This is a genomic window from Pseudomonadota bacterium (assembly GCA_036141575.1).
Classification (GTDB): domain Bacteria; phylum Pseudomonadota; class Alphaproteobacteria; order UBA2136; family JAPKEQ01; genus JAPKEQ01.
Genome location: JAYZXF010000001.1, coordinates 57672 through 115342, shown reverse-complemented (window position 1 = coordinate 115342; position 57671 = coordinate 57672). Strand labels below are relative to the sequence as shown.

The window sequence follows — 57671 nt, the reverse complement described above, 5'->3', positions numbered from 1 at the left end:
AAAGCAGCACGCATCGCCACTTCTGTTTTACCAAAACCAACATCACCCACAACCACACGGTCCATGGCACGTGGGCCTGTCATATCGCTTTCAACATCTGTAATTGCTGTTTGCTGTTCATCTGTTGGTGTGTATGGGAAGCCCATAGAAAATTCATCATATAAGCCATCGTGACGTGTGTATTGGTGGCCTAGACGCACTTCACGCTGTGCGGCAATCTTAAGAAGTTCACCAGCCATAGCGAGAAGGTCTTCTTTCACTTTCGCCTTACGGGCCTGCCATGCTGCACCACCCAGTTTATCAAGCCTTGTGCCATCTGCCTCAGAATGGGCAAAACGGCTCAGTTGGTTCAGTGCAAATACTGGTACATACAGTTTATCATTGCCATCATATTCAAGCAGAAGGAAGTCCTGTTCAGCACCATCAACCTTCAGGGTTTGCATGCCCGTAAATTTACCAATACCGTGTTCTTGGTGGACGACGTAATCTCCAACATTTAGCTCACTAAAGTGGGTAAAGGCGTCTTCGCCGCCTTTCTTTTTACGGGTGACTGCACGGTTTACTTTTTCACCAAACACATCTTGTTCCGTGAGAATCAGAAGCTTTTTCTTCTTATCAACCACACCCCACGCGAGTGGACTGACCAGTGCAGAGGATTTTTTCTTACTCTTTTGCCACTCATCAAATGACTCAATACTTGTCGCTCCAGCAAAACCGTGCTGCTCTAGCGCCCTAGTTAACTGGACAAGTGACGACGGTAAAAATGCTGTGAGCAGAACTTGCCATCCTTCTGAGATGGCATTGGTCAACATATCAACAGCTAAATCTGCTGAAGATTTATTGAGAGACTTTGCATCTTTAACAAGTGAGACCGACTTAAATGGAAGCGCCTTCGCATCTCCATCATCAAGCTGCACAAGAAGCTGTGTACCAGCTGCTTGAAGCGCACCAAAAAAGCTCTCAGGATCTACATACAAATCTTCAGGGGCAACTGGCCTATACGGGTCCTCAGAAAATGACTTTTTATATACGGCCATAAACTCGGCGCGCGCTTTAAAAGCATCTTCAACAGTGTTCCATTTCCCATCAACATGCCCTTCTACACCAGAAGAACACAGAACAGAAAAACCAGAACCCAAAACATTAATAAAACTACTTAAATCATTATTATAAAACAAACTCAAATAATGACTTGCCATACCATGACGTCGACCATTTGAGAGAGATTCATATACTTCATCCTGCGCCCCATCTGGAAACAGGCCTCGGTATCCTTCTCTAAAATTCTTGATGGCCTCTTCAGAAAGCGGTACCTCACTGGCAGGTGAAACACGCACAGATTCCATGCTCTCTTCACTACGCTGTGAAGACGGCTCAAACACCTTAATGCCATCCAGTTCATCATCAAAAAAGTCGAGCCTAAATGGACGCTCTTCTGTCGGTGGAAAGACATCAATCAATGCACCTCGCACAGAAAACTCTCCCGGCTCCATAACAGTGCCTACACGCAGGTAACCAAACTCCGCAAGAGAGGTTAAAAACTTTTCACGATCAACTGTATCACCAACACTTAACTTAACGGACTGCGCCACCTTCTTTAATGGAGGCACTTTCACCATTAAAGCTGCTGGTGTTGTAATAATAAGATGGCGACCATCTTCCTTAATCGTAGAAAGCACAGCCATACGCTGAGCCTGAATGGTCGCATCAGGGTTTAAACGGTCGTAAGGCTGCACATCCCAAGCAGGGAAAGGCATAACAGGCACACGCGGCAGCAAAAACTTAAGCTCATCGACACACTTTTGCATGGCTCCGTGGTCAGGTGCAATAACAAGGAGAGAGCCCTTACCCTTAAGCCATTCACGGTATGCCCAATAAGGCAAATTACCGTTTTCTATGCCGTAAACTTTTGGAATGTTACTGAGAAGCTCACTCATGAGCGACGTGATTCATACAGCTTTGTGAATGCAGACGTATTGAAAGGTGCGTCCGCTTCACCACGCTCAAGCCAGCCCCATAGAATTTGCTCAGGAACCAGAAGAAGGTCACGCAAAGGCTCGAGCTCATCATCAGCCAAAGCTTCCACATGGCCAGTAATATAATCACCGATCCACAGATCAAGTTCCTTCATACCACGACGGCCACGGAATTTAATTTCTTTGATGAGAAGTTGTCTTTTTGCGCTATCCATGCACATAAACCTACCTTATAATTCGCTATACGACAACGAAAATGGCTGAGAAAATAAACCGTAGCGCAATGTATTTAATATACATGAGCAACGGAAGTTATTGACTTCAGAAATTTGCAGTTTCGTATAGTAGAGTTATAGGGTAGGTTTTAGGTAATCAATTTTTTAAAGGAAGCTTGCAAGGTAAAATGAATCAAAATGTATCAAAGCAGAAAGCTGGGCATGATGCTCTTGATCCATTTGCGCCTTATGAAAAGATTCCTGAATTCAAAGATGCCCAAATCAAAAAGCTGCACAAACTCTGTGGCCCTCGCCTGATTGACCTTTGCTTACATATGCCAACAGGTACAATTGATAGACGCAATTTGCAGCCCTTATTTATGGCGAGCGCAGAGATGGAACTGACAGCGACTGCAACAGTTACGAAGCATATTGCCCCATTCCAAAAAGGCAGACAGCCTTACCGCATCCAAGTGAGTGACGGTACAGCAAGCGCTGACCTTGTGTTCTTTAACTTTGGTGGATGGTTTGCCAAACAATACCCTGAAGGCAGTGAAATTGTTCTTAGTGGTGAAGCCTCATTTGACCAAAAAGGCAACTTGCAGTTTTTACACCCAACACTTTCTAAAGCTGAAAACAGAGATGAGGTTGCTCGCCTCCATCCAACATACCCGCTTACAGCTGGTATTAATCAGTTTCAAATTGCTAAGGCAATCAGTTGGGCTATGAGCGAGATCAGCCATGCGCCTCTGCCAGAATGGCTGCCTAAAAACTTAATCCAAACACATGAACTCCCAAGCTTCATGGAAGCACTGAACAGTATTCATAGCCCTGAAGACGGGCACGACATTGCAAAAGATGGCAAAGCCCGCACAAGGCTGGCCTTTGATGAGTTTTACTGCTGGCAAGTCGCCCTAACGGAAGCCCGTAAACACACCCAGCAACTTGGCGGCATAGAGCACAAAGCCCCAGCAGGTCTCACCCAAAGTTATAACCACGGCCTACCCTTCTCTATGACAGGGGATCAGAAAAAAGCCGTCGCAGACATCCACCACGACATGGAACAAAAAACGCCAATGCTTCGCCTTGTGCAAGGGGATGTAGGAAGCGGAAAAACTGTAGTTGGTTTTGCAGCTATGGTCAAAGCCGTAGAAAATGGCCATCAAGCCGCCCTACTGGCACCAACTGAAATTCTTGCCACTCAGCACTATGAGAATGCTAAAAAGATGCTTGAGCCACTCGGCATTACTGTTGAGCTTCTAGTAGGCAAACAAAAGGCTGCTGAAAAGCGTTCTGTGAAATCCCGCCTCAAGGGTGGCTTTATTGATATTGTGATTGGTACCCATGCCATTCTACAAAAAGATGTTGAGTTTCATAATCTCTCACTTGCTGTTATTGATGAACAGCACCGCTTTGGTGTCCGTCAGCGTATGAATTTACAGCAAGGTGAATATCAGCCAGATCTATTGGTGATGACAGCAACCCCTATTCCACGCACACTCGCCATGACAGCTTATGGGGATATGGACATTTCTATCATTGCGGAAAAACCTCCGGGACGTACGCCTATCACAACCCGCGCCCTTCCTTTAGATAAGCTCGGCGACGTGGCTGAGTCTCTTGCACGTGTCCTTGAAAAAGGTGAACAAGCCTACTGGGTTTGCCCACTGGTTGAAGATAGCGAAAAGAGCGACCTTGCTGCCGCAGAAGAGCGCGCAGAGCTCCTCCAACAGTTTTATGGCAATGACGTTGGCCTGCTTCACGGTAAAATGAAAGCCGAGCAAAAAGACCTTGCCATGCAGACATTTAAGGATGCCCATACCAAGGTGCTTGTGTCTACGACTGTGATTGAAGTTGGGGTTGATGTACCCAATGCCACCGTTATGGTAATTGAACATGCAGAGCGCTTTGGTCTTGCTCAGCTGCACCAACTCCGTGGCCGTATTGGCCGAGGCAGCTTGCAAAGTAGCTGTATCCTGCTCTACAAAAACCCACCAAGCCAATACGCTAAAGAACGCCTCGACACACTTCGCAACAGTGAAGACGGCTTTGTGCTTGCTGAAAAAGATTTAGAACTGCGCGGCCCGGGTGAAATTTTAGGAACCAGACAAAGTGGGTTTGGCGTAACGCGCCTTGCTGATTTTAGTGTCCATAAAGAGCTTGTCAGCGAAGCAAGAGACGCTGCCAGAGAAACACTCTCTAAAGGGCTATCCCATGAAGAATCTCAAGCCCTCTTCTGGCTCATGCATATCTTTGAAAAACAGGATGCGATGAAGCTACTGGCTTCTGGCTAAAACGCGTCTACGCCATAGCACCATGGCAATAAAGCTTGAATTGGTAACCACCAAAGATGCTGGGTAAAGGTACGTGACAAGGCTATAAGACTCTAACGCAAACAGCGACACAATAAACTTCAAAGTACTCACGCTAAACGCAAACACCTTCTCTTGTACTGGATGGTGATAGCTTTTTCTAATCGTTGGCAAAAACGCTACAAAATCGATAATAGAAATCCAAATCACTGCAAGAATAGGGCTTTCAATCATAAACCAAAGCGGCACAGCCAGCAGGCCTGCCCCAAAGAGAATCCAATCCCCCTGTGTAATACGCACAAGGTTTTGCCTGTAAGCTAGAACAGCAATAATCACACAAAACGCAAATGATCCACCCGTAGCAACACTACCCAGACCGCCTCCAGCACTTAGCTGCGCTGCACAGCCAATCCCATTCAGGAGTCCCCAAAGAGACCATGTCAGAATATGCGGGCGCGTTATGCCTCTAAGAGTTGAAACCACATAAGGAATATATCCGATAAGGACAAAAGCAAAGGCAAGAAAAGCAAAGGCGTACTTAGACGTTAGAAGCTCAATCACTTCCCGCCTCTACAGTCTTCCCTTCTTTGGGTTGCGTCTTTTCAACCTTAAGAGCTGCACGGCCTTCAGCCATACTTGGTGTTACAATACCACCACTAATCACCATCTTCACACCTTGGTCTACCGTCATGTGAAGCTTAATCATATCCTTTTTAGGAACAAATAGCAGAAAGCCTGATGTGGGATTTGGTGTTGTTGGCAGGAACACATTAACCATTGTATCATCTGTGACCTTCTGCACCTCACCTCTTGTTTCACCCGTTACGAAAGCAATGGCGTAAAGCCCTTTGCGCGGGTACTCAACCAGCACCACATCACGGAAAGATGATGAGTTAGACACAGAAACCGTTTCAATAATTTGCTTTGTTGCGCCGTAAATTGCACGTACACCTGGAATAGAGAGCATCAGTGCATCCCACCAACCAAGCAGCTTTTTACCTACATACAGGCGCGCAATAATTCCAATAAAGATAAGCGCTGAGAGTGCAATAAACAGCTCAACAATGTTCCCCATATCATAAGGGACATATTTATTAATACGCTCTTCAAATGGAATAATCTCTGTAACAGTGCTTTCAACAAGCCCAATCACAAAAGTCAAAATATAAAATGTAATAAGAACAGGTAGAACAAGAAGAATACCTGCAATGAAGTTATCTCTCAGAAAAGCGAAAAGGCCACGCTTCTTTTTAGATTTCTTTTCCGGCTCAGGAAGATCTAACTCTGCTTGCGCTTTTACATCAGATTCTTTTTTAGGAGCCATTATTTTTACCTTTTTATTTTAGAGAGAACGATGATGGGTGTCTGTAGATGTCTCATGCGTTTTGGAGAGAATCTCCATAACCCAGTTTACAAATGCAAACACCCTTTTCATCTTTAAGACCTATTCTAGCTTAATAAGGCTTAGAATGGAATTTCATCGTCAAACGCAGGCTCAGAAGAAACTGGAACAGTTCCTGCGCCACCTGCTGGAGCACCACCACCCGCAGGAGATGTTTGGTCAAAGTTATCTACTGGAGCGCTCTGACCGTAACCACCAGCGTCACCCATAGATGCACCACCACGGCTACCAAGCATCACCATGTTACCGCCACGATCAATCACAACTTCAGTTGAGTAGTTGTCTTTACCGTCTTGGCCAGTCCACTTACGAGTTTGCAGTTTGCCTTCAAAGTAAACGCTGTCACCTTTTTTAAGGTATTTCTCAATCACACCTGCAAGGTTACCGAATACCACAACACGGTGCCATTCTGTCTTCTCTTGCTTCTGACCGTCTTGGCCTTTCCAGCTTTCAGTTGTAGCGACGCTTACGTTAGCAATAGGACGGTTATCCTGTGTGTAACGAATTTCAGGGTCACGACCCAGGTTTCCAATAATCTGTACTTTGTTCAAGCTCGCCATAATGTGTATCTTTCTTAATATCTCAAAATTTGTGAGGCTGAGTATGCCGTTTTTATCCCCTTTTGACAAGAGCTACATAGTAAAAGAAACATAAAAAATAGTACTAAACATGTCTTGATTTTTTACGCCTAAACTCTATGATAACACTCATGAAAACAAGTACTCCAATTACAAATACAACGCACATCTCTATTAGAGGTGCTCGTCAACATAACCTGAAGAATGTTTCTCTAGATATTCCTAAGCATACCCTTACAGTTATTACTGGCCTATCAGGCTCAGGTAAATCGTCTCTTGCATTTGATACCATCTATGCAGAAGGCCAGCGCCGTTATGTTGAAAGTTTGAGTGCTTATGCCCGTCAGTTCCTTGATATGGCAAGCAAGCCAGATGTGGATAGTATTGAAGGCCTATCCCCTGCCATTGCCATTGACCAGAAAACGACAAGCAAAAACCCACGCTCTACTGTGGGTACCATTACTGAGATTTATGACTACCTTCGTCTCCTCTTTGCACAATGTGGTACGCCGCACTGTCCAACACATGATGTGCCAATTGCAGGACAAACGGTTAGCCAAATGGTCGATACCATCCTTGCATGGCCAGAAGGCACACGCCTACATATCTTCGCGCCAGTCGTTCGTGGCCGTAAAGGTGAGTACAAAAAAGATATTCTAGGCTGGCAAAAAGCTGGTTACACACGCATCCGTATGAATGGTGAGCTCTACGACATGGATGACACGCCAGAGCTTGACAAGAACAAGAAGCACACATTAGAGGTTCTTGTTGACCGTATGGTCGCTAAGGAAGACAACAAGACCCGCCTTGCGGACTCTATTGAAACCTCTCTTAAGCTGACCGGCGGTATTGTACTTGTAGAGCCTGTTCCTAAAAAAGAGGAAGACAAGAAGTCCCTTCCTGAACCTGTACAATTTAGTGAAAAGCACGCTTGTAACATCTGTGGCCATACGATTGCCGATATTGAGCCACGCATGTTCTCATTCAACAGCCCTTATGGTGCCTGTAACACCTGTGACGGCCTTGGTGAAGTGGTGCACTTCTCACCAGATCTTATTGTGCGTGATCCAAGCAAGTCGATCCGTGAAGGTGCCATTCACCCATGGAAAGATGGTTGGGGTGTCGCTTACTATGGTGAAGCTCTATCTAAACACTTTGGTTTCTCACTCGATACAGCATTTGAAAAACTACCTAAAGATATTCAGGACATGCTCCTGTATGGCTCAGATGATGATACGATCCAATTCACATTTAATGCCAGCAAAGGAAACTTCCAAACCCGTAAAACATTTGAAGGTGTAATTCCAAACATTGAGCGCCGTTGGAGAGAGTCTCAAGGTCGTAACCGTGACCTACTTGACCAGTACCGCACAACGTCCCCTTGCCCAAGCTGTGAAGGCCAACGCCTCAATCCTGATGCTCTTGCCGTTAAAATTGCAGGCAAGAACATTTCAGATACAACAGACGTAAGCATTCTTGAAGCGAGTGAATGGTTTGCAAGCCTTGGCGACAAACTTTCAGGCAATAAGCTCACCATTGCAGAACCAATCCTGCGTGAGATTACAGCTCGCCTTGGCTTCCTTGTACATGTTGGCTTGGGTTACTTAACCCTTAATCGTAAGTCAGGCTCCCTGTCAGGGGGTGAAAGCCAACGTATTCGCCTTGCTTCACAAGTCGGTAGTGGTCTAACAGGCGTGCTTTACGTACTCGATGAGCCATCTATTGGTCTGCACCAGCGCGATAATGAGAAACTTCTCACAACGCTGAAGGCCCTAAGAGATATGGACAACACCATCCTCGTTGTTGAGCATGATGAGGATGCCATGCGTGAGGCAGACCATGTGATTGATATTGGTCCTGGTGCAGGTCGTAATGGGGGCCAAGTCATCTCAGAAGGGACAGCAGCAGAACTTGCCGCTGACAAAAACTCTGTGACCGGCGCATACTTGTCAGGTAAACGTGAAATCATGGTGCCTGAAACACGCCGTGAGGGTAACGGCAAGGAACTTATCATTAAAGGTGCAACAGGTAACAACCTGAAAAATGTCACGGTCAATTTCCCACTTGGTAAAATGACATGTGTGACAGGTGTTTCTGGTTCAGGTAAATCGACACTTGTAATGGATACGCTCCATAGCGCCCTTTCACGTGACCTCAATAGAGCCAAAACCATTCCTGCCGCTCATGAAAAAATTCATGGTGTGAAGTTTATTGATAAGATCGTGAACATTGACCAGTCTCCAATTGGTCGTACACCACGCTCTAACCCAGCCACATACACAGGGATTATGACCCCTATTCGTGATTGGTATGCAGGTCTACCAGAAGCAGGGAGCCGTGGCTACACATCAGGCCGCTTCTCCTTCAACGTGAAAGGTGGACGCTGCTCCGCTTGTGAAGGTGACGGCATGATTAAGGTGGAAATGCACTTCCTTGCTGATGTGTACGTACCTTGTGAGGTGTGTAACGGTAAGCGCTACAACCGAGAAACTTTGGAAATTAAGTACAAAGATAAATCCATTGCTGACGTACTTGATATGACTGTGGAAGAAGCCCTAGAGCTCTTTGAAGCCGTGCCAAGCATTCGTACCAAGCTGCAAACGCTGATGGACGTTGGTCTCAGCTATATCCAGCTTGGCCAAAGCGCCACAACCCTTTCAGGTGGTGAAGCACAACGCATCAAGCTTTCTAAGGAGCTATCAAAGCGTTCAACAGGCCAAACGCTTTACATTCTAGATGAACCAACAACAGGTCTTCACTTTGCAGATATTGAGCTTCTACTCAAAGTCCTGCACCGCCTTGTTGATGAAGGAAACAGTATGGTGATTATTGAGCACAACCTTGATGTCATCAAAACGGCTGACCACGTAATTGACGTGGGCCCTGAAGGTGGTGATGCTGGCGGAACAATTCTGGCGGAAGGCACACCTGAAAAGGTTGCTAAGCATAAAACTAGTCACACCGCTCGTTTCCTTGCGCCAATGCTGAAACCTAAAAAATCAGGAAAAAACAACAAGGTTGCTTGACCTGCATACAATTCCTTCTTATAAATGAGCTAACTCGAAACCCTTTTTTCCGTTCCTCATTCTGAAGGAGGCTATTATGGCCGATCAAGAACCCGAAACAAAAACTTTCTGGCAAAAACTTGGGTGCCTTAATTTCCACGAGCGTGTGCTGCGCTGGTGCAATGTCATTGTTGGCTACGGTAAAGCAATTGCCTTCCTTGTCATAGGTGGCATTTTGCTATCTATCACCCTCTTCATTGGCAGTTATGCTTGGGGTGCCTACAAGGCTGTTGGTAATGCCAAGGATGCTGTCATTAGCGCTCCAGGCAAGGCATGGTCTGCAACCAAAGGCACCAGCTGCAAATGGACAGGCGTAGGCTGCACAGAAGAGCAAGCCGCCATCCGTGAAGCTGAAAAGGCTGCTAAAGCTGCTGAAAAAGCCCGTATCCAAGCTGAAGAAGAAGCTGCGGAGGCTGCTACTGCACAAGCTGAGGCGGAAGCCGAAGCTGAAGAAGCCCGTCAACGGGCAGAGGCGGAAGCCAATGGCGAAACAGAGCCTGGCCTGTTTTCTCGCGGCTGGGACCGAGCCACGGACTGGATCCCTGGCGTTGGCGGCGATGATGCCCCTGCTGAAGAAAACACCGAATAAACCGATACCAACCCCTGCACAGAAATGTGTGGGGGTTGCTTTTTTGTCAGACCCCATAAATATTTATAGAGATGAACGGGTGTGCACGTTTACATTATTCAATGAACTGTTTAAACTGGCACAAATACTTGGGGGAATAATAAAAATGTATGAAGACGTTTTAACAGTCTATGAGTCGAATGACGACACACCATTGGTAATCGACAGCCCACACAGCGGCCGAAACTTTCCAGCAGATTTTAGTACAAAAATGGATGATCTCACGCTACGCCGTTGGGAAGACTGCTACGTAGATGAACTTGTTGGCGAGGCACCAAGCTTTGGCGCAGACCTTATTTCTATGCTCATTCCACGTACATACATTGATATGAACCGTCACGTTCTAGATGTAGACCCAGCTCTTGTTAAAGGTGAGATGTCTATGCAGATTCACCCAGAAAAGCAAACTGTAGAGCTTGGCCGTGGTCTTATTAAGCGTATTGGCCCGAACGGTGAAGAGATTCACAACAAGAATTTAGATGAAGATGACATTCTCCAAATGATTGAGAGCTACTACATTCCGTACCACCTGACTCTTGAAGAGCACCTTTTCAAGAAAAAGAAAAACGGCAATGTTTACCATCTCAACATGCACGCAATGTATAGTAAAAATGCTGAAACAGGTGAACCCCGTGCTGACTTTGTCATTTCAGATAACAAGCAAAAAACATGTGACCCTGAATTTACTGCCTTTGTGAAAAAGGAACTAGAGAATCTTGGTTATACAGTTGCTGTAAACGATCCTTTCCTTGGTGGTGAAATTGTACGTATGTACGGTAACCCTAAGCGCGGCGTACATAGCCTTCAGATTGAAATTAAAAAAGCGCTTTACATGAGTGAAGACACTTTTGAAAAACATGAAGGTTTCAATAAACTTCAAAAAGATCTGAACACATTTATTGGCAACGTGGCGAAACACGTACGATAAACTAATGATATTAAAAAGCGCCCTAAGGGGCGCTTTTTCCTTGGATAGAAACTATCTAATATTCTCTTTGTGCATCCAAACTTTAATTTTACTAATCTTTTCCATGCCCGGCGTATTCTGGAAACCAAAATCTTTTGGTGTCCCTTCTACCTGTACCGCAAGGCCCCACTCATTCACCTTCTTCAACTTCCAACGCGGTAACGTTGCAAAGCAACCATTCTTCATAAAGTGACCAACCTGACTTCCCTGCCCTAGGCGCTGCGCCTTTTTGACTTTAGCGAGGTCCACAATCTTCATGCAGGCGTAACCTACTCCTTTCGTCTTCACAATTTCAGCTGATGCTGTCCCCACAAAGCATGCGCTAAAGAGCGCCGTATAGACGAGAATATGTTTCATGAAATAAAACTACTTACGGGATTTATAGGAACGTGATTCTTGCAAACACAATTGTTTATGAAGTAGCAATACAAATGCTGAACTTAAACCCACGGCAGATAGAGTAAGAATCATCAGCTTTTCCCTTTATTTTAAGAATTTCCCTTACACCTTCTTATGAAGGGTGCCGATAGTTTAAAAACTAGCTATCAAAAAAATTCGTATTTTTGAGAACCTTTTCAAAGGTTTCATAAAGGGTGTCATAATCTGACGGGGTGTTGTGCCAACCACTTGCCATACGCACAGTGCTCAGTGCCAGCTCAGGGAAGCCCATCGCCTCAATCACATGAGACGGGTCTACGCGACCACTTGCACAGGCTGATCCTTGAGAGATACATACACCTTGCATATCCATCAGCATCACCATCATTTCTGCTGACATACCCTTAAGCGCAATACTGCTTGTGACTGGAAGCCTCTCAGCCCCCTCGCCCATAATTTTAACCTTGTCACTCAGTGACTTCATCTTCTCTTCAAACTTAAGCTTAGCTTCACCAAGCTCTTGGTAATGCCCAAAGTGCTCTTTCGCTTTTTCGCAAGCAACACCTGCCGCCACAATACCAATGGTATTTTCTGTTCCACTACGGTAACCACGCTCTTGGCGACCACCATGCAAAAGCGGCTCAAGCTCTACACCTGCTTTAAAGACAAGTGCGCCCACACCTTTTGGTGCACCAAGCTTATGGAATGATAACGTGACAATATCTGCCACATCTAAGCTCAGTGGAATTTTACCGCCTGTTTGAATGGCATCACTATGCAGAAGCGCACCATGTTTCTGACAAAGCTCGTAAGCTCCTTTAAGAGGTTGCATTACACCTGTTTCATTATTGGCATGCATTAAACTCACCAATGCATTTGGATGCATTTTAAGTGCACTCTCCAAACCCTCAAGGCTAATTAGACCTTTAGAATCTACATCTAAAAACACTACAGGATGGTTACCTTCAACAATGCTTTTTGCAGAATTCATTACACAAGAATGTTCTGTCTTCTGAGTAATGATCGGACGTCCGTCTCTTGCCGCACTTTTAAGGACCATATTGTTGGCCTCAGTACCACCACCAGTAAACACCACTTGCTCACTACGCACGCCGACAAGCTCCGCCACTTGACGGCGGGCAATATCCATACGGCTACGCGCCGCTTGGCCAACTTGGTGAACAGAAGATGCATTGCCAAAATTATCAAGCATCTCGGTGATCGCAGCCTTTACCTCTGGCAAAAGCGGCGTTGTCGCATTGTTATCAAAATAAAGCATGCATCTACTTTACTTATTTCTGCTTTTTATTCAAGGCGCAGATTTCACTTTCATTACAAATCAAATACTTACAACAAAAATTTGCATTTTGCTTTATTTTTCGGTATGTTCACCCCACAAGTTTTTACAAGTTAAAGGAGAACCCCATGCCTGATATTACATTCAATGGCCCAGCAGGTCGCATTGAAGGCAAATACTTCCAAGCCAAAGATCCACGTGCACCAATCGCGGTTGTGATGCACCCTCACCCACTACACGGCGGCACAATGAACACAAAAGTGACGTACCGTATTTACGAAGCTTTTGCAAAGTGCGGCTTCTCTGTTCTACGCTTTAACTTTAGAGGCGTGGGTAACTCTCAAGGTGAGTACGATAACGGCGTTGGCGAACTGAGCGATGCAGCTGCAGCACTTGACTGGCTACATGCACAGCACCCAAGCACATCTGGTATCTGGATTGCAGGCTTCTCATTTGGGAGCTGGATTACACTTCAGCTTCTTATGCGTCGCCCAGATGTACACCGCTTTCTTGCGGTATCTCCTCCAGCAGGCATGTACGACTTCTCATTCCTATCACCATGCCCAGCAAGCGGTTTTGTGATTGTTGGTGACAATGATGAGATTACTCCATCAGGTGACATTGAAACTCTACTGAAGAAAACGGCACGTCAAAAAGATGTGAAGATTCACTACAGTAAAATTTCTGGTGCGGATCACTTCTACACAGAACAGCAAGAAGAGCTTGCTGCGAAGTTGACTCAGTACATCATGTCTAACTTAGAGAATGAGCCTGCTTTGTCTGCTTGATAAAGCACAAACTCTTTATTCTCTTTGCAGAGCATAAATCTTCCGAGGGCGTTCGAACGAGCGCCCTCAAATCTTAGGTCTCTAAATTCTGCACAAGGCTTACCTTCCCACTTCACAAGTGTTTTAAACACAGCAAAGCGTGCCAGCCATTTAAAGTTACGGCTCTCAAAAGAGTCAAACGCAACTTGTGGAAACTTACTATTTGTCATGCCATAACGGCGGTAGATGCGCCAAATTGCCAAGTGCTTTGGCATGAAGAGAGAGTCAATACGTGCACTACGCGTCGAGTTGTCATACACCTCACGCTGCTCTTCACGGAACAGGTTAATCATAGAGTCATGCAAACGACCGTCTTTTGTCTCAACAATAATACGCCAGTTGAGCGGATTAATTGGCTGAGCAAGCGTTGTGACTTCAACCACATCAAGCTTGAAAGCCTCTGCGTAATCTTCTGCAAAAGAATGCGCCTGATGCTTAAACGTCATCACCACAACAAGATAAATACCGCAAGCAACAAGCCCTACACGAGCAGCATCACGGGCATAATTATTAAAGAGGAAACATGCAAGCAGGAACAATAGAGCAATAAGAAGCAAGACATAATCCAGCTCAAAAATCACATTAAAAGATACATGTACTGGAATTGGCCAAAATGGTTGAACCCCAGCCCCTGTAAAGAAAGAAAATAGTAATACAAAATAAGCTGCTGCTAACGAGTACGGATAATAAGATGACCAACTCTTTGTGTTCTTCGCAAATTTAAAAACAAGGAACGCTGGCACTGCCGTTAAAACAGGTAAAGTAAAAATAGACCATGTGAGGCCGTACTGGAACTTCAGTCCCCATGTTCCATTAAAAAGGAACAACAGCTCTTGTACATGAGGCATCGCTGCGCCGAGTGCGCCAGCAAGAACGGGCCACAAGCCCAAAGGGTGTAAGCCTAATTTACGGCGAAGTGCAAACGCGCTCAGCGCTCCAATCACCATACATAGAAGTAACGTCAAGGCCGTCCCTTTAAGTCATTATCCCACCTAGCATCCCATTGCTAAGCTGTCGTGAGTATACCCCCAACACTCTGCTTTTGACAACCCGTGGTCTTCTCACTGGTAAATGGTATATTTTTCAAACGCCTAGCCGCAAGCCAAGCAAAACATTCGGCTTCAAGAAAGCTTGTCTGATGCCCAATCTCATCCAAAAGAACCACATCAAGGCCTGTCTTCTCTGCAATATCCCTGCGAATCACTGGATGATACCCGCCACCACCGTGTACATAAATGGTTCCAGAGGTCACATTCTGCTGCTCCAATGCCTTTGCAATACCCGAGGCTGTCAATGCACATAACGTTCTCGCTCCGTCTTCTAGCCCAAGGTGCTGAGGCACACAACTTTCAAAAGCATAACGGTCAAATGACTTGGGCCAAGCCGCATCAAAGAAAGGTGCCGCAACTGCATATTGCACAAACTGTGTATCTACTTCTCCTTTTGAAGCAATCTCTCCATCTTTATCAAAAGGCACATCTGCATGCTTTTGGACCCACGCATCAAGAAGCCCAATACCAGGCCCTACATCAGCAGCAATTGCTCCCTCTTCTTTAAGGAGAGTCATATTCGCAACTCCGCCAATGTTTAAAATCACACTTGGCTTTTCAAGTTCAGAAAAAACAGATTCATGGAAATGAGGCACAAGCGGAGCCCCTTGCCCACCACACGCCATGTCACGACGACGAAAATCAGAGACCACTGCAATCCCTGTTTTCTCTGCAAGCAAGTTTGCATTGCCCATTTGCCAAGTGAGTTGTTCTTCTGGGATATGGCGAATCGTCTGGCCATGAAAACCAACAATTTCCACTTCAGCACCATTCACACCTGATGCCTTTAAAAGGTTCTCAACAGCGTCCGCGTGCTTTTCTGTCAGCTCTTTTTCAAGGCGCATAATATCTGAAGGGTTCACCAAGCTCTCTGGCTGTGCGAGTTCAAAGAGGCTCTTTCTAAAAGAAGCATCATAAGGAAGGGTTATTCCCGCAAGAAACTTATGCTTTTTCTCACCATCTGTTTCCACAAGTACAGCATCCACACCATCTAGTGACGTACCACTCATCAAACCAATTGCAAGCATTCGCTTTCCCTTCTGTTTTTCTTCTTGAAATGATGGACAATAAACCCATATATACCCTATAGTTTGACCTTAAATGTTTTTTAATACAAGGATACAGATGTATGTCTGAACAACAAAAATTCTCACCAGAAGTGGTGGCAGAGGCTGAACGCCAGTTTGCCATCCTTCAACAAGGTACTGAAAAGATTGAACCAGAAGGCGGCCTTCTGCTTAAGCTGAAAGAAGCAATCCGCGATAATCGCCCTCTGAAAATCAAACTTGGTGCAGACCCAACAGCGCCTGACCTTCACCTTGGCCACAGCGTTATTCTGCGCAAAATGCGCCAGTTCCAAGAGCTTGGCCATAAGGTCCAGTTCCTGATTGGTGGATATACAGCCCTGATTGGTGACCCAAGCGGCCGTAACAAAACACGCCCACCGCTTACAGAAGCACAAATCAACGAGAACGCTGAAACCTACATGGCGCAGGTGTTCAAGGTGCTTGAAAAAGACGAGGCGACACTTGAGATCCTGAACAACACAACATGGCTCAGCAAGCTTGACTTCGCTGACACCATCAAACTGTGTGCTCAAGTGACTGTTGCCCGCATTATTGAGCGTGAAGACTTTTCAACACGCCTTGCGGAAGGTACACCCATCTCTATGCACGAGCTGCTCTACCCAATCATGCAGGGTTACGACAGTGTTGCTATGGAATGTGACATTGAGCTTGGCGGTACAGACCAAACCTTTAACTGCTTGATGGGTCGTCAACTGATGCAGTCTCGTGATATGAGCCCGCAAATTGTTATGACCTTCCCTCTTCTTGAAGGAACAGATGGCAAAGACAAAATGAGCAAGTCCAAGGGGAACTACATTGCCCTACAAGACGAGCCGAACCAAATGTTTGGTAAAATCATGTCGATTCCTGATGAGCTGACGGAGAAATACTTCCGCCTGCTTACAGCCGTTGACGTAAGCACTCTGCCATCACACCCAATGGATGCTAAAAAGCTCCTCGGTCGCACGATTGTAGAGATGTACCATGATGAAGCAGCTGCCAAAGCCGCCCAAGAAGACTTCGAAACACGTTTCTCTAAAAACGCAATCCCGGATGAGCTCCCTGAAAAGGATGTTCAAACAGAAGGTGGCGAAATTGGACTTGTGAAGCTTCTTGTCTCTCTTGAGTTTGCAGAAAGCAACAAAGCAGCCAAACGCCTCATCGAAGGTGGCGCTGTTAAAATTAACCAAGAGAAGATGGGCGACCCACAGGCAACCATCACTGCATCAGAAGCTATTGTGGTTCAAGCTGGTAAGCGTAAAATGGCACGCGTTACGCTGTCATAAAACACACCATCTTTCATCGACAATTCAAGAGGTTGCCAATCGGCAACCTCTTTTTTTATAAAAAGTAGTTATTTTTCCAAAAAAGTTGTTGCAGATGTGCCAGTTCGCGTATACAATCGCCCTCGATTTAAAGATTTATTTCAGCGCAAATGTTTGATTTTGCCTGCAAAAATGGACCGTAAAGAGTCCTCATACAATTATAAAAAACGATAAATGAAGAGGGATAGCACAATGCAAGGTGTTGCAAACTTGGACCAAAACGTACGCGAGATGCTGCGTTCAAAAATTACGACAGGCGAACTTTCTGGTGGCGCCCACCTAAGCGAACTTAAAATCGCTAAAGAATACAGCGTATCTCGTACACCTGTACGTGAAGCACTATGTGCACTCGCTGCTGATGGCCTTATTGAAATGGTTCCACACCGTGGTGCTTTTGTCCGCACAATGACAAAAGACGAAATTACAGACCAAAAATCTGTATTTGCACACATGATGAGCCTTGCTGCGCGTATGGCAACTGAACGTGCTGACATCGAAAGCATCCTTGCACTTGAGAACCACGTTTCAAGCCTGAAGACAACTGATGTTAAAGCATTTGAAACAGCTATCTCTGAAGCATTCTCTCTGATCCGTCAGGGCTGTGGTAGCACAACAGCTGCTGAAGTTCTAAACATGGTAGAGCGCCGCATGGTTGTTGCGACACCTGTTGCTCTAACTGACGATATCATGAAGACAATCGCTCAAGAATTCACTTACCTCATGGGTGCATTCAAGCGTAAGAAAGCTGACAGCGCTGAAAAAACAATGCGTACAATCGTTAGCACTTACTACGGTATCGATGCAACTACAGTAGAAACTGCGACAGAAACAACTTCTGAAACAGTTAACTAAGCACTCTTCGTTTAAAAAAGAGGGACTACGTCCCTCTTTTTTATTTCTTCATACTTTCTTTTCACCTGTTCCATAATCTACAGTTTTGAGGGTAATTTTTGGCTTTTAAAGGCCCGTAGAGTAGCAATCTACTTAAGGGAATTTTAAAGGCAAAAAGTGCCTCAAAAGCTTGACTTGAGGAAAAAAGTCACCATATAGTGAGTTAGGTAGGGAATTCTGAAGCATTCAGGATACTTACTGAGTTTAACAAAACGAGGCTGTGCTTGGTTATGCTACTATACCTAGCTCCGTATCTTTTAGGTATTGCTTTCTTGCTTTACGCTGCAAGCTACCTATTTGGCTAAGAAAAAGAATTTTCAAAAACCCCTTCTCATGTGAGAGGGGGTTTTTCTTGGTTTTTGTTTTTATATTATAAAAACTTGATATTATACATTTCTAATATTACAATATATATATGGATGACATGAACAATAAAGCGGATATGGTCTCAAAATACTTAAAAGGTATTGCAAGCCCTCATAGGCTTCTTCTCCTTTGCACCATGGCAGAGGGTGAAAAAAGCGTCACTGAACTTATAGAAGCAACAGGGCTTGCACAAAGCTCAACATCTCAGCACCTTGCCAAGCTTAGAGAAGAAGGTATTGTCAGCTACAGAAGGGAGCATCGCACCCTCTATTACAGTATTTCATCCAAACTCACGCAGGATATTATGGCCCTGCTCTATCAAGAATTTTGTCAAAATAAGGAGAACTCTAATGTGTAAATGTAAAAGCGTTTTGCCCTGGGCTATAGGAGGCGCACTCCTTGCGATGGCTTTCTTTAGTGCGGTATTATTTGTGAAGCCAATTGGCGTATCCACCCAGTTTGTTATTGCTGATGCCATTGTTTGGGACATGATCAACCCTGAAATTATTCAAGAAGGTGTAGATAGTAAAACAGGTTACGGTTCAGAAAATGCTTACCTAAATAAGAGTGGCGGTAAATATGCCAAAAATGCAGCCAACCCACTTAACTATAGCTTTGTGTTTGTACTCGCGATGATGTTTGGTGCTTTTCTAGCAAGTAAGCTTTCAGGTGATAAGCCTGCATCTAAACAAGAATCAGAAATGCCTAAAGCTTGGTCTGATAATTTTGGCACCAACCCAACAAAGCGCTATGTATGGGCCTTTATTGCTGGCTTTATCGTTCTTTTTGGCGCAAGGCTCGCAGGCGGTTGCACAAGTGGCCATATGATGAGCGGTATGATGCAAACATCTCTCAGCGGCTACTTATTTGCATTAGGGCTCTTTGCAACATCTATCCCGCTTGCCATGATTTTGTATAAAAAACGCTAAGGCTCAAGAAAGGAATTAAACTATGGAACTTTATCTTGCTATTGCTCTTGGTACGCTGTTTGGTTTTGCCCTTAACCGTGTTGGAGCCACAAACCCAGAAAATATTATTAACATGCTACGCTTTACAGATTTGCGCCTCATGAAAGCCATTTTATTTGCTATCGGCCTTGCTTCCGTTGCTTTATTTAGTGGTCTTAAACTTGGTTTTATCGATGCAGGGCACATTTCTATTAAAGCAGCCTACCTTGGCGTTGTCATTGGTGGCGCTTTACTTGGTATTGGCTTTGCCATTGCTGGTTACTGTCCAGGCACAGGCCTTGCAGCCCTTGCAACAGGGCGCAAAGATGCACTCTTCTTTGTACTGGGTGGATTTGCAGGCGCTTTCGCCTTCACGCTCATGTATGAATGGCTTAAAGCGAACACCTCTTTATTTGATAAAATTGCAGGCGGTAAAGTCAGCCTTGCTGAAACAAGCAGTAAGTATGAGCATCTGATTGCCATGGATGGAACCTTACTTGGTATTCTTCTTGGCCTTGCCTTTATTGGCATTGCTATCGCAGTCCCTAAATCACTCAGATAGCAAAAGGCTCCTTCGGGAGCCTTTTTTAATGGCTCAAAATTTCAGAGATGAGCTCTTCTATATTAAACACATCACCGAGAGGTTTAGGCGCGAACGCTTCACAGAATGATTGAAATGCTTCAAAACCTTTCTGCGTAAACGTAGACCTATTTATTCCCTGCCCCGCTTTCTCAATTTCAACAGCATTCATTTGCTGCTCATAGATATTCAAAGGCATAGCATAAACAGGAATACCTAGGGTGGCTGACTCACTCATAAGCGAGTGTCCTGCGGTACTGATAACGCCCTCACAGGTTCTTAACGCTTCAATAAAGGCCTCATCACTCGCATTTTTACCATCAAAGATATGGAACTCAGATTCAGGGAAAGCCGCACAGATTTCCTGAATCTCACTTAAACTCTGGCTATGCCCACCTTGTGCAGACAGGTAAATTAAGTATGAACCTCTTTTCACTTTCCTTTTTAAACCTTGCAGCTCTTGCCTTAATATCGGCCTTACCACTTGCACTTCACCTGCGTATTGGATCTTCACATTCACATCAAAGAATGAAAACACCACTCTTTTGTGAGCTTTTGGGAAAAACATACGCAGCCTTTGAACTTCATCAATAAGAGATACATCTCCAAGCTTCTCTGGATAGTCACCAACTAAGTACTTACTTTGCTGGTCCATCGTATAAAGCGGCACGTCATACATATAAGCATATTGAGCGCTCACAGGTTCATAGTCTGTTAAAACCACATCAGGTTCTCCGATAAAGGCCTGCGCCTGCGCCATTGCAGCCGTATTGATTTCCCAAAAGTTCTGTTGATTGGCTTCATGTGACAAGCTCTTAGCAAAGTTTAACCCAGTTGAATCACCCACAATAAAGGGTACGGCCACAGGAATCACTTGAATATACGCGTCCTCAGCAAAATGCTCCTCACAGAACTTCAAGCTCTCTCCGTAGGCAAAAATAGCAATTTTAGCCTGTCCTTTTAAAGCTTCAAGAATTGGCAATTGGCGATACATATGGCCCAACCCAATACCGCAAATCCCGTAGAGAATCTTCTTCATGATGTTTTCTCCTTTATCAACTTTGCAATCTCTTGCCTTGTCCCTGATACTTCAAACACCTGAACATGATCCAAAACCTGTTTTAACAGTGCAGGCAACCCCTCTTCTGCCTTTTGATCTTCTGGCTGAAACAATACTTCCCCTTCTCCAAGAATCACCGAGGCATTCACCGTATCCATAAAGAATGGAAAGAGCCTATGTAAGACACTCATTTTTGACAACTCCTGACAAACAACGTCCTCATTTGTCAGTTTTACCACCCAAACAGCATGAATGTTTTGAGGGTGACTTGCGTATCTATCTTCTGAAATCCTGAACGCAACTCTATCTCCATACACCTTTTTGTCAGAAACGGGTGCCTGAACCTGTTCATGAAAGACCTGCTCTCCTATTGTCATAGAAGCAGTGCCACCAACAGCTTGCATCTTCCCATCCATAAACGTAACCAGAGTCTTATTACCCGAGATGACTTCTTTCATTCCTTGCTCAACGCACTCCAACAACACAGAACTCTTCCCTCCACCCGAATGCGCGACAATCAAATGGCCGTCAACACATGTGCTATGCACACTATAAATGCCCTGCTTAAGTAAAGCCTCTCTCACCATTCCACCTAATAAATGGTAAGCATCTACCGGAAACTCATCTTTACATGGTGCACTCAGTACAGCATGGCTTTGATACCTCGCGAGAGATGTTTTGGGGTTATGCTTAATGGTTAAGGTAAAAAGGTTCATATCCTGCCCAAGAAGCGCTGGCCTATAAGCATCTAAAAGAAGAGAATCAGGACTATGATGAGAGTTTAAGCTGAACATACCTGTCCTCCTTTCTCAATAAAGCCAAGAACAACTGAGGCAACAGCTTCATCACCAGATGTACCGTACACATCAATCAAGCCTTTTGCACGGCTAGAATCCTGAGCCGAGACCTGCTTTAAGGCGTGATTAAAATTTAAATTCACAGAAGGAAGCTTGCCAACACAGTTCACAATATCTGCAATCACCTTAGCTTGCTCTTGCCTATAATCAAGCTCAGGTATACCCAGCAAATCATGCCATGTGAGAGCGATGTCCACATACCCTTCCGACGCAATCATGTCTAACTGCTGCCCTTGGCTATCATTGGTTGGCGGAAGCCAAACTGTTGGCAAATCAAACTGCGCCGCATCATAGATATTCCCAAGTCCGGAGGTCATGAAGGCATACTTACTCCCCTCAAGAATCTTCAGCATCTCTTCCCTTGGATAACTCTGAGCATGTATATGTGGTAGAGCCTCAGCAACCTTTTCACTCGCGCACACAATCAATTCTTCCCCTTCAGGTAAAGCATCAACAACAGCTTTATACATCGCCTCCGCATAAGCAATCGCATCTCCCTCGCTCCAAAATGGATTCATGAGCCCACCAAAGTTCAAAAGAACATGCTGCCCTTCTCTTTCTGGCATTTTAGATTGAAGAATCGGTGGCACGGCAACAGCTTCGCCTTTCATCTTCTCTCTATACCCTTTAAGTAGTTTGCCCACGCCAATAAAATCTTGAGAGAGGTATAAATCACAACCCTTTACAGCATTTGGCATATCCTTCCAAAACCATGTGAGTGGATCATAGATAATCACTCTTAAGCCTGCGGCCTTTGCTTTCTCAGCCATTATAAAGTCAGTCGCTGTCAAAAACACATCATACTGTTTTAAGATGCCCTCCAAAGCCGTGTTTCTCATATTGCTGGAATCATAAATAGCGTCATAATCCAGAGGCTTTTGTAGGTCTAAGCTATGCCCGTCTCCTATATAACTGATGCGCTCTACTTGCCCTTTAAGGAGAGGAAAGAAGCTCGCAATGGCTGCTGTTGGACCAAACCCAAAAGACTCAGCATTTAATAAGAGTCTACAGTTCGTAAGGTTCAAAGCCATAAAGGTACGCTCCCAATTGGTTTAAGTGTTCTGGTTGTCTCACTGCGTTCATAACGGAACTATTTGTGAATCTTGGTTTCATACTGGCATGCATGAGCGCATCTCTCACGTTACTCCCAAGGCCACTTTCAAAGGCTTCCTGCCTGACTGCAGACATTTCAGAAAAGTTCTCAGGTGCAGGCCCCATCGCCACCATGGCCACGTACCTCGTAGAATCAGACAAATTCGATGTGTTGGCATGAGTTGTTCTACTATCCCATGTCACAATGTCACCTGCTCTGAGTGGAAAAGCTTGTTGGTAAGAATTCAGCTTTTCAGAGAGTTCACTCCCCTCTTCCAGCGCTACATACTCCCCTTTATTCTTCACAAACGGAATGTACCCATGAAAGTCCTTTCTTGATCCTGGTACAGCTCTAAATGTGCCCTGCTCTTTGGGGTTATCTGCAAGCGCCAGAATGCCCTGCAATGTTCTAAATTCAGGGTGAACCGTTGGGTTTTGATCCACATGCAGACCAAGCGCCTTGCCATCTTCATTCGGGAGCTTTACACCAAACCTGTCAAAACTACTCCATAAATCAACCCTACCCCACAGCAGTACGTGATGAATATAAAGCCTGATACTCTGCCTGATCTCAGCCCAGACCCCATCATGGTAAAGTTCAAAGAATCCTCTGCTCAGGAGTGGCGTACCATGTTCATCCTCGGGCATACCGTGCCAACTCTCAGGGTTTGAGAAATCAAATTGCCCATTACTGATAAGAGAAGCTACGTCCTGAATTCTATGAACTGCTTTCTTGCACAGCTCACTCGAGATCACGCCCTTACCCACAACAAGACCATGCTCTCTAAAGGCAGCCATAAAGCCCTCCTCATCCTTTAACGGGTCAAACGCTACAGCAAAGCCGTCCTCATCTAGAGGATACTGTGTGTAAGCTGTCTGTTGTGTAGGTAGATGTGTGAGAGTGTGGGAGTGGGTTTGAAGGTTGTTGTGAAGAGTCTGTATCAGTTGAATGATTTTTTGGTTTATATCTGGCGGAGAGGACTCTATCTCCCACACCAACTCCCTTACGGACTGGTCTATAATCACGGCGTTTCAGCCTCCTTGTTGTTTGCACCTTTTTAACAGCACAAAACGTTAAATGAGCCCGTATTGAGCGTGGCTTTCCATCAATTTGCAACAGGGGAACTCAGTTAGAACGTGTTGCATATAAATGTACCATAAAGTTAAAATCTGACAAACATAAAATGTCGTTTATTTCTAGCCCTTTTATATTGCATACAACTCAGTCACATGCTATAAGTCCCCTATTATTTAGAGACATCTAAAACCGTTTGATAAAGGATCCCACACATCAGGGGTCTTTTTTATCTTTCATCTCTCATATAAAGTGTACTTTGTATGAGGGATTCACCGTGCCTAGGCACACACTCAAACCATGCCTCATATAAGGAGATATCCCAATGGCTGGTATTGTAATTCTTGGTATTGATATCCAAAACGACTTCATGAATCAGGACGGCGCAGCGCTGCCAGTTGAAGGCGCCATGGCAGATGCAATTCGCAGTGCCTGCTTTGTGCGCCGGATGACAGATGGAGGTTTGTTTTATAACGGCCAAACGCTGTCGACTCCTGAAGAAGTCATTCTGACCTTCGACACCCACGAAATGCCCAATGCAGAACACCCCGACATTGCTCACCGTGCAATGTGGCGTGATGCAGACGGCAATATGCCTGATCCCTTTACGCTGATCACGTCTCATGACATCAAAAATGGTACATGGACGCCGTATGACCCTGCGCTGACAGAATATGCGCTGTGGTACACACGCCAACTTGAAGAAGATGGCACGTTTGCCCATTTCATTTGGCCAAACCACTGTGAATACGGCACATGGGGACACGAGCTCCAAGATGATTTCCGTACTGCAACCAAGTACTGGGAAGAACAGACAGGAAAAATCACCACAGATATTCTCAAAGGCAAAAACCCTCTGACCGAACATTACGGTGCCATCCATGCACAAGTCCAGCTGAACGACCCACACACCCGTGTGAATGAAGCCTTACTGAACAAACTGCGCGCTGCTGACTTGGTCTTTGTACTTGGTCAAGCCAAAAGCCACTGTGTCAACACCACTGTTCGCCAATGCGGCGAGCTGATTGGTAAAGAGCACATTGGCAAATTTGTTCTGTTGGAAGACTGCATGTCGCCGGTTGCACAAGCACCTGGTGGACCAGACTTCCCAGCAATTGGCGAACAGTTTATCGCTGACATGGTGGCTCTCGGCATGACCGCAACAACCACACAAGCGATCTACGAAGAGCGCGTCTAAAACTTTCTTGCTCAGGCCTTCGGGCCTGAGCTTCTCTTCAAAACTTCAAGGAGCTCAACCATGAGCCAAGACCTCATCAAAAACATGCTGATTGGTGAAGATGGGCATATGTCCGCTGCCAACTCCGATCTGTATCATGTCACCACAGGCCAGTCTCTCATGAGTATGCGAGATTATGTCAACACAGGTAATATGTACCTGCGCGGCGGCATGACCACACCTTACACCATTATGGCTGGCGCCAGATGGATTTTGCCCGCACTCTCTGAATTCCGGTTTGACCGTGAATTTATTGACTGGGCCAAATCTCTCAACCGTCCAGACGGAAAACCCAAGTATGATCCAGACTATCTGGATACGCTTGCAGGCATGCCGTTCAACTGCCAAGTGGATATGATGCCTGATGGTACTGTCACCTTCCCTGGCCCCATTGGCCGTGTAACGGGTGACCCTGTTCAGGCCAAGTGGGTGGATACCATCATCTCAGACTTCCTGCGCCGCTGTTCCTCAGTTGCAACCAAGGCAGCACGCCTGACTTGGGCTGTGGATGGCAAAGTGATTCTGGCTGATAACTCTATGCGCCGTTCTAACGATACCGGCGGTTTCATGACTGCTGATATTGCTTACATGTGCGGCATGCTTGGAACATCCAACATGAATGCTGCCATGCGCGGCGGCTACACGGCCGTTGGCACAATGGACCACTGGTTTGTCAAAACCAAAATGGCGGAATACTTCATCCTGAATCCGCAGGCCAACCCTGAAGACCCACGCCAAAACAGTATGGCTCAACAGCATGCCTTCCGGAAGTTCATGAAAGAACACCCTGATTATGGCGCCCTGCTGATTGATACCATTTCGGTGGAGCAAGGCCTTCTGGATGCCATTGTAGTTCTGAAAGAATTCAACCCGACCAACTACCAATTGCGGATTGATTCTGGCGACCTTGCACGCGGTGCCATTTGGTGCATGAAACAGCTACAAAAAGCCGGCATTAACACAGACACGACCACGGCTGTGACCATCTCCCTGAGTGGTGGGCTGCGCGCTGTAAACCTGGCTTCAATGGTTCGGGATCATAGCGTTCCCTTTACCACTGCTGGCATTGGCGGCTACTTCCAATTTGGTGGCGAGCTTGGTGGCGACATGCAAGAAACCAAGGTCAATACCACTATTGTGACGAAGTCTGGCTATCTCAAAGCACCCAATGGTGCAGAGCTGCGTCAGGTTAAGCTGTCTGAAAACCCTGCAAAGGCGTCTTTGCCTGGTATTCTGGATCGTGTCCGCCTGTATCGTGAAGATGGCAAAATCCTTGCGGATGTTGCTGTAGACATGACTCGTGGCAACTATGTGGAAAATGGCGTTCTGAAAGACGATTTGTTTTCGCAACGTCTGGACAGCGAACGCGGCAAACTGTTTGAAGCTGGCATTCAAGCATCTCAGCCCATTCAGCGCATGCTGAACGGCCCAGAGATCGTGGATGAAAGCCTGTTTGATCTCAGCGCCTGCCGTGCACGTTTTGAGGAAGAGTTCGCAAAACTCCCTGAAAGCTACAAGCCGGTCAACGGTTCGCATACCTCAAGCCCTGTGGGCATTGAACGTGAAATGTTCCTGGAATGGAAAAAGATGATTACTGGCAACCAAATCGTCTCACGTATCTAAATCGACATAAAAACAGGCCCCATACGGGGCCTGTTTTCTTATAGGGGGTTATATATTCCTAGAGGAATTTCTTCTTAATAAAGTGGTCAAGGCCAAGCTTGCCAGAACCATGTGTCATAAGAATACCAAGCAAAAGCATCCAGTAGTAATGCTCTGTTGTTCCTGGGTACACAAGGAACTCAATCACAAGCGTCATAATAAATAGGCCCAGAGCTGCGATAGGTGTAAACAAACCAAACACAAGAAGAACTGGCAAAATAAGTTCTCCTGCAGTCGCCATGTATGCTGCCACTTCTGTTGGGAGCACAGGTACAGCATATTCATACTCAAACAATGTCAGTGTACTGTCCCATGTTTTAATTTTAGTGAGGCCTGAGTAGAAGAAGACCTTCGCAATCCAGATACGTGCTGCAAGCAGGGCAACCGACTGAACAAAGTTTACATCTGCCATAAGCATACGCAGAGTTGTTTTAGCTGTAGATATCATGTTTTCATTCTCCATTTAAAGGGGTAAAAGCGCCCTGACTTAACAGGTAACCAAAATCCATTTGAAGCGCTTCTAAATTCGCTTCTTTTTCCATTTGTATTTGCATAGATTCTGCAAAGGATTTTCCAAGTGAAACATCTGCTAAAAATGCAGCTGTCTCAGCACTTAAAACTTTCATCCATGTCATGTGAGAGGCGTCTCTTAGAACAAGAACAGGGCGAGAACTTTCAATTAATTCAAAACTTGAAAAATCCGCACTATCAGATTGATGTAAATGCCAAAGACCATCCACATTAAAAGTTAAATCAACATGACTTGCATTGCTGTTTAACTCAAAATTCACATCTCCAAACTCTCCGAGAGCTGCTTGTAAACCCTCTTGTGTGAGTGTCTCTTTTTCTTCTGTCACCCCAACCTTAAAGTAGGCATATTCTAGTCTCGCCATATCGCTCAAATACGGAAGAGATTTTGCTTCTGCAAACCCGTTAATAAAATCGCTAAACTCAGAGCCATAGGCGTTGCGATTTCCAACTTCCATTGGCACCTGTTTCACATAGTGGCGCGCCATCGTTTTAAAGAATTCTTCACCAACCAACTGAAGGGTCACAGGGTAAACATTTTTCAATGTATCAATTAGGTTAAGGCGCGTATTATTTTTATAGATATTCAAACGGCCTTCTACATCAGGCACACGCGCATCCAGATACTCAAGGCTATCTGAACTGCCTGTATAAATATCATTGAGGAGTGTTTCTTGAAGCTTAGACAGCGACGGCATGGTTTGCCTCCTCTTTCACTTCAGTACGTACAACGTCAGCTCTTGCAGCTTCTTCTTCTAATACACTCAGCGCAGGAATATCCATATCCCACTCAATAAGCGTTGGGATATCACCAAAGCGTCTCAACGCACGTTTGTAAAGTTCCCAGACCTCTGGATACACAGGGTGACCATGTGTATCGAGGTAAAGCTGTGCCCCATCTTCTAGGTCACGTACTTCATAACCTGCTAGGTGGAACTGCTTGACCGCACCACTATTTGTAATTTCATCGACGTAATCCTCAGGGTTATACCCAAGGTTTTGTGCACTTACAGCAATGTTATTAATATCAAGAAGAAGTCCACAGCCTGAGCGTTCTGCCACAAGGTTAAGGAATTCTGTCTCTGTAAAATCTAAATCTTTAAAAGCAAGGTAGTTAGATGGGTTTTCCACCAAAATTTGTCTACCAAGTGTGTCTTGGAATTCTTTTACGTGATCCACAAACGTATCAAGCGCCTCATTTGTAAACGGTAAAGGCAAAAGGTCTGGCACATGGGTATGGCTGTAGCCACTCCACGTAAGATGCTCAGACACAAACACGGGGTTTACTTCTTCTACCAGCGCTTTCAGCTGTTTCAAATGTTGCTTATCAAGGCCGTCCGCGCGGCCTAGTGAAAGCCCTACCCCATGCAATGTAACAGGGTACAGTTTAGAAATTTCATTGATTTGCTCTCTTGCAAGGCCACCACCGAAGTAGTTTTCGCTGTGCGCTTCAAGAAAGCCAACAGATGATTGACCAAGCAGAAGCTCCTGCATGTGAGGATGTCTAAGTCCGACCCCGGATTTATTAAGACGTTCGTTCATAGCAGGAGCTTTCTTGGTTCGCATAAAATAAAACTAAATTTTAATTTAGATTATTTTTTCATCATTTTTACAACGCCGCCAGCAAGCTTGTCGCAAGTACCTTCTGGTAGGTACACCCACTCGTTCGGATCGTTATCTACTTTAGCTTGACCAGCACAGCTGTGACCGTTCGCACCACAGTCGTTCATACCTGCTTTAACAACGCCCATACACTTTTCGTAACCAGGCTTACCTGCGTGCGCATCCTCAATCATAGCGCCTGAACCTGCTACGAATGCTGTTAGAGCTGCTGCTGTCATAAGTTTCTTAGAGTTTTTCATATATCGAGTACCTTATATTTATATATTAGTTATCGTGGACTTTTTTATTCTTTTCATTAGAATATAAGCCGAACGATTTTATTAACTTTCAAATCATTCAGTGGGTAATACGGTCTATAAATAAGATCGGTTACACAATAAAAAAATTTTTTTTAATGTAACTTAAGTGATCATGAATACGTATAAAAGCAATGAGTGGGATAATTGGATGCAGGCCGCCCTTACAGGTGATAAAGCCGCATACAACAATCTCTTAACTCATGTAAAACAGTGGCTCCATGCCTATTATAGTAAACGCATTGGGCCTGAACATATTGATGACTTAGTACAAGAGACACTGATGACCGTACATACAAAACGCCATACTTATGATCCGACAAAGCCGTTTGGCCCTTGGCTGAGCGCTGTCGCGAAGTATCGCTGGATTGATTTTTTGCGCGCATCAAAAGCGGGTCTGTCTGTAGAGCTTGATGAGGAAACTCTACCAGGAAGCTCAAACCACGAGAGTATTCTCGCCAAACATGACCTAGAAAAACTCATGGGGCAGCTACCAACAAAGCAAGCCAAAGTCATTAAAATGGTAAAGCTACAGGAAATGAGCATGAAAGAAGTTTCAGATGCAACAGGACAAAGCGTTTCATCTGTAAAAGTAACAGTACATAGAGGCATCAAAAAAATGATGGCAATGATTGAGGAGAAAGCATCATGAGCGATCCATTCATTCAAGGCCTTGTTGACGACATGTCAGAAGTAAAGCCTCTCGCAAACAAAAAGCTATATGGCATTACTCTGGCCCTGCTCGTGCTCGGCTCATTCCTTGTACTTAGCTTACTAGGTCTTCGTACTGACTTTTTTGAATTTATTAAAACACTCCCAGCAGTATTTAAGAATGGTACATTCTTTATGCTCTTTGCATGGGCAGCTTGGCTTACCCTTAAACTCTCAAGACCATCTACACATATTGGCGTGAAGCATTTTGTGCCTGCTCTTCTTGTACCAGCAGGTCTTGCTATCACAGCTTTTGCAGAACCAAGCAAGTTCTCTATCGCTGCTTTTGAAGGCAAGATTCTCGGCATGACAAGCATGGGCTTCCATTGCTCAACAACACTTATGATTGGTGGATTGATTACATTTGGCTTCCTCTGGAATGCATGGTTGAAGCACACTGCAAGTTCACAACCTGCCCTACTCGGCATGGCAGCAGGTGTTGCATCAGGTAGCCTGACAGCCTTTGCCTATGCGTTCCACTGCAGCAGTGATTACGCACTTTACGTGTCTGTATATTACGGAATACCGATTATTATGCTTGCACTTATTGGTGGCTTACTTGGCCGCAGAAAGCTCGCTTGGTAAACCCGCAGCCTTCTCTCTCGCCTGCTTATCATCATACATTTGCTTATCGGCTGCATCCAGCAGCTCTTTAAGCGTGTTTCCATGTTCAGGAAACTGAGCCACACCAATGGACGCACCAACAGAAAGCGTTTCTTCTAGATTTTCCAGCTGAATAAGCTGAGCGACTTCTTTCTTAACAGCCTCACTGTAATCTTTATCAGCAAGAACCGCGAACTCATCTCCCCCAAGACGAGCAACTAGCGCTGTTTCAGGCAGAGCGGAAAGCATACGCTCAGCAGAAACCGTTAATACTGCATCACCAACTTCATGACCATGAGTATCATTAATAGGTTTAAACTTATCCAGATCAATGTAAAGGAGCGTGAGAGGATTTCCTTCCTCCAACAGGTCTTTGGCCTTGCGTTTAAAGTGAGAACGATTCAGAAGGCCTGTGAGCGCGTCTGCACCTGCAACGTTTTCTCTAAACTGACGCCCAACAGCTGAAAGCTCCTTAAAGGCTAAACTGTGCTCTTCATCATCCAGCACAGCTTGAATAGCTGGCCTTGGTAAATCCAAAGCTTTGGCAGTTTTAGCAAGGTCTCCATCAAAATGTTCTAACGCTTCTACCAAAATAGAACGGCTATCAGCAACAGATTGCACATCTTGTGGAGAAACCTGAATGTAATCCTGCAACGCATTTTTTCTGCGCGCAATCATAGGACGCGTCAATGCAATCACCAATGCGCCAGTTGTAATGAACACCCCAGCCATCACGTCATATGTCGAAATCGCTTTAATAGATAGTCCACTAATCGGAGATGTCGCCCACTCCCAAAACATAGTCCCTAGAGATGAAAACGCTGTGACAGTGGTAAAGTTTTCAGCCTTAATAGTATGAGCGCTTGAAAACTCCAAAATACGTAAAGGCACAACAATCAACACACCCATAATAATGCCAAGGAAAATTGTTGGCGGATGGGTAAAGTCTGAAAACATTGGCAAATACTCAGAGATGCGCTCTCCCTGAAGTTCCTGAACACCTGCAAGCAATATACAAAAGACGGTAAAAATACAGCTCATCGTAAACATAACAAAGCTAATGACACGCGCACGTGCTTTGGGGTCTTTCTTCTGTGAAGCTGCTTGAGAGTGAGGCCTATGAAGCTCGGCTGTAAAGATACGTGCGGCCTGCAGGCCACCGTATGTCAAAGCCAACAGAAGAATTGTGCCAAGGTTCTCTTGACCAAGGCCCCAACACACTGCAAATACACCAATGGTAATAATGCTTGTCCCAATTAGTTGGTAGCGATCAGGGACACGACCAAGAAAAATCCAGCTCGCCATCACACTCATAAACACACTAATTTTTTGAAGGATCGTACCCTCTGTAGACGTCACGTAAGCATATAAAAGCATACCAAATACGTAACCACACATCAGGACAACGCCATAAACCCACGTATCAATACTACGCATGGTTTCTTTACCGAGCGGCCCTCGTCCTGCATAAAGGAGAAGCGCAAGCGCTGCACTTGAGAAAGACACACAAGAATAAATGAGCGGGTTCGTGTTGTACGTGACAATACAGTAGCGTCCAAATACATTACAAAGCCCAAGAAAGACCATCACCGCAAGCAGAGCTTGCAACCAACCCACAACCTGCTTATTCCCTAAAAAGTTCATGACATCATCCCCCACAGGCCAAGCCCAACAAACACAGCATTAAGAATGACGCAGGCGATAATCACACGCCACCATAGCTTCTTCTGGGATTGAATTTCACGTAAGCGTGACAGCTCGTCCTCACGACGTTCTGTTTTAAGCTTAGGGTTGAGTTTAAAAGTTTTATAAAGCTCAGCATCACTGGCTGACTTATTTTTTCTTTTTTCAGGTCCTGTATATGTCATGTGCTGATATATGGGGGTTCTTTATGTGTTTTACAAAGGCTTTTCTTCAATTTCCATATTTACATCCTTTGGCAGTGTAAAAGAAAACACACTTCCTTTGCCTAGCTCTGTTTTTAACGTGAGCTCCCCGCCATGGCGTTTCACAATGCGCTTTGCGAGTGCTAGTCCCATGCCTAGGCCTTCATACTCATCTTCTCGCACGGCGCGCCTGAGCGGTTGGAAAATTTTCTCGAGCGACTTTTCATCAATACCAATACCATTGTCTTCTACAGAAAAAAGCCATTCACTACCTTTATCCTCACAGGCAATATGCACAACAGGAGAAGCCCCTTCTTCATGATACATAAGTGCATTTAACAAAAGCGCATGAAACACCATTTGTAGCTGAGAACGTACAGCTCTCACAACTGGCAAATGATCAAACGTAACCTTTGCGCCAATTTTTAGAATAAGTTGATCAAAAAGTGCAGCATTTAATTTCACCATATCTTCAGAGGGCACATCCTCAATCGCTTCTTTAGACGTATGAACACGTGAAAAGTACAAAAGGCCTTCCAACATATCACGGCCCTTTTCACAAGATTCAAGCACGCTTTTTAAATATTTCACGGAAGATTCACTCAAATTTTCAGCGTCCCTATCTAGTACCAGTTGCGTAAATCCATGTGCATGGCGCAATGGCGCACTAAAATCATGAGAGACGATATATGCATATTCGTCGTACTCTTTTTTTACACTTTCCAGTTCGGCTTCAAGCTGAGCAATCTTTTCTTCAGGTGTCATTGACTGAGATACACTTTCTTCTTATGAACCAAACGCAGGAGTGCGCACAATATCAATCCAGAACTCTTCAAGCTTTTTTAAAATATTTAGAAGCTGGCCCATACTGATTGGCTTTACGATATAACATGTTGAAGGTAAACCATGATCCTCCAAAACATCACGATCCATTTGTGAACTTGTCAAAATAATCACAGGAATTTTTTTCAAAACCTCATCAGATTTAATCACTTCAAGCACTTCCCTACCATCTGTTTTCGGCAGGTTTAGATCCAGCAGAATCAAATCAGGTGTTTTTGCATCAGAAAAACTGCCACGCTTAAAAAGAAAGTCTAAAGCCTCATCTCCATCACGCGCAACATTCAAGGCGTTTCTAAATTTTCCACCCTCAAATTCTTCTCGTGTTAATTCCACATCGCCCGGATTATCTTCCACAAGCAAAATATCAATCAACTTACTATTCTCCCTCATGCATTAAGACTCCTCACTTTTCATCAGCGTAAAGTGGAACGTTGAACCATGTCCCTTTTTAGACTCAACCCAAATTTGACCACCATGACGCTCTACAATTTTTTTACAAACAGAAAGTCCGATTCCCGTCCCAGGGAATTCATCTTTTCTGTGCAGCCTTTTGAAAACTTCAAAAATTTTCTTCAAGTGGCGTTCTTCCATACCAATTCCATTATCTTTTATAGATATCTGCCAAAAATCACCAACCTCTTTTACTGATACATCAACTGACGGTTTTGTTTCTGGTTTTTGATACTTAAGACCATTTCCAATCAAGTTTTGAAGCAACTGATAAATCTGTGTTTTATTTCCAAGCACCACAGGCAGGTTACCATATGTCACCTCTCCACCCGTATATTCTAAACCCACTTGAACTGTTTCTTCCACAAGCTTAATAAGATCATTTAAATCAACAGGTTCATGGCGCTGTGCATCACGATCAAGCCTTGAATAAGCAAGAATATCCTGAATAAGCTCCTGTGCGCGCTTGGCACCATCCACAATAAAGTTCATATAGCGCTGGCCTTTTTCATCCTTCTCAACACCAGTGTCTTTTATGTAATCTTTTAGCTTTTCAGTAAAACTGCTCACCATACGAAGCGGCTCTTGCAGGTCATGTGAACATACATATGCAAAACGCTCCAACTCCTCGTTTGAGCTCATCAGCGTTTCAATCATCTTCTTACGCTCAGTAATATCACGCATAATCCCACTATAGATCATTCCCTCAGGCGTCATGACTTCACTCACAGAAATTTCCACAGGGAAGAGTTCACCATTTTTACGCCTAGCTTCCACTTCACGCGCAAATCCAATCATATTATTCTTGCTCTTACCTTGTTGGTAATTATCCAAGTAACGATTGTGCTTCTCGGCAATATGTTCTGGCATCAGCATCTTAATGTTTTGCCCAATCACCTCTGACGGCATATATCCAAAAATCTGCTCACAGGCTTTGTTGTAAGATTGAACCGTGCCCTCTCGGTCAATGGTAATCAGACCATCAATAGTGTTATCCATAATCGCCTGAAGCTTCGCTTCACTCTCTGCAAGCTCTTCACTCTTACGCCTAGCAAGTTTATTACGTTGGTGGGAAATCAGAGCTGTATAAATAGCAAAACCAATAAGCAGCGAGAAGAGAACACCCGTAACCTGGGTAAAGAGAGCAACATACGAAATTTTACTCCCTAAATAATCTCCTTTAGGGGATAAAATCACTGACCATTTACGCCCAAATACCTTTAAACTCAACTCAGATGCAAAAGAGACATTTACCTTTCCTTCTTTTGAGCTTTCAAACACAATACTTTCCCCATCCCTTACTAAAAGGTGGAAATTATCAAGTTGTTCTGCAGGGAGCACATTACGGACAAATTTATCTGTATCAAATATACCAACAATAAATCCTTCAAAATCTTCCCCTCTATAAACAGGTATATACACAATAAAGGCCTTATACCCCTGCACAAGCTGGAAAGGAGACGTCATCGTAATATGTCCACGAACCTTTGCACCTTCCAACATTGCACGGCGCTTCTCATCAAAAACAATATTAAGCCCTAGAGCTTTTTCATTCCCTCGCAAAGGTTCAACCCACTCAATAATATTTTGATCATTTACCCACTCAACTGTTGTTAATGCAGGGAAATCTGAAATATAATTACGTGCATCTGCTACCCATTCTTCTTTTGGTGTACCGCCACTTGTTTCCCAACGTTGCGCCATACGGCGAAGAGCAATCACAGTAGAGCTAAGACCATCCGTAATACTCTTTTTAATAAGGTCCATCTCTTCCATAATAATGGCATGAACAGTTTCTTCTTCCTGACTTTCAAACTCTTCAGAAATATACAAACTCATCACGAGAAAGACACCCGCAAATGCACAAGCCAGCACAACACCTGCTGTTGTTCTTTCCTCAATATCAGCTGTCACAATTTCTTTTTGAACCGCTTCAACATGCCCAGACAACCAAATCAGGAAGAGTGAGAACCCACAAGAAAGAAGTAATCCAATGATCAAAAGCCACCAAAGCAGGTTAGAAACTTCCATATGTTTATGAATAAAACTGATTTCCCAAGTACGTCCTGCAAAGTTTAAACGTACATGTGCCTGAGATGCGTACTTATCAATAACAAGAGAGCTGTCCTCTTTATAGTCAGGCGTTCTAGAATCAAATAGAATTTCTTTACGAGAGTCGTTCACCGACACATCTTTTAAAATGACATCAAATCCCTTAGAGCGTGCCTCTTCACTTACCGTAGACATCAGGTCTGGAAATGTAAAAATACCGTTACAGTATCCAACAAGCGCTTCTTGACGCTTGCTCATAGATACACCATCAACATCACTTGAGAACACAGGGTGGTAAACAATAAACCCGTACTGATTTTCTGCCTGTACAATTGGAAAACGACCTGTTGCTTTTGGTTGTGCCTCATCCCTTGCTGCATCAAGAGATTTAACCCTCATATTCCCAACGAGAGGATCCAACCCGTAAACATCAAGCCCATGAGCATTCTTGTTAAGATCATATGGATGAACATAGGTAATCGGGAAGTAAACTTCACGCTCCTCAGAGGTACTCATCTTGCCATAATCAAAGCGCCTCTTAATTGTAAAATTTGCATAACCCTGCTCTTGAATGGAACGCTCATGAGAAGCGCGTTGATCCTTTGTTACCTTTGGTAGCCAGCCCATTCCTGCAAGGCCAGTATATCTCTTAAAGAACTGCCTTGTGAAGAGCTCAAACTCATCATCAGAAACATATTCAGATGATAGGATAAAACGCTCATTTGCAGTGAGGAGATTTAAATAAGTTTGTAACTCTTCCTCTAACTCCTGAGAGAGCTCCATTGCAATATTATCAATTTCAGCTTGTTGGCGGTTTTTATCGTATTCTTTAGCTGTAAAGAAGGCGACAATCACCAACAATACAAAAATGGCTGAGGGCACAACCACAATAAACTTCCTTAAAAGGGAGTTTCTCCTATCCATCAACAGGAAAAGAAGCGGGCTAATTAGCGCCACACCAATAGCATCGCCAACCCACCACCCTATATAGTTTGGAATAATCACTTCTGGTGGAATAATGCCATAAAAATATAGTGTTGCCGTACCAATAGTACAGCTCACAACTGAACCTATCACCGCACCCAGTAGTAAAAACAAAGACACATCATGATAGTTACTTGGCGGGATTGCCCCTTCTGGCATAAACCTTCGCACAAGATACGCTGCAAAAGCAGTTTGTAACATGACACCAAATGAAATTAAAGATGCTGTCTCCAGACCACGAAGTGCTGTAATAAAAGGCTCATCTGCCGATGTTTCAATTGAAAGAATCAAGTTTGCAGCAACAGCTCCAAGGAAAACAGCAGGTAAATACCGGTACCCACCCATAATGACACTCACAAGTGCGACACCAGCAGCAGGCCAAATTGGAACAGCAAACCCAGGTGGAATAGCAAGAGTATAAGAGAGACGACCAACCGCAGTATATGCCACAGCAACGAGCATAAACCTTAGTATAAACAGTGCAATTTGCCTTATAAGCATATATTTTTATAGGGTTTTAGAGGGGCCTTGCGCTATGCAAAACCTTAAAACCAAACTCTCTTTTTATATATTTACTTCCCCAATGGTAACCGCTTATGGGAGCTCGCACAAAAAATAAAAGCAACTTTAAAGAGCAATAAATGACTTAACTGACTCAATTTTAAATACTATTAAGAGATCACATCATTCTGGCCCCTTTTGACATTTTCTAAACGGCCTTGCCTCAAAGACACGCTTTCTATAAAATAGAATGGATTTATGAATCTGAATTTCTTTTAACCCTTGAGGGAGAATACGCATGTCTAATGACAATAAAACTGGCGCAGAAGGCGTCCGCTGGGACCGCTCACAACTTTACGCAGACTTGAACGATCCTAAAATTGATCAAGATATCGCAAAAGCCAAAGGTATCATTGAAAAAATCGGATCCTTTAAAGGCACACTGAGCGCTGACCTAGGACAAGTTCTCACATTGATGCAGCAGCTTGAGCGTACAGCATATGACTTGTATGTGTACCCTATGCTACTTCAATCTGAAGATCCATCCGATGTACCAGCCCAGCAAATGTCTGCTAAAGTGAGCGAGGCTATCAGCCCTCTTCAGGCTGAACATATGACTTATGTTGACCTTGAAATTGGTAACATGGATGACGCTGAATATGAGAATCTGCTAAATACAGATCCTGTTGTGAAGCATCATCAGCCAATGCTGGACAAAATCCGTGAGAATGCAAAGTACCAGCTCTCTGAAGATGCTGAATCTATGCTACAAACTGTCTCACCATTTGGCCCAGGCGTCATGAAAGATTACGCAAATTTGCTGGAAGCTGAACTGGAATTCATGATTCCAGATGAACAGACCGGTGAAGAAAAAGCGCTAAGACTTACAGAGTCCCTGAAAATTCTTGATGACAGCAAAAATCGTGAATACCGCGCAAAGGTCATTAAAATTATCAATGCCACTTTTGCAGAGAAGAAATTTGACCGCTTCGTAGCAAAAGCTATGAACGCAAATATGGGTCAAATGGCTGTTTTGCAAAAAACACGTGGTTATGACCCTGCCAATCCTATGCAGGCGAAAAATATTGGTAACATGATTGATGATGCAACGGTTGAAGCTTTGCATGAAGCGGGTAAAACCCGTGGTGCTGATGCTTGTGCTCGTTTCTACGCACTTAAGCGTGACATTCTCAACAAAGCAGATGGCACTGCCGCTGGCACACCTCTGGAATGGTCTGACCGTAACGCTCCAATGCCACTGAAATCTGATGATAAAGTGAGTTGGGCTGACTGCATGGAAATGGTACGAGACGCCTATGGCGCCTTCAGCCCTACCCTGCTGGACTTGGTTGAAACCATTGAGAATGAGAACTGGATTGACGCACCTTATGTTCCTGGTAAACAAAGTGGTGCTTACAACTGTTCTGGCCCGTACAGCGGTGGTAATAAATCGTGGAACTTCCTGAACTATCTCGGCACCCGCCGCGATGTCATGACAGTTGCCCATGAACTTGGCCACGGCGTGCACGGTATGCTGGCTCTTGAAGAGCAAGGCGAACTGATGTGGCATGCACCAATGCCTTACGCTGAAACAGCATCTGTATTTGGTGAAATGCTCACCTTTACGCACATGCTAAATCAGCCAATGAGCGATGCAGAACGCCTCGACCTGCTGATGGGTAAAATTAACGACTTCATGAATACTGTGGAGCGTCAATTGTCCTTTAGTGAATTTGAGCGAGCGATTCATACACATCGCCGCACAAAAGGTGAGCTTTCAATTGAAGACTTTAACCAGTATTTCATGGGCGTTTCTGAAACGTTCTATGGAAAGAATGGCGAGGTCTTCAACTATGATGAAGAGCAGATGAACCGTCTATGGTGCTATGTCAGCCACTTCTTCAACCCGTTCTACGTTTATGCTTATGCGTTTGGTGAACTGTTTACACAGGCACTATTTGCAAAGCGTGCAGAACTTGGCGCACAGTTTGAGCCGATGTATCTGGATCTCCTGCGTGCAGGTGGTACTAAGAGCGCTGTTGAACTGACCAAGCCGTTTGGCCTTGACCCAACTAAGCCTGAATTCTGGAATGCTGGTTTCGACGTTGTTGAGGACTGGATTGCAGAAGCAGAGCAGCTGGCGAAAAAGCTGAACATGGCTTAAGCCATAATCGACAAAAAAGCCCCCGCAAATGCGGGGGCTTTTCTTCGTTTTATATATTCCTTAAAGAGAGTTATGGCGATGATATTTTCTTTTTGAACGGCATAGAGTAGAAGCTCTACTTAAGCCGAATTAAACAGGAAAAAGCACGCCATAAGGCCTTTAAGCTGCGGAGACCTTCATAGGGCCAACATAACACGTCGGCGCATTTGTCGCTCCACGAATCTTCAAGTCGTCGGCTTGCGTCAGGTTCTTGTACATATCTGTCAAGTGCCCGGCAATTGTCACGCCTTTAATCGGGCGATCAATTTTACCGTCCTTAATCAGGAAGCCCTGTGCACCACACGAGTAGTCACCCGTCATGATATTTGCACCGGCGCCCATCAGGCCTGTCACAAGAAAACCTTCTTCAACATTCAGAAGATCATCACGTGTCATAAAGCCATTTGACAGTGTCAAGTTACTGGTTCCGCTGGCATAGCCGTTAGACGGCAGTCCAAGTTTATTACCTGAACCAATTGCCAGCATCCACTCATTGAGAACACCTTGTGTCACAAGTTCACGCTTCTGCATCGCCACACCTTGGCTATCGCAGTAACGAGACCCTGCCCCACGCATCACCAGCGGATCATCCGTAATGGTAATGTTTGGGTTGAAGATTTCAGTGTTCAAAGCATCTTTCAGGAACGTTGACTTGCTAAAGACAGCGTCACCGTTAATGCCAGAAATGAGAGACATCACCAAAACCGTCGCCATCCTGTCATCAAAGAAGACAGGCATTTCACGCGGATTTTGAATCGGTGCTGCACCAAGCATAGACAACGAACGTTTCACAGCTTCATCAACAATAGATTCAGCAGAATCCAAGTCAGAAGCATGACGCTTGCTATCACCATAGTAGGCCATAAAGGTGTCATCGCCTGCACCAACCATTGCCGAAGCAGTTAGGCTGGTAAAGGTGCCTTCACCACGTACAAGCAACCCGTTTGAGTTGGCTGTGTATGTCTCACCATAGCTTGTTGACGCATAGCAAGTGGCTTTCGTAACGCCTTTAACAGCTTCTGCACGCAGAGACATCTGTTCAGCTTGCGCTTTCAGTGCTGCTGCATCCATCTGCGGTTGATTGTCAACCTTATCCAGGTCAACAGGCGTTGCCCACTGCGACGCCTCAGAAAGGCCAGCATAAGGGTTTTCTGCTGTATGGTCAGCCATAGCAACTGCGCGTTCCGCAAGGCGTTTCAGGCCAGCAGGTGTCAGGTCTACACCTTCCACACTTGCAAGCTTTTTACCTTTAAACACTGTCAGAGAAATGCCCTGTTCACGTGGGGCTTCAAAGCTTTTCAGCTCAGATCCTTCCACTTCAACCTCAGTGCTTTCAGAACGGCTTACATGGCAAATCGCATCTGTTGCCCCTGCTTTCTTGGCAAGGTCAATCATCTGCTGAGCAATTTGATCATAAGAGAGTGTCATTGTCTTTATCCTTTCTCTTACGCTGCACCGCCAACCGCAACACCGCCCATCAGGCGAAGCGTCGGTTGACCAAGGTTAACAGGGAGGCTTTGGCCTTGCTTACCGCACATGCCGACACCGGCATCGTACTCAAGGTCATTACCAATCATGTCCATATGCATCAACGCTTCATAAGGGTTACCAATCAAGGTTCCACCTTTCAGAGGCGTTGTCAGCTTGCCGTTTTCAATCAGCATTGCAAATTTTGCATTAAACACAAACTGGCCTGTCGCACTTTGTACACTGCCCCCAGAAAAGTCCGTGATATAAATCCCGTTCTTTGTCTGAGAGATAATGTCTTCAGGCGACATGTCTCCATTCTGCATGAAGGTATTACGCATACGCGGCAATACAGGATGGCGGAAGCTTTCACGGCGACCACTACCCGTAGACTTTGTACCAAGCTTACGTGCGCTGATGCGGTCATGCATCAAACCAACAAGTTTGCCATCCTCAATGAGAGTAGTGACTTCGGTTGGTGTGCCCTCATCATCAAAGTTGAGTGCGCCACGTGCATCTTGATCATGCCCACTATCCACAATGGTGACACCGTCAGACGCAACTTTTTGACCCATTTTGTTATGGAAGTTAGACGTCTTTTCAGCGTTGGCATCGCCTTCAAGCGGGTGACCAATAGCTTCGTGCAACAAAACACCAGCCCAGCCATTACCAAGAACCACTGGCATTTCACCAGAGGGGCAAGGCTCAGCTTTCAGCATTTTGATAGCAGCAGAGAGCGCAACGCCCACATGATGCTTCCAATTGGCTTCCGTTGTAATATCTGCATAAGTGGTACGACCACCAATCGCAGAGCTCCCAGCTTCAGTTCGGCCATCTTCTTCCACCTGAACGGTGATACGAAGTTGAACCTGCGGACGAATATCATCCGCCATAAAGCCATCAGGGCGCACAATCAGCACTTTGCTATAGCTTCCAATCAAAGCCACGTTGACACGGCGTACACGAGGGTCTTGAGACCTTGCGTAGGCATCAATTTGCTCAAGCAGAGCAAATTTGTCTTCATAGCTCATTTCGGTCAGCGGGTTAGCGCTTCCGTAAAAAGCTTGCGCTGTGCTTTGAGGTGCAGGAAACAGCGTGTTCGGCGAAACGCCAAATACAGCACGCAAGTTTGATCCAGCATCTTTTACAGCATTTGCTGTAAAATCCGTTGCAAACTGATAACCAAAGTTACCATCTACAACACGACGCAGACCAAAACCACCATCCTCGCTATAAGAAGAGCTAGTTTGAACGTCCAGCTCAGCGCTTCCAGGTTTGGGTTGAGACGAACGACTTACAACTTCATCCCAAATATCTTCACAGTAAAGTTCACCGTCATCGGCACCTTTGAGGCTATCGGCAACAAGGTTTGTCGCAGACGCAGCACTCAGGCCAAAGCGGTCCAGAAAGTCTTGTGTGACTGACATGGTTTGCTCCATTCTTCAGTTAAAGGTAGAGTATAACAGATTATTGAACCCTATCAATGTATACAACCAACAGAATTGTCGCAAGATTTTTTTTAATATATATGGATAAAAAAAGCATGAGCATTCAAACATTTTTAGAAGACCTCAACACAGGAAACCTGAAAGGTTATACAGATGCAGAACTTCAGCAGTATGAAGAAGAGCTCACTGCCCTCACCTTAAAAAGCTATGATGACTTTGCAGAAAGCTATCTTAAAACCGTCCACACAGAAGACCTCACCTTGATTAAATATCAAGAAATGGAAATTTTTGCCGCAAGACTTCCCAAAAATTCTCACATTCTTATCCTTGCAGCAGGAAGCGGTGATGAAATCACCTTCTTTAAAGAAAAGGGCTTTACGGTAGAAGCGATAGAACCTTCTGCTGCCTTTGCACAGCACCTAAAAGGGCACCAAGTGACGCATGGTACATTAACAGACCTTTCTGCTTTCAATGACAGCTCTTTTGATGCAGCATTTTGTCACGCAGGCATTTTACACCTGCCAGACGTTAAAGGGCATAACATTGGCGCAGAAAAAGCCTTCTCAGAAGTAAGCCGTACTCTTAAGTCTAAAGGGTACCTCTTCCAACACGTGCGTGCAGGCAGCGGTGCGTACATCCAAAAGGAAACTGGCCGTTTCTTCCAACTTTATTCAGAAGACAGGCTTAAGGAACTCGGTGAAAGCCATGGCCTTAAGACCGTACTTGCTTCACACATCTACAAAGCCCCTCTTCCAGAGAGTTTTAAAGAATGGATTAGTATGACTTATCAAAAAGTGTAGTTGCTGGCGCGAGCTTATTAAGAATATAAACCGCAAAAAACTCTGAGGCCTCATACCCCTTAGATTTTTGCAACTGTTCAGATTTAGACTGTGCAATATAAAACGCAAGCTCCCTTACTGAAAGCTCTTGGCGCATCACCTTATTAAAAGCCTCAAGCATACCTTCTGCTTGCTCTTCTAGCGGTAATTTTTCAAATTTTTTGTATAATTCCTGCAAGCTTTGAGACGTGCTTTCAGGGCTTGTTATTATTGCATTTTTTTCCATGCCGGAAGTGTAACAGAAATTTTATTAAAAAAAGTGAAAAAGAGTACTTGACCTACCCCTAAAAATTCTCTATTTTTCGTGAACGTAAGCGAGGGCTCATAGCTCAGTTGGTTAGAGCACTGTGTTGATAACGCAGGGGTCGGAAGTTCAAGTCTTCCTGAGCCCACCATCGTTTAATACGAAAATAGAATATGGGGCCTTAGCTCAGCTGGGAGAGCGCCTGCTTTGCACGCAGGAGGTCAGCGGTTCGATCCCGCTAGGCTCCACCATTTTCAAACAGATTCAACACCCTTATGGGTGTTTTTTTGTTTTTGCCGTCCCATCCCCGCAAACACGGGCGTTTTTAATATACTCAAATCTTCATATGAGGTCAGCAGCTCCGTATCATCTGTGTGATTGAGCTAGATGACTTATCACATAATACTCTTAGAGGTCAAAAAAGTGATACTGTAAAGAATAAAGCATGTAAACAAGCTGGCCTATGTCTAATTAGATACCAATCTAAACCTCATCAGAGCTATTACGAATCTGATAAAATCAAAACATATATTTTAGAGGCACTGACTACCTTTAAAAAACAAAGCAGTTAACTTAAGGCGTCCTAAAACGGTATCGCTATTTTAAGCAGCGCGCTTTGTTGCGTCACATTATCTGAAATTTGAGCACCGTAATCAATACGTACAACCGTATCATCAGAATTTAACAGTTCAGCACCTACATTAATATCAAGGTAGTCCTCATACACTGGCGTACTTGTTGTAAACTTAGTACCTGCTGGCGCCCCTTGAAAACGTGCGTTCAGCGTTGTATTTCTATCTGTCAGGTAATGTACATAACCAACTTTAGCATACGGACGAACAACTGCGCATTCATCGTTACAGTAGCGGCTGGTTTTAATTTCACCACCCACATCAAATCCTGCACGTACATTTACAGACACATCACTGTTTGAATCAGCATCAATGCCTAGTACACCTGCCCCATTTTCACTAAATGAAGACGAATGAGAGTACGTTACATTCGTTCCAACCGTTGGGCGAATAAACCAACTATCGTGGTCAAACGTATGTGCAATATCTGTTTCAACAGATACAAAGTGCGTATCAAAGTCTGATTCAGCATTAACAGTACCCCCACCGCCAAGATCAATCACACGTAAAGCATCGTGCTTATTATAACCAGCAGCAAGCGTACCTGTAATCAAGGTATCGCCAATATCGCGCTTCACAATACCACCGACTTGCACACCTGTGCTCTCTTGAGAGGCTGTCGCTCCAACAGATTTAGAACTACCTTTTTCAAGAGAAAGACCTGCACCAAAGTGTAAACCGGGCTTCACTTCAACCTGAGCACCAGCAGCAATATCATGACTGCGCGACTTATACCCTTGTGCTGAAGCCGTTAGGTTTCTATCTGTGTAGCGGGCACCAAGGGCATACCATACACACTCTCCTTCGCGGACAAATTTGTTAGCGCCTGTACGTTGGTGACAACTACGCAGCCTTTGGTTAAATACACCAGAAGACAGAATGTTCGTTGCCTTAGCTGTTGTTTGTGGCTCTGGAGAAAGCTGCTCCATAAAGGCTGCAACTTCTTCACCTGTTTGCATCCCTGCAATCAAGCCAACCACTTGCTGAAACTCTGGGTTAGGGTTAGATAAAATTGTATTAAAGTATTCACCAATCGCTCTCTGATTCCCTGTTGCAGTTGGGGCATCAGGTGTAAAATCAACAGACGTCTCTAAAGAGAGGTCTTGACCATTTGCAAGGAGGTTATACCCAACCACAGCTGTGTTTGGCGCTTGCAGTGTAATACCACTATCAACAAGCCCGCCTGTCGCCTCAATTAATGATGTCACATGTGTTCCTGATCGTATTTGTTCAGGGTTTAAAACATTTAATACAAGAGTACCATCTGTTGTTGCTGAACCTGTCGCTTGAATGAGGTCACTAGAAAGCGTGCCGCTATCAAAGTCTACATTCATAGTACCTGCGGAAGCTTGGCTAAAATGTCCATTTAAGACTGTGGTTTGCAGCAGCCCCACATCACCAACTGTTAACATGCCTGCATTATTAAAAGTTTGAGACAGCGCTATACCACCAAGGTTTAAGTTCGTACCAGAAAAGACAATACCTACTGTATTGTTGAGCCTATTTGCGCCAGTGCCAAGGTCAATATTACCAATAAGAGTACCTTGGTTCTCAATTACGTCATCTCCGCCTGTACCTGCAACAGAAAGCCCTGTAAGGCCTGAAGCGTTTTGGATCACCCCTTGGTTTGTTAGGTTATTATTTCTACCTTCAGTAAACTGCACCGCTGCGTCTGTACCGTTACCACTTGCAATAGATCCACCTCTTATAGAAATATCAATATCACACGCTATGCTACAGCCATCCTTTGTGTTGGCCACAATAGCGTGAGAGCCTTGCCCAAGCACAGAAATTGTTCCTGTGTAATCAATCGTCACTTCACCTGATGGCGCGCCCGCTCCATCCATAGATTGGGCATAGATACCATGTGCATTATCACCCAGTGTTGTAATGTCACCTGTATGTGTAATAAGGATATCTCCACCCTGCCCTACAGCTCCTGTTGATCCTGCAAAGCCTGGTCCGTTACCGATGCTACCTGCGACACCGCCACCACCACCAACACTTTGTGCAAAAATACCAAATGCGCTATCGCCACGGGTTGTGATGCGACCTGAACTATCAATTGTAATATTGCCGCCATTACCGCCAGCACCGCCACTGCGTCCAAGAGCAAGGCCTGTTGTACCATCATCTGTTACACCGCGGTCAACATTGCCTGCAAGGCCTCCACCGCCACCAATGCTTTGCACAAACATACCGTGTGCAGCAATACCAAATGTATCAATGCTTCCATTGTTCGTAATAGAAATATCACCACCATGGCCAGAGCTACCGCCAGCACCACCGACACCTACAGAACCTGTTTCACCAGATTCGCTTAGGCCACCAGTACCGCCGCCACCACCAATGCTTTGCACAAGCAGGCCAAAAGCGCCATCACCGCGGGTCACAACAGAGCCTGAGTTACGAATTGTCACCGCTTTACCATGTCCGCTTGCACCACCACTGCCACCAACAGTAACGGATAAATCCTTCGTATCAATAGCCAGCTGGGGCTCCTGATCAGGTGTACTCACTGTTGGGTTAAAGCCAAATCCTGATAGCCCTGCAAAAGATGGCCCATCAGGTAAATCAATCATAGCAGCCAGAGTTGGTCTGGCATGAGCAGCGTCACCACCGTTACCGCCACCGCCACCAATGCTTTGTGCAAAAATGGCATGGCTATCCGCACCAGATGTTTCAATTGTGCCAGAATTATCAACTGTAATGATACCGCCATCACCACTCGCGCCACCACTACCACCAATACTCAGCACACGTGATTTACTCTGCGTGCCATCACGTGCGCTTGAAGATGAGTTTGAAACCATTGTAAAGGCGTTCGCGTTCCCACCAGAGCCACCACCGCCACCAATGGCTTGTAGCAAAAGACCGTATGAACCGGCACCAAATGTTTGAATTGTGTCCGTATTATTGACAGTAATATTGCCAGCATGGTTCCCTGTACCGCCAGAACCACCAAGTGCTACTGATACAGCAACATTACGGTTTGGCTCGCTAGCTGAACTTGTACGTGTCGCAGCAAAGCTGCTACCACCATTACCACCGCCACCACCAACGCTTTGGGCATAAACTGCATGTGCACTATTACCGCGTGTAATAAGTCCACCACTTAAAACAAGATCTACATTAGAAGCCGTATTACCACTTCCACCAGAACCACCAATCACAGCGTTATAATTACTATTGTTTCCGCCTTGACCGAGTGAAACGGCACCACTAATACCGCCGTTACCACCACCGCCACCAATACTTTGAGCGAGAATACCATAAGAACGGTTACCTCTTGTCTCAACAAGACCAGTCTGTGTAATACTTACTGCACCAGCAGCACCTCCAGATCCACCTGATCCGCCAAGAGTAAGGCCAAACTGGTTAGAACCTGAACCTGTCATTCCAGCGCTAAGAGACATACCGCCATTACCACCACCACCGCCAATGCTTTGCGCTAAAATACCAATTGCGTCAGCATCTTCAGTTAAAATTTGAGCGGTATTAGTAATATTCACAGCGCGGGCAATACCACCTGTTCCACCATTTCCACCAAGGCCTACATTAAACTGTTTACCTGAACTTCTAAAGGCAAGGTTCCCAGCAATAACGCTACCGCCATTACCACCGCCACCGCCAATGCTTTGTGCCAAAATACCGTTACTGTATCTAGCAAGCGTGCGCAGGTTTGCCGTATTATTAATGGTTACGTCTTGTCCGTACCCACCAGAGCCTCCTGCTCCACCAAGCGTAACACGTGCAGAACTTCCATTAGAGCCTGGTGTTAAGCCCAAGCTATAACCAAAACCAGCATTACCACCGCCGCCGCCAATGCTCTGCGCCATAATTGCGTTAGCACCCCAGCCTCTCGTAAGCACAGTGCCTGCTGATGACACCTGAATAGCACCACTATGTCCACCAGAACCTCCAGAGCCACCTACTGTTAAACCAAACTCACTTCCGTTTCTAAGAGTGCCACCAAGGCTGCCAGCAAAACCAGCATTACCACCACCACCACCGATACTTTGAGCCAAAAGACCATGAGAGGATGTACCAGATGTTTGAAGAGAGCCTGAGAATGTAAGGGCTGTTGTTGCGGCATGACCACCTGTTCCACCGCCACCGCCAAGTGCAACATTTACACTATGTCCGTTAATAGCTGCTGCCCCAGAAAGTGCAAAGCCGCCATTACCACCACCGCCAGCAATACTTTGTGCAAGCAAGCCATAAGCATCATGACCTTCAGTCATCACTGTGCCACCAGCTGAAAGGTTTACAATATTGGAGTTACCTCCACTACCGCCACCGCCACCGATACTGGCATTAAGAGCACTAGAACCTGCGACATTACCAGCAAGGCTGAAAGCTCCATTACCGCCACCACCACCAACACTTTGGGCGACAAGCCCAATGGCACCATGTCCTTGCGTCCTCAAGAAACCTGATTGATTAACTGTGACAACTCCAGAACTTTTACCAGAACCACCATTACCACCAAGGCTAAGCGTACCTGTATAACCTTTACCACCAGAGAAACCGAGGTTAAAGCCACCATTACCGCCACCACCACCAATACTTTGAGCAAGTAGCCCGTGTGCGTGTTTACCAGAAGTTCTCACATCACTGTTTAATGCGTTAAGTGTCACGTTTGCACCAATACCACCAGAAGCTCCACTTCCACCAATACCTGCGTTAACACTATTTCCTACACTAAAGCCTGCACTTGCATTAAAGGCGCCGTTACCACCGCCTCCACCAACGCTTTGAGCAATCATGCCAAGAGAGCGATCACCTTGTGTATGCACAAGACCTGAGTTCGCTGTCACGATAACTTGACCACCATTACCACCAGAGGAGCCTGATCCACCAAGGCCTAGGTTGCCTGCAAATTTTGATGATGCTGAACCGTTAACACTAAAGCCACCATTACCACCGCCTCCACCAATACTCTGCGCTACAATACCGTGTGCGTCATGGCCATGTGTATAAATAGAACCTGTATGTGTAACACCAACCAGTGCACCATTACCGCCAGAAGCACCATCACCACCAACAGACATGCCTGCACTATACGTACCAGCTCCAGCACCACTCACGCTAAAGCCTCCATTACCGCCACCGCCACCAACACTTTGTGCCACAAGACCGTTTGAACGATTACCGCGTGTTGTGATGCTTCCATGGTTTGTTGCATGGACTTGATTTGCATGGTTCCCTGAACCACCATTTCCACCAACACTTAGAGTCGCGGCACCTGTTCCAGCCCCTGCTGCTCCAATAGCAAAACCACCATTACCACCACCACCAGCTACACTTTGCGCTAGCACGCCATGTGCTGTTGTGCCGTGTGTCAGTAATCCGCCGCTGTTATAAGCTGTGACAACGCCAGCATAACCTCCGGCCCCACCTGCGCCACCAACCGCACCTGTAAAGCTATATCCACCAGAGAAGCTTGCCCCAAGGGCAAAACCACCATTACCGCCACCGCCACCAATACTTTGTGAAATCAGTGCATGGCTATTGTCACCATGTGTCGTCACATTACCGTAATTGTTGAGGGTCACATTATTCGCGTTTCCACCCGCACCAGCAGAACCACCCATTGAAAAAGAGCCAGAAGCTTTTGTCGAGAAAGAACCACTCAAACTAAAGCCCCCATTACCACCGCCACCACCAATACTTTGGGCAACAACCCCAGAAGAGTTTGCCTGACGTGTTGTCGCGTGACTAAAAGAATTTAAACTCACTGTGCCACCATGACCAGCAATACCACCGCGCCCACCAAGAGCCACAGAACCTGAAAAGCCAGAAGAACCAGAAAAGGCACCAGCAAAACCGCCGTTACCACCACCACCACCTATACTTTGAGCTAGTACTGCTGACGAATTTGTTCCATAAATTTCGAGTGTAGATCGCGACCGAACATTCACGTTACCACCATGACCACCAGAGCCGCCAGAACCGCCCATAGCAAAAGCAAAAGAGCCGACAGGTGCAGCACCAAATGAAGCAGCTGAACCACCATTACCGCCACCACCACCAATACTTTGGGCGTGGAAGCCATGTGAACGGTCTCCATATGTTTGCACAGTGACTGCGTTATTACCAAATGTATCGCCATCAAATAGGTTTACATGACCGCCGTGGCCACCGCCACCGCCAGAGCCACCAACATTAAGTGTAAATGAGTTTGCACCTACGGCATTACCGCCGTGACCACCACCACCACCGATACTTTGAGCAAGAATAGCCGATGACAGGTTACCTGCAGTAAAGAGGGTCGCATCATTATTCACAGTCACAGTTCCGGCATGACCACCGCCACCACCGGAGCCACCTACGCCCATGTATGCTGAAGCAGATGAACCGCCATTACCACCACCACCACCAATACTTTGTGCAAAAATAGCAGAAGACAAAAGCCCACTTGTTTGAATGTAACGGTCATTATCAACAGTCACTGTGCCACCATTACTGGTTGCTGCACCTGAGCCACCAACAGCACTAAAGCCGCCAGAATCACCACCGTCACCGCCACCACCACCAATAGACTGGGCGTAAATACCGTGAGAACGAGAACCATATGTAATTGTATAAAGGTTGAGTGCTGTATTATTGCGGTTATAAACACCAACGCCACCGCCATGACCACCGGCATTACCAGCGCCACCAAAACCGACAGCACCAAAACCGCCACCGCCAGAGCCACCGCCACCGCCAATGCTTTGTGCAAGGATAGCATGACTATGAGAACCACGCGTGACCATATTACCGTCATTATTATTAATCACGACAGTGCCACCGTTACCTGCACTGTTTCCGCTCCCACCGTAGCCAATAAAACCAAATGAGCCGCCTCCTCCGCCGCCAAAACCACCGATGCTTTGCCCTACAATGGCTGATGAGAAGTTTGCTTTGGTTTCAATATAGCCATAATTATTAATATAAGCCGTGCCACCATGGCTGGTACCACCACCATTACCACCACCATTCCAAAACAACCCATTACCACCAGTCCCACCGATACCACCAATACTTTGGCCAATAATACCGTGCGAACCAATGTTGTGCGTAATAATATTACCGCGACTACTAATTGTGACATAGCCGCCAGCGCCACCTTGCCCGCCAGCGCCTCCGCTACCGCCAAGGCCACCATTACCGCCATTACCACCATCACCACCACGGCTTGCTGAGTAAATACCATGTGAATGAGCGCCGTATGTATAAATATTAGAGCGGCTATCTACCCAAATTTGTCCACCACGACCACCAGGGCTACCACTTGCACCGCCGCCAAAAGCGTCATCATCACCACCAGGACCATGCCCGCCACCACTGTATGAATAGATACCATGCGCACCTGTACCGCTCGTTGAAATATCAAATGTACGCCCACCATTAGTATAAGTATGCACGACGTGACCGCTTGCATTTCCCCCGCCACTACTCTGGCGCTCATAGGCAAGGTTTAAAAAGTATGACCCCCATGAACCGACCTCAATACCATGCGCACCATTACCATGTGTAGCAATAGTATTGCCAGCACCGAATAAAGACGGTGTCAGAGCAACATCTAAGGCACGCGTATCATTACGGAAAGACGTAAAGTTAATAGCACGTACACCAACTCTGCCAGCTGAAGGATTAATATTTTCTGTTAAGTTAAAAACATTGAGACGAGAATCTGGAATCAGAGCATTGACTGGCATAAGAGGTGTAAGGCCTCCGCCTGTATAGCCAGAAGGAAAATTGACGCCACCTTGTATATCATCTGTACAATCAAATTGAGCGGCGCTCGGGAACGGGTTTCCTGGATGAACAGGAATACTTGTACGGGTACATTGTGCATAAGATTCGGCAGGGTTAAATAGGCCAATCATGGCGCCCAATAAGACGTATTTAGCTATACACTTGAAATTCAAGGCATCATCCTTTGTGTACTGTTTGGCCTGTTATAAGAGAACTCTTATATAAAAACAAGAGTTTGCTGAAAAAAGAAATGATTTACGTTATCAAGCTTAAATACATAATAAAGTTTATTCCCTGTTATGAGTTAATGGAAAATCGTGCTAAAGCCCCCTGAGATCAAGCCATAACTATCTTTATTTATCAAAAATAAAGCAATATCCCTGTAAATTTATATACTTTGCCTGTTTAATAATAAGTAACAGGGATTTTTATCTTACAGCTGCCTTTTATAGGCTCATTATTCACACCACCATTTTCAAACAGATTCAACACCCTTATGGGTGTTTTTTTGTTTTTGCCGTCCCATTCCCGCAAATACGGGTATTTTTAATATACTCTAGTCTCCATATGAGGTCAGCAGATCAGGGAATTGGGAGAATTATCAGCATCACTGCACTTTTGCTGTAAACAGAAAAAATGCCGTACCTTAATCTTAGATACGGCATTTAGCTTTAGCTTTTCCTTTCTTTAACAAGTTATGACACTGATGCGCCGTTTTTAATGTATGAATTCATTGCTCATGCTTATGAGAAGCATATACCGTAGGGATCATATTCTGCCCGATCCCAAGTACCAATTTCCCACTAACTTTCTGAGGGTAAATACGAACAGAACATATTGCTCCATCCCTACTCATTTCAAAAGGCTCAAACTCAACAGTTTCCTCATTAAAGGAAAGATCCTGCTCAAGGTATTTATCTATTAGAGCTTGTTTTTCATCTTCATGAAAGGTGATGTTCAACTTATCTTTAAGCACCCCCTGCCATGAGCGAGAAAAAGCCCCTGCAAATGCGGGGGCTTTTTTATTCTCCATGGGCACATGTACATTTCGTAACATTAGCCTCTTAATTTACCTCTTCCCTCCCCATAATTTATAGAGAGTTGGAAGCACAAACAGGGTCAAAACTGTGCTTGAGATAATACCTCCAATCACCACTGTCGCGAGGGGCCTCTGCACCTCTGCACCGGTGCCTGTATTAAGCGCCATAGGAACAAAACCTAGACTGGCCACAAGAGCTGTCATCAGTACAGGTCTAAGTCTTGTACGAGCTCCCTCTCTAATCGCATCCTGCAGAGGTTTGCCTGAAAGGTATAGATCTTTAATAAAAGAGACCATCACCACACCATTCAAGACGGCAACACCAGAGAGAGCAATAAACCCAACCCCCGCAGAAATAGAGAATGGAATATCTCTTAGCCACAGTGCTGCCACACCACCCGTGAGAGCGAGTGGAATACCTGTATAAACAAGAAGCGCATCACGCACAGATCCAAGTGCTATAAACAGTAGTGTAAAGATGAGGATCAGAGCAACAGGCACAACAATCATAAGTCGATTCTTTGCAGAAATAAGCTGTTCAAAAGTTCCACCATAATCGAGCCAATACCCTGCTGGAAGCTTAACTTGCTCATCTATAGTTTTTTGAACCTCACTTACAAAGCCACCCAAATCACGACCACGAACATTTGCAGTCACATAAATGCGTCGCTTGCTATTTTCTCGACTAATTTGATTAGGCCCATACTCAGTGTTGATATCAGCCACCTCACGAAGAGGAACATAATTCGGCTCTGCGCTTTGATCCATCAAAGGGACTGGTAAGTACTCAAGCGAAGCAACGTCTGTACGTAACACTTCAGGAAGTCGAACAACCAAGCTAAAGCGTTGATCACCTAAATACACAGTACCAGTCTCTTTGCCACCTATAGCGATCGCCACAACGTTCTGTACATCAGCAATACTTAAACCATAACGCTCAAGAGCTTGCCTATTAGGCTCAATACTCAAGACAGGCAGACCTGTTGATTGCTCAACACGAACATCTGCCGCCCCGTCAATCGTTTTAAGCACAGTCGCAATCTCTTGAGCAGATGCAGCCAGTTGCTCAAGATCATCACCATACACCTTTACTGCAAGATCACTCCTCACACCAGAAATCAGCTCATTAAAGCGCATCTGTATGGGTTGCGTGAACTCATAGTTATTCCCAGGTAAAGCACGTAGAGCTTTCTCCATCTCATCAACAAGCTCTGCTTTTGATTTATTTGGATCAGGCCATTTTTTACGATCTTTCAAAATCACAAACGTATCGGCTACGTTAGGCGGCATAGGATCTGTTGCAACTTCAGGCGTTCCCACCTTACTAAAGACACGTTCAACCTCTTTAAAGCCAGTAATAACCTCCTCAACCTTCAACTGCATATCAACAGACTGCCTCAAGCTTGTACCAGGTATGCGAAGAGCATGCGTCGCAATATCTCCCTCATCCAACTGAGGCACAAACTCAGCCCCAAGGCGACCTGAAAGGAGCACGCTCAACACAAGTAAAAATAAAGCCCCTCCAATCATTGTACGAGGTTTATTGAGGCTCCAATCTAAAGCCGAGGCATAACGTTTATTACACCAACTCATGAGGCGCCCCTCTTTCTCCTCAACCTTACCTGTCACAAATAATGCAACAGCCGCAGGCACGAAAGTAAGAGAAAGAACAAGGGCGGATAGCAAAGCCATAATCACTGTTGCTGCCATAGGGTGGAACATCTTTCCTTCCACGCCCGTAAGTGCAAAAATTGGCACATACACAATAGTAATGATGAGGACACCAAACAGGCTTGGACGAATAACCTCAGCAGTTGCTGAAGCCGCCAAGTTAAAGCGCTCATCTCTCGTCATTAATCGACCGAGCTTACGTTGCTCTATTCCAAAGCGGCGCAAACAGTTCTCAATAATGATCACAGCTCCATCTACAATGAGACCAAAGTCTAGTGCCCCAAGGCTCATCAGGTTTCCTGATACCTTGTTTTGCACCATACCTGTAACCGTCATAAGCATCGCAATAGGAATCACAGATGCAGTAATCAGTGCCGCACGCATGTTACCAAGCAGAAGGAACAAGATAGCAATCACTAATAGCGCCCCCTCAGTCAGGTTTTTAGAAACCGTTTTAATGGTTTTCTCTACTAATGTTGTGCGGTTATAAACAACTGAAGCCTTCACCCCTTCAGGTAAGCTAGAATTGATACGTTCAAGCTTAGCCGCAACACGTTCTGATACGTCACGGCTATTTTCACCCATGAGCATCATCACAGTACCGAGCACAACTTCCTTACCGTTTTGAGTTGCAGCCCCTGTTCTAAGAGGTGCTCCTAATGTAAGTTCAGCCACATCACGCATACGAATGGCAAGCTCATCTCTTTTAGCAATTGTTATGCTACCGATATCTTCAAGAGATTTAACCTGACCAGGAACACGCACCAGATACTGCTCACCGCTCTTTTCAATATACCCTGCACCTACGTTATCATTGTTATGTTCCAATGCTTCAATGACATCTCTAAACGTAAGGTTATAAGCAAGCAAACGATCAGGATAAGGTCTCACATGAAACTCTTTTTCATAACCGCCACTGGTATTGACTTCTGTGACACCTTTAACAGTGCGTAGCTGAGGTAATATCGTCCAGTTCTGGATCGTTAAAAGATCCATTGGCGTATAAGCATTCCCATCTTCTGTTACAGCTCCTTGCTTTGCCTCTACTGTGTACATAAAGATTTCACTCAGCCCCGTAGCAAGAGGCCCCATCTCAGGCTCAAGCCCTTCTGGGATTTCTTCACGCACTTGCTGTAAACGCTCCGCAATTAACTGGCGTGCAAAGTAGATATCCGTCCCTTCCTCAAATACCACTGTCACCTGCGACAATCCGTAAGCAGAAAGTGATCGGGTATAATCAAGCTTAGGGAGCCCTGCAATAGCCGTTTCTATAGGAAATGTAATACGTTGCTCCACCTCAAGCGGTGAATATCCCGCCGCTCCAGTATTAATTTGTACCTGCACATTGGTAATATCAGGCACCGCATCAATTGGTAGCTTGGTAAAGTTGTACGCTCCAAGCAAAGAGAGAGCGAGTACAACAACAAGCACAAGCCACCTCTGCTTAATGGAGAATAGAATTGTTTTCTCTAACATCATCCTTCTCCTTAGTGCGCGTGTTCAGCAGATTCTTTTCCGATATCTGCCTTCACAATAAAACTACCTTCAGAAACATAATGTTCCCCCGCTTCTACACCCGAAAGAATTTCAACACCCAAAGGCCCAGATAATCCTGTTTCAACCGTTCGAGCCTCATAAGCTCCATCATGCTGAACAAAGATGACTTGCCTGCCTTCAAGAGTTTGAAGAGCTGACGGCTTAACCACTACATTCACCAATTTTTCCTGTGTGATAACACGGCCAGAAATCGTCATACCAGGCCTCCATATCCCCTCTTTGTTATCAATAACAGCAACAGCAATCACCGTTTGGCTCAACTTATCAGCAGTTGGGAGCATTAAATCAATTTTTGCAGGAGCTTTTTTATGATTACCCACAATGGCCACCTCAACAGGAAGCCCTTCATGGATGCGATCTAGATCCTTAGGAAAAACATGAAACTCAGCCCATACATTTGAAAGGTCAGCAATTTGGAAGAGTGCACCATCATCTGTCAAATCTCCTGCACTGGTATTACGCTCAAGAACCACACCATCAATTGGAGAGACCACATTATAGATATTTAAACTTTCATTACTCTCCACACGTGCAAGTAACTGGCCTTTTTTAACAGCCTCTCCCCACTTTACATGCACAGATTTCACAAGCCCTTCAAAACGGCCACGTACATGCACAGTCGTATCACGGTTCAGCATAATGCGCCCCGTTAGAGTTAACGTTTCTGCAACCATTCCAGTAGAAGCTGTTTCTAGCTTAATGCCTGCAGACTTTGCCATGTCATCATCTATTATTGTTTTGTCTTCATCATGCTCATCGTGACCATCTCCTGACTCCTCAGCATGGTCATCGTGATCATCATGTTCTTCTACCATATATGAAGCTTCCGTTTCATGCTCATGACCATGGTCATCATGATCTTCTGCTGCAAATGCGACAGAAGAAAGAAGCAATAAGTTTAATGCCATCAGGGCAACTGTTTTATGAATTATGTTCATTTGAATTTTCCTTAAACTCTGAAATATTTGTCTCTGAAAGGCCACCAGTAAGGGCAAGCACACGTGCACGAGCCATATGCGTTCTCAAGAGTGAGATATGATACTGCGCTCGTGCATCAAAAAGCGTGCGCTGTGCATCTAGCACTTCTAGATAAGGGAAACGACCTTTTTCATAACCTTCTCTGGCAAGCTTAAAAGCATCCTCTGCTGAAGGAATAATACGCATTTTTAAACGCTTCACTTCTTGTACACCTTGTTGCCAAAGCTGCCAGTTTTGCCAAAGATCTTGGTTTAGATTTAAGCGTGTTTCTGCGAGATTTTGCTTTGTACGCTCAACCTCCCCTTTCGCCTGTCTAATACGTCCCTTGTTTCTATTAAAAATTGGTACAGAGAAAGAAATCCCTGCGACAAAAGCCTGATCGCCAGTTTCACGAATATCCTTCATACCAAGCTTAAATGTTGGATTTGGAATATTTTGAGCCTTCTCAAAACGTAGCATCTCAGTGCTGGCTTTTTCTAAATGACGATACCCACTTAACCATGGAGAGTTTTCTAGC

General features: G+C 45.1%; 46 protein-coding genes and 2 tRNA genes (2 of these 48 cut by a window edge). 18 read left to right on the top strand and 30 right to left on the bottom strand.

Annotated features, from left to right (window positions below; all coding sequences use genetic code 11):
- Positions 1-1937: the 5' portion of a transcription-repair coupling factor gene (gene mfd / locus VX730_00495; protein MEC9290861.1), read on the bottom strand. 1510 nt of this gene lie to the left of the window's left edge; only the first 1937 of its 3447 coding nucleotides appear in the window; it begins with the start codon at positions 1935-1937; the stop codon falls past the left edge of the window.
- A complete protein-coding gene (locus VX730_00490; GenBank protein MEC9290860.1) occupies positions 1934-2191 on the bottom strand; it encodes a succinate dehydrogenase assembly factor 2 in 258 nt (85 codons plus the stop codon). The genes mfd and VX730_00490 overlap by 4 nt, the downstream gene beginning before the upstream one ends.
- Positions 2192-2379: 188 nt before the next feature.
- On the opposite strand from VX730_00490, the gene recG reads away from it, so the two are divergent.
- A complete protein-coding gene (gene recG / locus VX730_00485) occupies positions 2380-4485 on the top strand; it encodes an ATP-dependent DNA helicase RecG (protein MEC9290859.1) in 2106 nt (701 codons plus the stop codon).
- Here the strand turns inward: recG and VX730_00480 are convergent.
- From VX730_00480 to VX730_00470, 3 genes are all read right to left on the bottom strand, one after another.
- The gene (locus VX730_00480; GenBank protein ID MEC9290858.1) at positions 4468-5064 is read right to left on the bottom strand and encodes a hypothetical protein; all 597 of its coding nucleotides are present in this window, start codon (positions 5062-5064) and stop codon (positions 4468-4470) included. The genes recG and VX730_00480 overlap by 18 nt on opposite strands.
- Entirely contained in the window at positions 5057-5827 is a 771-nt protein-coding gene (locus tag VX730_00475; protein ID MEC9290857.1) for a DUF502 domain-containing protein, read from the bottom strand. Before VX730_00475 ends, VX730_00480 begins: the two co-directional genes overlap by 8 nt.
- 140 nt (positions 5828-5967) lie before the next feature.
- On the bottom strand, positions 5968-6465 hold the full coding sequence (locus tag VX730_00470) for a single-stranded DNA-binding protein (GenBank protein MEC9290856.1): 498 nt from the start codon (positions 6463-6465) through the stop codon (positions 5968-5970).
- A gap of 149 nt (positions 6466-6614) precedes the next feature.
- Here VX730_00470 and uvrA point away from each other — a divergent pair, with 149 nt between their 5' ends.
- The 3 genes from uvrA to VX730_00455 all read left to right on the top strand — a co-directional run bounded on the left by uvrA (position 6615) and on the right by VX730_00455 (position 11104).
- A complete protein-coding gene (uvrA, locus tag VX730_00465; protein ID MEC9290855.1) occupies positions 6615-9509 on the top strand; it encodes an excinuclease ABC subunit UvrA in 2895 nt (964 codons plus the stop codon).
- A gap of 76 nt (positions 9510-9585) precedes the next feature.
- A complete protein-coding gene (locus tag VX730_00460) occupies positions 9586-10137 on the top strand; it encodes a hypothetical protein (GenBank protein MEC9290854.1) in 552 nt (183 codons plus the stop codon).
- Positions 10138-10282: 145 nt separating this feature from the next.
- Positions 10283-11104: an N-formylglutamate amidohydrolase gene (locus VX730_00455; protein MEC9290853.1), complete on the top strand. Its 822-nt coding sequence runs from the start codon at positions 10283-10285 to the stop codon at positions 11102-11104.
- 51 nt (positions 11105-11155) lie between these two features.
- Here VX730_00455 and VX730_00450 read toward each other — a convergent pair whose 3' ends face one another.
- Entirely contained in the window at positions 11156-11500 is a 345-nt protein-coding gene (locus VX730_00450) for a hypothetical protein (GenBank protein MEC9290852.1), read from the bottom strand.
- Between the two features lie 181 nt (positions 11501-11681).
- Positions 11682-12800 carry a cysteine desulfurase family protein gene (locus VX730_00445; GenBank protein MEC9290851.1) on the bottom strand — a complete coding sequence of 373 codons (1119 nt, stop codon included), beginning with the start codon at positions 12798-12800 and terminating at the stop codon, positions 11682-11684.
- A gap of 146 nt (positions 12801-12946) precedes the next feature.
- Between VX730_00445 and VX730_00440 the strand changes: the two genes are divergently transcribed.
- Positions 12947-13606, top strand: coding sequence for an alpha/beta hydrolase (locus VX730_00440; GenBank protein MEC9290850.1), 660 nt, complete (start codon positions 12947-12949; stop codon positions 13604-13606).
- Here VX730_00440 and VX730_00435 read toward each other — a convergent pair.
- Both VX730_00435 and VX730_00430 read right to left on the bottom strand, forming a co-directional pair.
- Positions 13558-14610, bottom strand: a complete 1053-nt coding sequence (locus VX730_00435) for a hypothetical protein (GenBank protein ID MEC9290849.1) — start codon at positions 14608-14610, stop codon at positions 13558-13560. The genes VX730_00440 and VX730_00435 overlap by 49 nt on opposite strands.
- 41 nt (positions 14611-14651) lie before the next feature.
- Entirely contained in the window at positions 14652-15722 is a 1071-nt protein-coding gene (locus tag VX730_00430; GenBank protein ID MEC9290848.1) for an anhydro-N-acetylmuramic acid kinase, read from the bottom strand.
- 101 nt (positions 15723-15823) lie between these two features.
- Between VX730_00430 and tyrS the strand changes: the two genes are divergently transcribed.
- From tyrS to VX730_00405, 5 genes are all read left to right on the top strand, one after another.
- Entirely contained in the window at positions 15824-17047 is a 1224-nt protein-coding gene (gene tyrS, locus VX730_00425; GenBank protein ID MEC9290847.1) for a tyrosine--tRNA ligase, read from the top strand.
- A gap of 213 nt (positions 17048-17260) precedes the next feature.
- Entirely contained in the window at positions 17261-17938 is a 678-nt protein-coding gene (locus VX730_00420) for a GntR family transcriptional regulator (GenBank protein ID MEC9290846.1), read from the top strand.
- Between the two features lie 454 nt (positions 17939-18392).
- On the top strand, positions 18393-18701 hold the full coding sequence (locus VX730_00415; GenBank protein ID MEC9290845.1) for a metalloregulator ArsR/SmtB family transcription factor: 309 nt from the start codon (positions 18393-18395) through the stop codon (positions 18699-18701).
- Entirely contained in the window at positions 18694-19272 is a 579-nt protein-coding gene (locus VX730_00410) for a YeeE/YedE thiosulfate transporter family protein (GenBank protein MEC9290844.1), read from the top strand. Before VX730_00415 ends, VX730_00410 begins: the two co-directional genes overlap by 8 nt.
- 22 nt (positions 19273-19294) lie before the next feature.
- Entirely contained in the window at positions 19295-19852 is a 558-nt protein-coding gene (locus VX730_00405) for a DUF6691 family protein (GenBank protein MEC9290843.1), read from the top strand.
- A gap of 25 nt (positions 19853-19877) precedes the next feature.
- Here the strand turns inward: VX730_00405 and VX730_00400 are convergent, their stop codons facing one another.
- From VX730_00400 to VX730_00385, 4 genes are read right to left on the bottom strand one after another with little or no spacing between them, the layout of a single operon-like run.
- Entirely contained in the window at positions 19878-20909 is a 1032-nt protein-coding gene (locus VX730_00400; protein MEC9290842.1) for a glycosyltransferase family protein, read from the bottom strand.
- Positions 20906-21724, bottom strand: a complete 819-nt coding sequence (locus VX730_00395; GenBank protein MEC9290841.1) for a hypothetical protein — start codon at positions 21722-21724, stop codon at positions 20906-20908. The genes VX730_00400 and VX730_00395 overlap by 4 nt, the downstream gene beginning before the upstream one ends.
- Complete coding sequence (locus tag VX730_00390; GenBank protein MEC9290840.1) at positions 21712-22818, bottom strand: hypothetical protein; 1107 nt, start codon at positions 22816-22818, stop codon at positions 21712-21714. Before VX730_00390 ends, VX730_00395 begins: the two co-directional genes overlap by 13 nt.
- The gene (locus VX730_00385; protein ID MEC9290839.1) at positions 22793-23677 is read right to left on the bottom strand and encodes a phytanoyl-CoA dioxygenase family protein; all 885 of its coding nucleotides are present in this window, start codon (positions 23675-23677) and stop codon (positions 22793-22795) included. The genes VX730_00390 and VX730_00385 overlap by 26 nt, the downstream gene beginning before the upstream one ends.
- A 602-nt stretch (positions 23678-24279) precedes the next feature.
- Here VX730_00385 and VX730_00380 point away from each other — a divergent pair.
- The gene (locus tag VX730_00380; GenBank protein MEC9290838.1) at positions 24280-25152 is read left to right on the top strand and encodes a hypothetical protein; all 873 of its coding nucleotides are present in this window, start codon (positions 24280-24282) and stop codon (positions 25150-25152) included.
- 60 nt (positions 25153-25212) lie between these two features.
- Positions 25213-26814, top strand: coding sequence for a hypothetical protein (locus VX730_00375; protein MEC9290837.1), 1602 nt, complete (start codon positions 25213-25215; stop codon positions 26812-26814).
- Between the two features lie 58 nt (positions 26815-26872).
- Here the strand turns inward: VX730_00375 and VX730_00370 are convergent, their stop codons facing one another.
- From VX730_00370 to VX730_00355, 4 genes are read right to left on the bottom strand one after another with little or no spacing between them, the layout of a single operon-like run.
- A complete protein-coding gene (locus tag VX730_00370) occupies positions 26873-27301 on the bottom strand; it encodes a DoxX family protein (GenBank protein MEC9290836.1) in 429 nt (142 codons plus the stop codon).
- Between the two features lie 4 nt (positions 27302-27305).
- Positions 27306-28079: a DNA-binding domain-containing protein gene (locus VX730_00365; GenBank protein ID MEC9290835.1), complete on the bottom strand. Its 774-nt coding sequence runs from the start codon at positions 28077-28079 to the stop codon at positions 27306-27308.
- Positions 28063-28923: a DUF692 domain-containing protein gene (locus tag VX730_00360; protein ID MEC9290834.1), complete on the bottom strand. Its 861-nt coding sequence runs from the start codon at positions 28921-28923 to the stop codon at positions 28063-28065. The genes VX730_00365 and VX730_00360 overlap by 17 nt, the downstream gene beginning before the upstream one ends.
- A 50-nt stretch (positions 28924-28973) precedes the next feature.
- Complete coding sequence (locus VX730_00355) at positions 28974-29243, bottom strand: DUF2282 domain-containing protein (protein MEC9290833.1); 270 nt, start codon at positions 29241-29243, stop codon at positions 28974-28976.
- Positions 29244-29415: 172 nt separating this feature from the next.
- On the opposite strand from VX730_00355, the gene VX730_00350 reads away from it, so the two are divergent.
- Positions 29416-29952, top strand: coding sequence for a sigma-70 family RNA polymerase sigma factor (locus VX730_00350; GenBank protein MEC9290832.1), 537 nt, complete (start codon positions 29416-29418; stop codon positions 29950-29952).
- On the top strand, positions 29949-30596 hold the full coding sequence (locus VX730_00345) for a DUF1109 domain-containing protein (GenBank protein ID MEC9290831.1): 648 nt from the start codon (positions 29949-29951) through the stop codon (positions 30594-30596). Before VX730_00350 ends, VX730_00345 begins: the two co-directional genes overlap by 4 nt.
- On the opposite strand, the gene VX730_00340 is transcribed toward VX730_00345, so the two are convergent.
- Genes VX730_00340 through VX730_00320 form a run of 5 tightly spaced genes read right to left on the bottom strand, consistent with a single transcriptional unit; the run spans position 30567 to position 37291 of the window.
- The gene (locus tag VX730_00340) at positions 30567-32258 is read right to left on the bottom strand and encodes a diguanylate cyclase (GenBank protein ID MEC9290830.1); all 1692 of its coding nucleotides are present in this window, start codon (positions 32256-32258) and stop codon (positions 30567-30569) included. The two genes, VX730_00345 and VX730_00340, sit on opposite strands and share 30 nt — an antisense overlap.
- Complete coding sequence (locus VX730_00335; GenBank protein MEC9290829.1) at positions 32255-32482, bottom strand: hypothetical protein; 228 nt, start codon at positions 32480-32482, stop codon at positions 32255-32257. Before VX730_00335 ends, VX730_00340 begins: the two co-directional genes overlap by 4 nt.
- 30 nt (positions 32483-32512) lie before the next feature.
- On the bottom strand, positions 32513-33265 hold the full coding sequence (locus VX730_00330; GenBank protein MEC9290828.1) for an ATP-binding protein: 753 nt from the start codon (positions 33263-33265) through the stop codon (positions 32513-32515).
- 21 nt (positions 33266-33286) lie between these two features.
- A complete protein-coding gene (locus tag VX730_00325; protein MEC9290827.1) occupies positions 33287-33733 on the bottom strand; it encodes a response regulator in 447 nt (148 codons plus the stop codon).
- Positions 33734-33736: 3 nt separating this feature from the next.
- Entirely contained in the window at positions 33737-37291 is a 3555-nt protein-coding gene (locus VX730_00320; protein ID MEC9290826.1) for a CHASE domain-containing protein, read from the bottom strand.
- Positions 37292-37628: 337 nt separating this feature from the next.
- Between VX730_00320 and VX730_00315 the strand changes: the two genes are divergently transcribed.
- Positions 37629-39494 carry a M3 family metallopeptidase gene (locus VX730_00315; protein MEC9290825.1) on the top strand — a complete coding sequence of 622 codons (1866 nt, stop codon included), beginning with the start codon at positions 37629-37631 and terminating at the stop codon, positions 39492-39494.
- Between the two features lie 159 nt (positions 39495-39653).
- Here VX730_00315 and VX730_00310 read toward each other — a convergent pair whose 3' ends face one another.
- Both VX730_00310 and VX730_00305 read right to left on the bottom strand, forming a co-directional pair.
- Positions 39654-40961, bottom strand: coding sequence for a TldD/PmbA family protein (locus VX730_00310; protein ID MEC9290824.1), 1308 nt, complete (start codon positions 40959-40961; stop codon positions 39654-39656).
- A 17-nt stretch (positions 40962-40978) separates the two neighbouring features.
- Positions 40979-42427 carry a metallopeptidase TldD-related protein gene (locus tag VX730_00305; protein ID MEC9290823.1) on the bottom strand — a complete coding sequence of 483 codons (1449 nt, stop codon included), beginning with the start codon at positions 42425-42427 and terminating at the stop codon, positions 40979-40981.
- Positions 42428-42543: 116 nt separating this feature from the next.
- Between VX730_00305 and VX730_00300 the strand changes: the two genes are divergently transcribed.
- On the top strand, positions 42544-43248 hold the full coding sequence (locus tag VX730_00300; protein MEC9290822.1) for a class I SAM-dependent methyltransferase: 705 nt from the start codon (positions 42544-42546) through the stop codon (positions 43246-43248).
- Here the strand turns inward: VX730_00300 and VX730_00295 are convergent.
- Positions 43223-43513, bottom strand: coding sequence for a hypothetical protein (locus tag VX730_00295; GenBank protein MEC9290821.1), 291 nt, complete (start codon positions 43511-43513; stop codon positions 43223-43225). The two genes, VX730_00300 and VX730_00295, sit on opposite strands and share 26 nt — an antisense overlap.
- A gap of 92 nt (positions 43514-43605) precedes the next feature.
- Between VX730_00295 and VX730_00290 the strand changes: the two genes are divergently transcribed.
- Positions 43606-43682: transfer RNA gene (locus tag VX730_00290), tRNA-Ile, on the top strand.
- A gap of 24 nt (positions 43683-43706) precedes the next feature.
- Positions 43707-43782, top strand: a tRNA-Ala gene (locus VX730_00285).
- A 332-nt stretch (positions 43783-44114) separates the two neighbouring features.
- Here the strand turns inward: VX730_00285 and VX730_00280 are convergent.
- From VX730_00280 to VX730_00260, 5 genes are all read right to left on the bottom strand, one after another.
- Entirely contained in the window at positions 44115-52049 is a 7935-nt protein-coding gene (locus VX730_00280) for a hypothetical protein (protein MEC9290820.1), read from the bottom strand.
- 590 nt (positions 52050-52639) lie between these two features.
- Entirely contained in the window at positions 52640-52942 is a 303-nt protein-coding gene (locus tag VX730_00275) for a hypothetical protein (GenBank protein MEC9290819.1), read from the bottom strand.
- A gap of 36 nt (positions 52943-52978) precedes the next feature.
- Complete coding sequence (locus VX730_00270; GenBank protein ID MEC9290818.1) at positions 52979-56095, bottom strand: CusA/CzcA family heavy metal efflux RND transporter; 3117 nt, start codon at positions 56093-56095, stop codon at positions 52979-52981.
- Between the two features lie 11 nt (positions 56096-56106).
- Entirely contained in the window at positions 56107-57114 is a 1008-nt protein-coding gene (locus VX730_00265) for an efflux RND transporter periplasmic adaptor subunit (protein MEC9290817.1), read from the bottom strand.
- Positions 57098-57671: the final stretch of a TolC family protein gene (locus VX730_00260; protein ID MEC9290816.1), read on the bottom strand. The gene runs 695 nt beyond the window's last position; 574 of the gene's 1269 nt are visible here — the last part of the coding sequence; the start codon falls outside the window, past its right edge; it ends in the stop codon at positions 57098-57100. Before VX730_00260 ends, VX730_00265 begins: the two co-directional genes overlap by 17 nt.

Bases quoted from the DNA above. Each gene is read 5' to 3' on its own strand.
- VX730_00490 (MEC9290860.1), bottom strand. From the start codon at position 2,191: ATGGATAGCGCAAAAAGACAACTTCTCATCAAAGAAATTAAATTCCGT.
- recG (MEC9290859.1), top strand. From the start codon at position 2,380: ATGAATCAAAATGTATCAAAGCAGAAAGCTGGGCATGATGCTCTTGAT.
- VX730_00475 (MEC9290857.1), bottom strand. From the start codon at position 5,827: ATGGCTCCTAAAAAAGAATCTGATGTAAAAGCGCAAGCAGAGTTAGAT.
- VX730_00470 (MEC9290856.1), bottom strand. From the start codon at position 6,465: ATGGCGAGCTTGAACAAAGTACAGATTATTGGAAACCTGGGTCGTGAC.
- uvrA (MEC9290855.1), top strand. From the start codon at position 6,615: ATGAAAACAAGTACTCCAATTACAAATACAACGCACATCTCTATTAGA.
- VX730_00460 (MEC9290854.1), top strand. From the start codon at position 9,586: ATGGCCGATCAAGAACCCGAAACAAAAACTTTCTGGCAAAAACTTGGG.
- VX730_00455 (MEC9290853.1), top strand. From the start codon at position 10,283: ATGTATGAAGACGTTTTAACAGTCTATGAGTCGAATGACGACACACCA.
- VX730_00450 (MEC9290852.1), bottom strand. From the start codon at position 11,500: ATGAAACATATTCTCGTCTATACGGCGCTCTTTAGCGCATGCTTTGTG.
- VX730_00445 (MEC9290851.1), bottom strand. From the start codon at position 12,800: ATGCTTTATTTTGATAACAATGCGACAACGCCGCTTTTGCCAGAGGTA.
- VX730_00440 (MEC9290850.1), top strand. From the start codon at position 12,947: ATGCCTGATATTACATTCAATGGCCCAGCAGGTCGCATTGAAGGCAAA.
- VX730_00430 (MEC9290848.1), bottom strand. From the start codon at position 15,722: ATGCTTGCAATTGGTTTGATGAGTGGTACGTCACTAGATGGTGTGGAT.
- tyrS (MEC9290847.1), top strand. From the start codon at position 15,824: ATGTCTGAACAACAAAAATTCTCACCAGAAGTGGTGGCAGAGGCTGAA.
- VX730_00420 (MEC9290846.1), top strand. From the start codon at position 17,261: ATGAAGAGGGATAGCACAATGCAAGGTGTTGCAAACTTGGACCAAAAC.
- VX730_00415 (MEC9290845.1), top strand. From the start codon at position 18,393: ATGGATGACATGAACAATAAAGCGGATATGGTCTCAAAATACTTAAAA.
- VX730_00410 (MEC9290844.1), top strand. From the start codon at position 18,694: ATGTGTAAATGTAAAAGCGTTTTGCCCTGGGCTATAGGAGGCGCACTC.
- VX730_00405 (MEC9290843.1), top strand. From the start codon at position 19,295: ATGGAACTTTATCTTGCTATTGCTCTTGGTACGCTGTTTGGTTTTGCC.
- VX730_00400 (MEC9290842.1), bottom strand. From the start codon at position 20,909: ATGAAGAAGATTCTCTACGGGATTTGCGGTATTGGGTTGGGCCATATG.
- VX730_00395 (MEC9290841.1), bottom strand. From the start codon at position 21,724: ATGTTCAGCTTAAACTCTCATCATAGTCCTGATTCTCTTCTTTTAGAT.
- VX730_00390 (MEC9290840.1), bottom strand. From the start codon at position 22,818: ATGGCTTTGAACCTTACGAACTGTAGACTCTTATTAAATGCTGAGTCT.
- VX730_00385 (MEC9290839.1), bottom strand. From the start codon at position 23,677: ATGGCTGCCTTTAGAGAGCATGGTCTTGTTGTGGGTAAGGGCGTGATC.
- VX730_00380 (MEC9290838.1), top strand. From the start codon at position 24,280: ATGGCTGGTATTGTAATTCTTGGTATTGATATCCAAAACGACTTCATG.
- VX730_00375 (MEC9290837.1), top strand. From the start codon at position 25,213: ATGAGCCAAGACCTCATCAAAAACATGCTGATTGGTGAAGATGGGCAT.
- VX730_00370 (MEC9290836.1), bottom strand. From the start codon at position 27,301: ATGATATCTACAGCTAAAACAACTCTGCGTATGCTTATGGCAGATGTA.
- VX730_00365 (MEC9290835.1), bottom strand. From the start codon at position 28,079: ATGCCGTCGCTGTCTAAGCTTCAAGAAACACTCCTCAATGATATTTAT.
- VX730_00360 (MEC9290834.1), bottom strand. From the start codon at position 28,923: ATGAACGAACGTCTTAATAAATCCGGGGTCGGACTTAGACATCCTCAC.
- VX730_00355 (MEC9290833.1), bottom strand. From the start codon at position 29,243: ATGAAAAACTCTAAGAAACTTATGACAGCAGCAGCTCTAACAGCATTC.
- VX730_00350 (MEC9290832.1), top strand. From the start codon at position 29,416: ATGAATACGTATAAAAGCAATGAGTGGGATAATTGGATGCAGGCCGCC.
- VX730_00345 (MEC9290831.1), top strand. From the start codon at position 29,949: ATGAGCGATCCATTCATTCAAGGCCTTGTTGACGACATGTCAGAAGTA.
- VX730_00340 (MEC9290830.1), bottom strand. From the start codon at position 32,258: ATGAACTTTTTAGGGAATAAGCAGGTTGTGGGTTGGTTGCAAGCTCTG.
- VX730_00335 (MEC9290829.1), bottom strand. From the start codon at position 32,482: ATGACATATACAGGACCTGAAAAAAGAAAAAATAAGTCAGCCAGTGAT.
- VX730_00330 (MEC9290828.1), bottom strand. From the start codon at position 33,265: ATGACACCTGAAGAAAAGATTGCTCAGCTTGAAGCCGAACTGGAAAGT.
- VX730_00325 (MEC9290827.1), bottom strand. From the start codon at position 33,733: ATGAGGGAGAATAGTAAGTTGATTGATATTTTGCTTGTGGAAGATAAT.
- VX730_00320 (MEC9290826.1), bottom strand. From the start codon at position 37,291: ATGCTCGTTGCTGTGGCATATACTGCGGTTGGTCGTCTCTCTTATACT.
- VX730_00315 (MEC9290825.1), top strand. From the start codon at position 37,629: ATGTCTAATGACAATAAAACTGGCGCAGAAGGCGTCCGCTGGGACCGC.
- VX730_00310 (MEC9290824.1), bottom strand. From the start codon at position 40,961: ATGACACTCTCTTATGATCAAATTGCTCAGCAGATGATTGACCTTGCC.
- VX730_00305 (MEC9290823.1), bottom strand. From the start codon at position 42,427: ATGTCAGTCACACAAGACTTTCTGGACCGCTTTGGCCTGAGTGCTGCG.
- VX730_00300 (MEC9290822.1), top strand. From the start codon at position 42,544: ATGAGCATTCAAACATTTTTAGAAGACCTCAACACAGGAAACCTGAAA.
- VX730_00295 (MEC9290821.1), bottom strand. From the start codon at position 43,513: ATGGAAAAAAATGCAATAATAACAAGCCCTGAAAGCACGTCTCAAAGC.
- VX730_00275 (MEC9290819.1), bottom strand. From the start codon at position 52,942: ATGGAGAATAAAAAAGCCCCCGCATTTGCAGGGGCTTTTTCTCGCTCA.
- VX730_00270 (MEC9290818.1), bottom strand. From the start codon at position 56,095: ATGTTAGAGAAAACAATTCTATTCTCCATTAAGCAGAGGTGGCTTGTG.
- VX730_00265 (MEC9290817.1), bottom strand. From the start codon at position 57,114: ATGAACATAATTCATAAAACAGTTGCCCTGATGGCATTAAACTTATTG.